The 57,671-nt window shown below is 39.8% G+C and carries 49 protein-coding genes, 3 pseudogenes and 1 other annotated feature (2 of these 53 cut by a window edge); of the genes and pseudogenes, 9 read left to right on the forward strand and 43 right to left on the reverse strand.

Annotated elements, in window-relative coordinates; all coding sequences use genetic code 11:
• The 9 genes from FQT67_RS05875 to FQT67_RS05915 all read right to left on the reverse strand — a co-directional run.
• On the reverse strand, positions 1–607 hold the 5' portion of the coding sequence (locus tag FQT67_RS05875; protein WP_003058145.1) for an ABC transporter ATP-binding protein. 548 nt of this gene lie to the left of the window's left edge; only the first 607 of its 1,155 coding nucleotides appear in the window; the start codon lies at positions 605–607; the stop codon falls past the left edge of the window.
• 48 nt (positions 608–655) lie between these two features.
• Positions 656–1,543, reverse strand: coding sequence for a UDP-N-acetylmuramate dehydrogenase (gene murB / locus FQT67_RS05880; RefSeq protein ID WP_003058163.1), 888 nt, complete (start codon positions 1,541–1,543; stop codon positions 656–658).
• A 149-nt stretch (positions 1,544–1,692) separates the two neighbouring features.
• The gene (gene folK / locus FQT67_RS05885) at positions 1,693–2,193 is read right to left on the reverse strand and encodes a 2-amino-4-hydroxy-6-hydroxymethyldihydropteridine diphosphokinase (protein ID WP_046177124.1); all 501 of its coding nucleotides are present in this window, start codon (positions 2,191–2,193) and stop codon (positions 1,693–1,695) included.
• Positions 2,190–2,549, reverse strand: coding sequence for a dihydroneopterin aldolase (folB, locus tag FQT67_RS05890; RefSeq protein ID WP_003060487.1), 360 nt, complete (start codon positions 2,547–2,549; stop codon positions 2,190–2,192). Before folB ends, folK begins: the two co-directional genes overlap by 4 nt.
• 7 nt (positions 2,550–2,556) lie before the next feature.
• Positions 2,557–3,357 (reverse strand): dihydropteroate synthase, encoded by an 801-nt coding sequence (folP, locus tag FQT67_RS05895; protein ID WP_003058161.1) that lies wholly within the window; start codon positions 3,355–3,357, stop codon positions 2,557–2,559.
• Between the two features lie 9 nt (positions 3,358–3,366).
• Positions 3,367–3,933 carry a GTP cyclohydrolase I FolE gene (gene folE / locus FQT67_RS05900; RefSeq protein WP_003058176.1) on the reverse strand — a complete coding sequence of 189 codons (567 nt, stop codon included), beginning with the start codon at positions 3,931–3,933 and terminating at the stop codon, positions 3,367–3,369.
• Positions 3,934–3,972: 39 nt separating this feature from the next.
• The gene (locus tag FQT67_RS05905; protein ID WP_046177123.1) at positions 3,973–5,241 is read right to left on the reverse strand and encodes a folylpolyglutamate synthase/dihydrofolate synthase family protein; all 1,269 of its coding nucleotides are present in this window, start codon (positions 5,239–5,241) and stop codon (positions 3,973–3,975) included.
• Positions 5,242–5,354: 113 nt separating this feature from the next.
• Entirely contained in the window at positions 5,355–6,215 is an 861-nt protein-coding gene (thrB, locus tag FQT67_RS05910) for a homoserine kinase (RefSeq protein WP_003058169.1), read from the reverse strand.
• 1 nt (position 6,216) lies between these two features.
• Positions 6,217–7,503: a homoserine dehydrogenase gene (locus FQT67_RS05915; protein WP_046177122.1), complete on the reverse strand. Its 1,287-nt coding sequence runs from the start codon at positions 7,501–7,503 to the stop codon at positions 6,217–6,219.
• 183 nt (positions 7,504–7,686) lie between these two features.
• On the opposite strand from FQT67_RS05915, the gene FQT67_RS05920 reads away from it, so the two are divergent.
• Positions 7,687–8,649: a polysaccharide deacetylase family protein gene (locus tag FQT67_RS05920; protein WP_015016940.1), complete on the forward strand. Its 963-nt coding sequence runs from the start codon at positions 7,687–7,689 to the stop codon at positions 8,647–8,649.
• A gap of 91 nt (positions 8,650–8,740) precedes the next feature.
• Here the strand turns inward: FQT67_RS05920 and pbp3 are convergent, their stop codons facing one another.
• From pbp3 to FQT67_RS05940, 4 genes and pseudogenes are all read right to left on the reverse strand, one after another.
• Positions 8,741–9,976: a D-alanyl-D-alanine carboxypeptidase PBP3 gene (pbp3, locus tag FQT67_RS05925; protein ID WP_100249559.1), complete on the reverse strand. Its 1,236-nt coding sequence runs from the start codon at positions 9,974–9,976 to the stop codon at positions 8,741–8,743.
• Between the two features lie 239 nt (positions 9,977–10,215).
• Positions 10,216–10,581, reverse strand: coding sequence for a 50S ribosomal protein L7/L12 (rplL, locus tag FQT67_RS05930; protein ID WP_002984819.1), 366 nt, complete (start codon positions 10,579–10,581; stop codon positions 10,216–10,218).
• A gap of 64 nt (positions 10,582–10,645) precedes the next feature.
• Complete coding sequence (gene rplJ, locus FQT67_RS05935) at positions 10,646–11,146, reverse strand: 50S ribosomal protein L10 (protein WP_002984821.1); 501 nt, start codon at positions 11,144–11,146, stop codon at positions 10,646–10,648.
• 28 nt (positions 11,147–11,174) lie between these two features.
• Positions 11,175–11,310 (reverse strand) — a sequence feature (ribosomal protein L10 leader region).
• Between the two features lie 123 nt (positions 11,311–11,433).
• A pseudogene (locus tag FQT67_RS05940) lies at positions 11,434–11,652 on the reverse strand (IS30 family transposase); the annotation flags it as partial.
• Between FQT67_RS05940 and FQT67_RS05945 the strand changes: the two are divergent.
• Both FQT67_RS05945 and FQT67_RS05950 read left to right on the forward strand, forming a co-directional pair.
• A pseudogene (locus FQT67_RS05945) lies at positions 11,646–12,053 on the forward strand (IS30 family transposase); the annotation flags it as partial. The pseudogenes FQT67_RS05940 and FQT67_RS05945 overlap by 7 nt on opposite strands.
• Positions 12,054–12,550: 497 nt before the next feature.
• Positions 12,551–14,650, forward strand: coding sequence for an ATP-dependent Clp protease ATP-binding subunit (locus tag FQT67_RS05950; protein ID WP_015057518.1), 2,100 nt, complete (start codon positions 12,551–12,553; stop codon positions 14,648–14,650).
• 56 nt (positions 14,651–14,706) lie between these two features.
• Here the strand turns inward: FQT67_RS05950 and FQT67_RS05955 are convergent, their stop codons facing one another.
• The 6 genes from FQT67_RS05955 to FQT67_RS05980 form a co-directional block, all read right to left on the reverse strand.
• Positions 14,707–15,450: a hypothetical protein gene (locus FQT67_RS05955; RefSeq protein WP_012766851.1), complete on the reverse strand. Its 744-nt coding sequence runs from the start codon at positions 15,448–15,450 to the stop codon at positions 14,707–14,709.
• Positions 15,451–15,593: 143 nt separating this feature from the next.
• Complete coding sequence (gene yihA, locus FQT67_RS05960) at positions 15,594–16,193, reverse strand: ribosome biogenesis GTP-binding protein YihA/YsxC (protein WP_003061604.1); 600 nt, start codon at positions 16,191–16,193, stop codon at positions 15,594–15,596.
• Positions 16,194–16,202: 9 nt separating this feature from the next.
• Positions 16,203–17,432, reverse strand: a complete 1,230-nt coding sequence (gene clpX / locus FQT67_RS05965) for an ATP-dependent Clp protease ATP-binding subunit ClpX (protein ID WP_003054192.1) — start codon at positions 17,430–17,432, stop codon at positions 16,203–16,205.
• Between the two features lie 113 nt (positions 17,433–17,545).
• A complete protein-coding gene (locus tag FQT67_RS05970) occupies positions 17,546–17,716 on the reverse strand; it encodes a hypothetical protein (RefSeq protein WP_003054200.1) in 171 nt (56 codons plus the stop codon).
• 19 nt (positions 17,717–17,735) lie between these two features.
• Positions 17,736–18,233, reverse strand: coding sequence for a dihydrofolate reductase (locus tag FQT67_RS05975; protein WP_003054187.1), 498 nt, complete (start codon positions 18,231–18,233; stop codon positions 17,736–17,738).
• 80 nt (positions 18,234–18,313) lie between these two features.
• Positions 18,314–19,153 (reverse strand): thymidylate synthase, encoded by an 840-nt coding sequence (locus tag FQT67_RS05980; protein WP_003054196.1) that lies wholly within the window; start codon positions 19,151–19,153, stop codon positions 18,314–18,316.
• A gap of 217 nt (positions 19,154–19,370) precedes the next feature.
• On the opposite strand from FQT67_RS05980, the gene FQT67_RS05985 reads away from it, so the two are divergent.
• From FQT67_RS05985 to FQT67_RS05995, 3 genes are all read left to right on the forward strand, one after another.
• Positions 19,371–20,552 carry a hydroxymethylglutaryl-CoA synthase gene (locus FQT67_RS05985; protein ID WP_046177121.1) on the forward strand — a complete coding sequence of 394 codons (1,182 nt, stop codon included), beginning with the start codon at positions 19,371–19,373 and terminating at the stop codon, positions 20,550–20,552.
• Positions 20,533–21,810: a hydroxymethylglutaryl-CoA reductase, degradative gene (locus tag FQT67_RS05990; protein WP_012766848.1), complete on the forward strand. Its 1,278-nt coding sequence runs from the start codon at positions 20,533–20,535 to the stop codon at positions 21,808–21,810. The genes FQT67_RS05985 and FQT67_RS05990 overlap by 20 nt, the downstream gene beginning before the upstream one ends.
• Positions 21,811–21,997: 187 nt before the next feature.
• On the forward strand, positions 21,998–23,515 hold the full coding sequence (locus FQT67_RS05995) for a helix-turn-helix domain-containing protein (protein WP_003058249.1): 1,518 nt from the start codon (positions 21,998–22,000) through the stop codon (positions 23,513–23,515).
• A gap of 135 nt (positions 23,516–23,650) precedes the next feature.
• Here the strand turns inward: FQT67_RS05995 and FQT67_RS10950 are convergent, their stop codons facing one another.
• Positions 23,651–23,917: an LPXTG cell wall anchor domain-containing protein gene (locus FQT67_RS10950; protein ID WP_261308896.1), complete on the reverse strand. Its 267-nt coding sequence runs from the start codon at positions 23,915–23,917 to the stop codon at positions 23,651–23,653.
• A 430-nt stretch (positions 23,918–24,347) separates the two neighbouring features.
• Positions 24,348–27,995 carry a MucBP domain-containing protein gene (locus FQT67_RS06005; protein ID WP_261308897.1) on the reverse strand — a complete coding sequence of 1,216 codons (3,648 nt, stop codon included), beginning with the start codon at positions 27,993–27,995 and terminating at the stop codon, positions 24,348–24,350.
• 357 nt (positions 27,996–28,352) lie between these two features.
• Here FQT67_RS06005 and FQT67_RS06010 point away from each other — a divergent pair, with 357 nt between their 5' ends.
• Together FQT67_RS06010 and FQT67_RS10955 are read left to right on the forward strand one after the other, a co-directional pair.
• Entirely contained in the window at positions 28,353–29,360 is a 1,008-nt protein-coding gene (locus FQT67_RS06010; RefSeq protein WP_261308898.1) for a helix-turn-helix domain-containing protein, read from the forward strand.
• A 132-nt stretch (positions 29,361–29,492) separates the two neighbouring features.
• Positions 29,493–29,879, forward strand: a complete 387-nt coding sequence (locus FQT67_RS10955) for a hypothetical protein (RefSeq protein WP_022554516.1) — start codon at positions 29,493–29,495, stop codon at positions 29,877–29,879.
• 145 nt (positions 29,880–30,024) lie between these two features.
• On the opposite strand, the gene fni is transcribed toward FQT67_RS10955, so the two are convergent.
• From fni to FQT67_RS06045, 6 genes are all read right to left on the reverse strand, one after another.
• Positions 30,025–31,017: a type 2 isopentenyl-diphosphate Delta-isomerase gene (fni, locus tag FQT67_RS06015; protein ID WP_003056340.1), complete on the reverse strand. Its 993-nt coding sequence runs from the start codon at positions 31,015–31,017 to the stop codon at positions 30,025–30,027.
• Complete coding sequence (locus FQT67_RS06020; RefSeq protein ID WP_015057510.1) at positions 31,004–32,017, reverse strand: phosphomevalonate kinase; 1,014 nt, start codon at positions 32,015–32,017, stop codon at positions 31,004–31,006. Before FQT67_RS06020 ends, fni begins: the two co-directional genes overlap by 14 nt.
• Complete coding sequence (gene mvaD, locus FQT67_RS06025) at positions 32,010–32,954, reverse strand: diphosphomevalonate decarboxylase (protein WP_046177119.1); 945 nt, start codon at positions 32,952–32,954, stop codon at positions 32,010–32,012. The genes FQT67_RS06020 and mvaD overlap by 8 nt, the downstream gene beginning before the upstream one ends.
• Positions 32,936–33,814, reverse strand: a complete 879-nt coding sequence (gene mvk / locus FQT67_RS06030) for a mevalonate kinase (RefSeq protein WP_003061116.1) — start codon at positions 33,812–33,814, stop codon at positions 32,936–32,938. The genes mvaD and mvk overlap by 19 nt, the downstream gene beginning before the upstream one ends.
• A gap of 392 nt (positions 33,815–34,206) precedes the next feature.
• Complete coding sequence (locus FQT67_RS06040) at positions 34,207–35,949, reverse strand: ABC transporter ATP-binding protein (protein WP_003060456.1); 1,743 nt, start codon at positions 35,947–35,949, stop codon at positions 34,207–34,209.
• Between the two features lies 1 nt (position 35,950).
• Positions 35,951–37,672, reverse strand: coding sequence for an ABC transporter ATP-binding protein (locus FQT67_RS06045; RefSeq protein ID WP_115256928.1), 1,722 nt, complete (start codon positions 37,670–37,672; stop codon positions 35,951–35,953).
• 464 nt (positions 37,673–38,136) lie between these two features.
• On the opposite strand from FQT67_RS06045, the gene FQT67_RS06050 reads away from it, so the two are divergent.
• Positions 38,137–40,161: a bifunctional metallophosphatase/5'-nucleotidase gene (locus FQT67_RS06050; RefSeq protein ID WP_015057505.1), complete on the forward strand. Its 2,025-nt coding sequence runs from the start codon at positions 38,137–38,139 to the stop codon at positions 40,159–40,161.
• Positions 40,162–40,348: 187 nt separating this feature from the next.
• Here FQT67_RS06050 and FQT67_RS06055 read toward each other — a convergent pair whose 3' ends face one another.
• The 16 genes and pseudogenes from FQT67_RS06055 to FQT67_RS06130 form a co-directional block, all read right to left on the reverse strand.
• Entirely contained in the window at positions 40,349–40,759 is a 411-nt protein-coding gene (locus FQT67_RS06055; RefSeq protein ID WP_012766836.1) for a peptide deformylase, read from the reverse strand.
• Between the two features lie 124 nt (positions 40,760–40,883).
• Positions 40,884–42,233, reverse strand: coding sequence for an NADP-specific glutamate dehydrogenase (gene gdhA / locus FQT67_RS06060; RefSeq protein ID WP_046177118.1), 1,350 nt, complete (start codon positions 42,231–42,233; stop codon positions 40,884–40,886).
• A gap of 189 nt (positions 42,234–42,422) precedes the next feature.
• Positions 42,423–44,195, reverse strand: coding sequence for an ABC transporter ATP-binding protein (locus FQT67_RS06065; protein ID WP_003056332.1), 1,773 nt, complete (start codon positions 44,193–44,195; stop codon positions 42,423–42,425).
• The gene (locus tag FQT67_RS06070; RefSeq protein ID WP_003056245.1) at positions 44,195–45,940 is read right to left on the reverse strand and encodes an ABC transporter ATP-binding protein; all 1,746 of its coding nucleotides are present in this window, start codon (positions 45,938–45,940) and stop codon (positions 44,195–44,197) included. The genes FQT67_RS06065 and FQT67_RS06070 overlap by 1 nt, the downstream gene beginning before the upstream one ends.
• Before the next feature lie 107 nt (positions 45,941–46,047).
• The gene (locus tag FQT67_RS06075; protein WP_046159606.1) at positions 46,048–47,925 is read right to left on the reverse strand and encodes an ABC-F family ATP-binding cassette domain-containing protein; all 1,878 of its coding nucleotides are present in this window, start codon (positions 47,923–47,925) and stop codon (positions 46,048–46,050) included.
• Complete coding sequence (locus tag FQT67_RS06080; protein ID WP_012766833.1) at positions 47,922–49,130, reverse strand: CCA tRNA nucleotidyltransferase; 1,209 nt, start codon at positions 49,128–49,130, stop codon at positions 47,922–47,924. The genes FQT67_RS06075 and FQT67_RS06080 overlap by 4 nt, the downstream gene beginning before the upstream one ends.
• 119 nt (positions 49,131–49,249) lie before the next feature.
• The gene (locus tag FQT67_RS06085; RefSeq protein WP_046177117.1) at positions 49,250–50,098 is read right to left on the reverse strand and encodes a DegV family protein; all 849 of its coding nucleotides are present in this window, start codon (positions 50,096–50,098) and stop codon (positions 49,250–49,252) included.
• Positions 50,098–50,478 carry a DUF1149 family protein gene (locus FQT67_RS06090; RefSeq protein WP_003056276.1) on the reverse strand — a complete coding sequence of 127 codons (381 nt, stop codon included), beginning with the start codon at positions 50,476–50,478 and terminating at the stop codon, positions 50,098–50,100. Before FQT67_RS06090 ends, FQT67_RS06085 begins: the two co-directional genes overlap by 1 nt.
• 71 nt (positions 50,479–50,549) lie before the next feature.
• Positions 50,550–51,071 carry a hypothetical protein gene (locus FQT67_RS06095; RefSeq protein ID WP_046177116.1) on the reverse strand — a complete coding sequence of 174 codons (522 nt, stop codon included), beginning with the start codon at positions 51,069–51,071 and terminating at the stop codon, positions 50,550–50,552.
• A gap of 50 nt (positions 51,072–51,121) precedes the next feature.
• A complete protein-coding gene (locus FQT67_RS06100; protein ID WP_014612206.1) occupies positions 51,122–51,829 on the reverse strand; it encodes a glycoside hydrolase family 73 protein in 708 nt (235 codons plus the stop codon).
• Positions 51,830–51,988: 159 nt separating this feature from the next.
• Positions 51,989–52,588 (reverse strand): glycoside hydrolase family 73 protein, encoded by a 600-nt coding sequence (locus tag FQT67_RS06105; protein WP_014612205.1) that lies wholly within the window; start codon positions 52,586–52,588, stop codon positions 51,989–51,991.
• A gap of 92 nt (positions 52,589–52,680) precedes the next feature.
• Positions 52,681–54,626, reverse strand: a pseudogene (locus tag FQT67_RS06110) (fructose-specific PTS transporter subunit EIIC).
• The gene (gene pfkB, locus FQT67_RS06115; RefSeq protein ID WP_003056325.1) at positions 54,623–55,534 is read right to left on the reverse strand and encodes a 1-phosphofructokinase; all 912 of its coding nucleotides are present in this window, start codon (positions 55,532–55,534) and stop codon (positions 54,623–54,625) included. The pseudogene FQT67_RS06110 and the gene pfkB overlap by 4 nt, the downstream one beginning before the upstream one ends.
• Positions 55,531–56,244, reverse strand: coding sequence for a DeoR/GlpR family DNA-binding transcription regulator (locus FQT67_RS06120; RefSeq protein WP_012766828.1), 714 nt, complete (start codon positions 56,242–56,244; stop codon positions 55,531–55,533). The genes pfkB and FQT67_RS06120 overlap by 4 nt, the downstream gene beginning before the upstream one ends.
• A gap of 234 nt (positions 56,245–56,478) precedes the next feature.
• Positions 56,479–57,402, reverse strand: coding sequence for a 2-dehydropantoate 2-reductase (locus FQT67_RS06125; RefSeq protein ID WP_046177114.1), 924 nt, complete (start codon positions 57,400–57,402; stop codon positions 56,479–56,481).
• Between the two features lie 12 nt (positions 57,403–57,414).
• Positions 57,415–57,671, reverse strand: partial view of a PTS transporter subunit IIC gene (locus tag FQT67_RS06130; protein WP_046177113.1) — the 3' end only. Its footprint extends 802 nt past the window's final position; only the last 257 of its 1,059 coding nucleotides appear in the window; its start codon lies off the right edge, out of view — the gene reads right to left on this strand; its stop codon occupies positions 57,415–57,417.

Here is a 57,671-nt window from a genome sequence, read left to right on the forward strand (position 1 = left end):
CCAAGGCTTCTTCTTGATCGTGAGTAACAAAAACAAAGGTAATGCCTAGACGCTGTTGCAATTCACGCAATTCATACTGCATTTCCGTTCTGAGTTTTAAATCAAGAGCTGAAAGTGGCTCGTCAAGCAAGACCACACGAGGTTGATTGATAATCGCACGCGCAATAGCCACACGTTGACGTTGACCACCGGATAATTTTTGAATGGAACGGTTCTCATAACCTTCCAACTGAACCATTTTCAAGGTTTCTTTCACGCGCTTAGCAATCTCTTTCTTGTCCACTTTTTTCAGCTTCAAAGCAAAGGCAACGTTCTCAAAAACAGTCATATGAGGGAAAAGGGCATAATTTTGGAAAACGGTATGAATGTCACGTTTATTAATCGGTAAATCATTAATACGTTCGCCATCCAAGTAAATATCCCCACTGGTAGCATCCAAAAGACCAGCCATAATATTCAAAATGGTTGATTTTCCAGAGCCTGAGGCACCTAATAAGGTGTAAAACTTTCCTTCTTCAAGGTCAAAATTAATATTCTTTAGGACCTGTGTTCCACTGTCCTCAAATGTTTTTGAAACATTGTTAAATGTGATAATTGGCTTAGTCAATTGTCATAAATCCTCCACGGTACTTTCTTTAATGATGATTAACGAGTGTTACAGGCTTTCTCCAATAATACGCACTTCTGGCTCAAGCCTAACGCCAGAATGGTTTTCAACTGCCTCAATAACATGGGCAATCAAATCTTCATAATCTTTAGCTGTGCCATCTGCCACATTGATCATAAAACCGGCATGTTTTTCAGAAACTTCCACACCTCCAACACGATGACCTTTAAGATTTGCTTCCATGATTAGTTGACCTGCAAAGTGTCCTGGAGGACGCTTAAAGACCGAGCCACAAGATGGAAATTCCAACGGTTGTTTGAGCTGGCGCAGATGATTCAAACGATTCATCTCTTGACTAATGTAATCGTAATTCCCTGGATTAAGGGCGAATTTAGCAGAAATAACAATATCACCAGTTTCTTGAATGACTGAGTGACGGTAGCCAAAGGCCATTTCTCGAGCTGAGAGGGTTTTTACTTCTCCACTTGGAGTAAGCACTTTAGCTGACAAGAAGATATGCGCTATCTCCCCACCATAGGCACCCGCATTCATAAAAACAGCACCCCCAATACTTCCAGGAATGCCACATGCAAATTCGAATCCTGTTAAACTATGGAATTTGGCAATTTTAGTTGTTTCAATCAGGTTCGCTCCTGCTTCTGCTTCCAACGTGTATCCATTGATGCGGACTGCGTTTAATTTGTCAAACATGATGACAAAACCACGAATACCTCCATCGCGGACAATCAGATTGCTAGCATTTCCCAAAACCATCCAAGGGATGTTCGCTTTATTGGCATAGGTCACAATGCGTGAAAGCTCGTAGTGATTTCTAGGAAAGGCTAAGAAATCAGCTGGGCCACCTACCTTAGTATAGGTATAGTTCTTTAGGGCTTCGTTCTCACGAATATCAATCCCATGAAGTTCAGTTATCATAGTTATCTTCTTTCTTCTATCACTTCTTATACGAGTAAAAAAATCGGCATAAAGCCGATACTATTATATCAAATTTTAGAAAAAATAACGATGAATTTGGCAAAACTTTATGGATTGGCTTATAGCAGGCATTACTCCGAAAACAGAGTCTAGAACTCTGTCTGTTGAGCTGAAAAGAGCGTGATATCTGATTGATCTAAAGCTGCAAGATAATCCCTTAAAAACTTATGATTAGGAGGCAATTTTAAATCTGGCTGCAATTCCAATAAGGGGATTAAAACAAAAGCACGCTCAGTCATATATGGGTGTGGCACTTTCAATTCCTTTGTGTCATAAACCTCTTCTCCAAATAGCAAAATATCAATGTCAATGGTTCTTGGTCCCCATTTTTCATGCCTCACACGACCAAGAGATTGCTCAATAGCTTGTGTTTCTTTTAAGAAATCAGCCGCGGTTAATTGTGTATCTAATTGACAGGCCATGTTAAGGAAGTCAGCTTGCTCTGTCTTACCCCAAGCAGCCGTTTCATAAATAGACGATTGGGCTAGTAAATGGGTGTTAGGAATCTTAGCAAGGGACTGAACAGCTTGACTCAAGTACTCTTCTCGGTCTCCCATATTGGTCCCTAAACTTAAATAAACAATGGTCATCGCTGCCTCTCCAATTCAATACCAACTGCCTTGTAATGTCCTGCGATCGGTGGGTTTTCTTTTTTGATAGCTACTTTAATGGCTTCAATCCGTGAAAATTCGTTGAAAAGTTTTTCACAAATCGCACCTGCTAAACGCTCAATCAAGGTAAATGTTTCCCCTTCCACCAACTGGCGAACACTCTCAAAAACCATACCATAATGAACAGTATCAGCCAATTCATCTGACAAAGAGGCTGCTTGTAAATCTACTGCTAGCTCTAAATCAACCAAGAAAATCTGTCCAAGGGTTTGTTCTTCTTGAAAGGCTCCATGATAGCCGTAAAATCGACAACCTTCTAATGTTATTTTATCCATACATCCCTCACATCAACTGACTCAAAACAGCCACAATTTCTTGATTAGCCTTGACATCGTGTACGCGTACCAGCTGACAGCCTTTTCCAAGAGCATAAGCAGATAAGGCTGCTGTCGCTCCGTCTCGCTCTTTAGCTTTGGTGTTGCCGCCTAACAAGGCATCTACAACACGCTTTCTCGAAATACCAAACAAGACAGGATAACCCAACTGACAAACACGATCCAATCCTTTTAATAACTCCATATTGTGTTGAACAGATTTGGCAAATCCAAATCCTGGATCAATCCAAATATTGTCTTTTGGTACTCCAGCATCTATGGCTGCCTGAGCTCTAGCACTCAAAAAATCACAAACATCTTGTGTTACATCTTGATAGACTTCTTCTTTTTGGTTATGCATCAAGATAATAGGCACATCATACTCTGCTGCTAGAGCAAGCATTTCCCCATCGTATAAACCTGCCCAGACATCATTTAAAATGTCAGCACCAGCTTCTAAAGCTGCTCTTGCGGTTTCTGTTTTGTAGGTATCAATACTGATTAACACATCATATTTTGCTTTAATGGCTTTAATCATGGGAACGACACGCTCAATTTCATCAGCAGCGCTCACAAATTGGTAACCTGGTCGAGTGGATTCACCGCCAACATCAATAATTTTGGCCCCACCAGCAATTAGCTGATCTACCTGTTGTAAGGCTTTTTGTACTGTCGTGTATGAACCACCATCGGAAAAGGAATCGGGAGTCACATTTAAAATTCCCATAATAGCAGCGTTGCCATCAATCACAAATTTCCCAATCTTCATAGTCCTCTCCTAAACTTTTGTCATTAATGCCATAACTTCTTGTCTTTCAGAACGATCTTCCTTGTACAGACCTCTTGCCGTAGTCGTGATGGTCTTACTTCCTGGCTTTTTGATACCTCGCATCGTCATGCACATGTGCTCTGCTTCAACGAGGACCAAAACGCCTGTTGGATGAAGTGCCTCAACCAAAGCGTCTGCAATTTGAGCGGTTAAGCGCTCTTGTAACTGAGGACGTTTACTTGCGACCTCAACCGCTCTCGCTAATTTACTTAGGCCAGTGACACGACCATCACTTGGTAAGTAGGAAATATGAGCTTTGCCATAAAAAGGCACCAGATGATGTTCACACATGGAATAAAAACTAATGTCTTTGACGATAACCACATCCTCATGGTGTTCTGTAAAAACGGCTGTAAATTCCTCTTTAGGGTCTTTGTTAAGACCTGCAAACATTTCAGCATACATCTTTGCAACTCGTTTAGGTGTATCAAGAAGCCCTTCTCGATTTGGATTTTCCCCAATTGCTTCAAGAAATTGGTAGATGGCTGCTTCTGCTTTTTCTTTATTAATAGACAATAGTCTTCCCCTTTTTACATGATCTCTAATTGTTGATTCTCAAATGGAGTTGTCATCGGACTGACTTTTCCAATACTGCCTTACTTCGGAAATAAAGTAAAGGGAGCCGGTAATGAGGAAAAAGTCGTCTGTTGTTGCTTGGTGACGCAAATCCAAAAAGTCTCTAAAATCGGCTATTCTCCTGAATCGATCAGGGTATTTATCTAACGGATAGGCATTCGAATGATGGAAACTAGTCACCCACAAATCGCCCATTTTTTCCAACCTAGCTAACATATCCGCAATGGGTTTGGTATCAATCGCACCAAATAGAATATGAATCTTTTTACCTTTGTACTTACTTTTCAAGAGAGCTACTAAAGCAGCTACACTTTCATTATTATGTGCCCCATCAATCATCAGATTTGGCGCTAATAATTCGGTACGGCCCAACCAATAACTGGATTCCAGACCTTCCTTTATGTGATCTGGAGTTAGCTTAGGATAGCGGTCTTGCAAGATTAAACTCGTCATAATCGCCAAAGCAGCATTAGATACTTGATGTTCTCCTGGCATAGCAATGTGAATCGTTGAAATCGTCTTCAACGGGCTTGTAAAAACATAGCCTGTCGGTGTTGCGTGCAATTGAAATTGTTTCTGCCACTCCCAAATAGAAGCTCCAACCTGCTCTGCTTTTTCCAAGAAAACTGATCGTGCTGCGTGATCTTCAACGGCAAAAACAAGGGCTTCGCCTCCATCTAAGACCCCTGCTTTTTGCGCAGCGATCTCAGCATAGCTCGTTCCCAAGATAGCCTGATGATCTAAACCAATAGATGGGCAAACGACTACCATCGCTTGAAAAACATTGGTTGAATCATACAACCCTCCCAATCCTGCTTCAATAACAGCAAGGTCAACAGGATGCATGTCTCCAAAATAGAGGAACATGATTAAAGTAATCACTTCAAATTCAGTGACCTCTCCAAAATCAGTCTCTTGAACTAAACGCTCTGTTAAAGGACGCACACGATTAGCAGCAGCAACTAAATCAGCCTCTGAAATCATATTACCATTGATACTGATTCGCTCTTTAAAGTCCATAATATAGGGTGAGGTAAAAGTACCGACCTCATAGCCTGCAGCCGTAAAGATATGCTGTAAGTTATTGACCGTAGAGCCTTTTCCGTTTGTTCCTACCACATGGATCCCTTTAATCCGCTCTTGCGGGTTTCCTAGCTGATTAAGTACCCAGAGCATGCGTTCTAAACCTGGTTTAATTCCAAAGGTCAGCCGTCTATGAATCCAGTCTAGTGTTTCTTGATAAGTCATCTTGTACCTCACAACATCTATTTCTAGTATACCACATGACAAGTAAAGTAACAGCGGATAATGACAATTGCAACTAATGTTGCCACCTCTCCACTATAGGGATTAGCCTTGATTTAGAGAAGGCATAAACCTTGCTGATCAACCGTCAACATCTCAAGGTTCCCTGACAACCCAAGTTGTGCAATTGCTTCATACACGTTTGCTCGCTTATCAAGAGAACATAGAACCATCACCGTTGGACCAGCTCCAGATAAGTAAGTGGCATAAGCCCCGCTAGCTGCGGCTGCTTGTTTAATAGGCTGAAATTCTTTCACTAACTTTTGACGGTAAATTTCATGAAATTGGTCATTTTCAATAGCCTTACCAGCTTTTTGCATATTCCCAGTTAATAAGGCAGCGATGGCCAGATTTGCTACAGATGAGGCTGCTACCGCTTGCTTATATGACATTTGTTTTGGCAAAACGTCTCTCGACTCAGCTGTCTTTAGTTCATAGTCAGGAACAAAACAAACCAAAGCCAAGTCTGGAAAAGGAGTGACAATATAATTCACTTCTTTTCCAAGCTGTGACGCAATAACCATTTGACCAAAAATAGCTGGTGCGACATTATCTGGGTGCCCTTCAATCTCTGTAGCAATCGCTAGCTTACGTTCATCAGATAAGGTCAATTGTCCTAGTTGATTCGCCAATTCAATCCCAGCAACAATGACTGACGATGACGAACCTAGCCCACGCGCCAAAGGAATATCTGACGTCATTTTAATACGGTGAGGTGGCATATTAGGAGCCAGTTTCAAGGCTGTTTGCAGCAATAGATTTTGGTCATCGCAAGGCACACCTTCCAAATCATGCTCAATCACCCATTTATCTGTAGCTTCTAAAATCTCAATTTCTAGATATTTGGATACGGCGATCCCAACAGAGTCAAACCCTGGTCCCAAATTGGCTGAAGTAGCTGGAACTCTTATTTTCATACTAGTCTTCTCCTAATACGTTAAAACTATTTAAAATAGTGACACCTGGTTTAGTGGCTAGGCGATGTTTAAAAGCCTCAAAGGTAGCTTGACTGATGTTATTGGTCACAATCACTAGGCGTTTTTGTTGATCGTTAATGGGAACATCAAGCATTTTTTGAATCAACGGCATTTTTTCATCTCTAGTCTGCTCTTCTTTCATCAGATTCATCTCCTTCGGACACGCTACAGAAAGGTAATAGTAAGCCAAGCAATCTTCTGCTGGTGCAAGCTGACCAACTCTCTCAAAACGACTAAAAGGGGTTATTGATAACTGATGGGTTAAGCATCTTCCGATTTCAACAAGGTCTGCAAGAACAGATGTTGCTGTTGGTTTTTGCCCAGCTCCTGGACCATAAAACAGGGATTGTCCGATTCCAACAGATTCCACATAAACAGCATTCATAGCATTTATAACGCCTGCCAACTGATGGGACTTAGGCACAAGGGTCGGAGCCACTTGTGCCTGAAGACCTTCGGAACAATCACGGATAGAACCAATTAACTTAATGACATAGCCCAATTGATCTGCTGCTGCTACATCTTCTGGGGTAATATGAGTAATGCCTTGATGCTCAATCTTCTCAAATGGCATGGACATTCCAAAAGCAAATTGACACAAAATGGCAAGTTTATAGGCCGCGTCAATGCCTTCTACATCGTTTGTCGGATCACTCTCTGCATAACCTAATGTTTGTGCTTCTGCCAGAGCAGCCTCATAGGTCCATCCCTCACTAACCATCTTGGTTAACATAAAATTCGTGGTGCCATTTAAAATACCATAAAGAGCGGTTATCTTATCTGCGGCAAAGGCGTTGGCTAACGTTCTTAGTATTGGGATACCTCCAGCTACAGCAGCCTCGTAGTAGAAACCCAACCCCTGTTGTTTGGCCAAAGTAGAAAGTTCTGTCCCATGTAAGGCTAGTAAATCCTTATTGGCAGTAACCACATGTTTCCCTGCTAATAGGGCACGTGTAATATAGGTTTTAGCAGGTTCGACACGTCCCATCAATTCAACCGCAATAGCAATGGCATCATCTGTCATAATATCCTCAAAAGAGGTCACAAAGTTATACGAATAACCTTGCTGACGCAACCGTTTTGTTGTGGCCTCATCTCTGACCAACACCTTTTCAATGACGAATTCATCTCCTACCAGTGCTTGTAACTTTACTCTATTTTCTTCCAATAAAAAAGGAAGTCCTGTCGCAACAGTACCAAATCCTAATAAAGCTATTCTTATCGCCATTTCACTTACCTCAGTCTTGTCCTAATAATGGTCTAACTGGCCATCAATCTCCTCAATTATACCAAATTTAGCCTTAGTTTTACAAAATATATTAATAGCAAGCACAAGAAAATTTCTTTCTAAAAGACTTGCTACTGCTAAAAAATGTTACAATAGGATTAACCAAATCAAAAGGAGCATCAGATGAAGAATAGACATAAACGGCGCCAACGACGCAAAGCCTTTACGATGATTAATACCCTATTATTATTAGCTTGTATGCTTGGATTAGCCTTAATTTTCTATTTGTACCAGGATCACTCCAAATTAAACCTATCACAGATATCTCAAGCTCTTCCAAAAGTCAGTTTCTTCCAACACAAAGAAGCAACTACCAACACCAGTCAAAAAGCTAAAAAAACCAAGACTACAATCTCAACGTCACCAAAAACTAATCAGCCACAGAACACTTGGACGAAGCAAACCTCACCTGTTAAAGTACCTATTTTAATGTATCACGCCATCCATGTCATGGCACCTGAGGAGGCCGCAAATGCCAACCTAATTGTTGCTCCTGATCTTTTTGAACAGCAGATCAAAACAATGACAGAAGCTGGCTACTACTTTTTAAGCCCGGAAGAAGCCTACCGTGCGCTTTCAAGTAATGAATTACCTGCTGAAAAAGTCGTTTGGTTAACGTTTGATGATAGTATGATTGATTTTTATAGAGTTGCCTATCCAATCCTTAAAAAATATGGTGTTAAAGCAACAAACAATGTCATTACGGGATTAACTGAAATTGGGAGTGTTGCCAATTTAACCCTTGATCAAATGAAAGAAATGAAACAATCCGGTATATCCTTCCAGGACCACACCGTTAACCATCCAGATTTAGAGCAATCCAGTCCAGACATTCAGACAAGTGAAATGAAGGACTCTAAGGATTACCTTGATAAAGAATTAGGTCAAGAAACCATTGCCATCGCTTATCCAGCAGGCCGATACAGCGATACTACCTTACAAATTGCAGCTAGTCTCAACTACAAACTGGGGGTAACAACTAATGAAGGTGTTGCTAGCGCAGCCGATGGACTGCTTTCCCTCAATCGCATTCGCATTTTACCAACGACAAGTCCTGAAACACTTTTAGCAGCTATGGAACAATAAGAGTGAATTAAGTCATAATAAAGTAAAAAAAGACAGTGAGAAGAAAATTTTCTCACTGTCTTTTTGTGTTGATCATAAAAGAATGCTATCTCTAACCTTGCTTCAGTTTCTCCAGAAGACCTCGCCACCACAGTTGTAAGTCAGAAGCCTTTTTAAGAGATTGGCTGGCTTTCAGAGGAATACGCTCAGGTTTTTTCAAATACCTCTCGCCTGCAATTCTGGGAGAAGTCAAATAAGCAACTACCTCACCTTTAGCAATAGGCACTAACAAAGAGTCGGTTGACACCACAAACTGTTCTGGTCTAGGAGCCAGCTCATCAGTTCCTAAAACCAAGGTGACATCTTTGGCTGCATAAGTAGATAAGGTTTGTGCTGTGCCATTTACCACTGAAAAAGGACGTTCTGTCATCAGACTTCCCTTTTTCAAAATCTTGCGACGATGATACCGTTTAGCCACATAGTCTAACAAATGATTCGCCTGCTCAAACCGTGTGTTTTGGTTTTTATCAGATCCATCAGCATTTAGAATAACGGTAATCAGCCTCATACCATTTTCAATAGAAGTTACCACAAGGCAATGACCTGCCAAATCTGTCGTTCCTGTCTTTAGCCCATCCACTCCTGCTCTACCCTTAGCCATACCTGGTAAGAGTTGATTAAAACTTTTAATAGAATTACCAGCAAAATCAACTTCTGTTTGTTTAGTGATCTCTAAAATCTCAGGAAAATCTTCCAGTAAATGCATCGTCACAATGGCAACATCCTGAGCACTCAACATATTCTCTTCTTCCAACGCAGAACCAGGATAACGATGGTCCTTTAACACCTCATTCGGCAGTCCTGAAGCGTTAAGAATTTTACCAGAAGTAATGCCCCAACGAGATAGTTGTGCCCTCATTTGCGCTACAAAGTTAGGCTCTGACCCTGCCACCTTTTCTGCTAACGCAATGGCTGCGCTATTTGAACTTGCCACCAAAGTTGCCTCTAATAAATCCTGCACCGAATAAGTCTTTTGGTCAAAGGGTACATTACTTAAAGAACTATCTGTGGTTAATTCAAACGCATAATCTGATAGGTTAACTTGATCTGATAATTGTAGTTGACCTGAGTTAACCTTATCCAAAACCAGATAGGCCGTCACCAATTTGGTCAAAGAGGCAATGGCATCTGGCGTCTTAGCGTCTTTCTCATACAGCACTCTCCCAGAGTCTACTTCTACGACAATCGCATGTTCTGCCCCCACTTGAAAATCAGCCGCGAGAACTGTTTTACCAAGCCCTGAGCAAGCTAATACCACAAAAAAAAGGATAGCCAACCTTTTTATCATTTTATCTTTCATAGTTATTATTATAGCAAAAATTCTCAGAAAAATTGACTATAAGTGAAATATCACTTATCAAAACAATCTCAATTACACTTAAAGCTTAATATTATTGACTAGCCTTATCATAATAATCGATAATAACGGCTTATTAAAACCTATCAAAAATGATATTCAAAAAACCTGCTATTTTAAAAAAATAGCAGGTTAATCAGCTTATTTAAGCTACTAAAGCAAGGACGCTCTTATTTAAGAGTGATTGTTGCTCCAGCTTCTTCAAGTTTAGCTTTGATTTCTTCAGCTTCTGCAGCAGCAACGCCTTCTTTAACGTTAGCAGGTGCTCCATCAACAAGACCTTTAGCTTCTTTAAGACCAAGACCTGTGATTTCACGAACAGCTTTGATAACGCCAACTTTTTTGTCGCCAGCAGATGTCAATTCAACGTCGAATGAATCTTTAGCAGCTTCTTCAGCACCACCAGCAGCTGCAGCAGCTACAGGAGCAGCTGCAGTTACACCAAATTCTTCTTCGATAGCTTTTACAAGATCGTTAAGCTCAAGGATTGAAGCTTCTTTAATTTCAGCAATAATGTTTTCAATGTTCAATGCCATTGTGATTTCCTCCAAATAATTAATTTAAAATGTTAAGTGTAGCCTTAAGCTACTATGAGACGTCTTAAGCAGCGCCTTCTTTGTTTTCTGCAACAGCTTTGACAGCGTATGCAACGTTGCGGACTGGAGCTTGAAGTACAGAAAGAAGCATAGAAAGCATTCCTTCGCGGTTTGGCAATGTTGCAAGTGCTTGGATTTCTTCTTTTGAAGAAACAGCGCCTTCGATTGCACCACCTTTGATTTCAAGTGCGTCAGCAGTTTTAGTAAAGTCGTTGATAACTTTAGCTGGTGCGATAACATCTTCGTTAGAAAATGCTACTGCAGATGGTCCTACGAATACATCTTTCAACTCATCAAGACCTGCTTTTTCAGCTGCACGAGTCAAAATTGAGTTTTTGATAACTTTGAACTCAACGCCACTTTCACGAAGTGAACGACGAAGAACAGTATCTTGATCAACTGTAAGACCACGTGAATCAACAACAACGATACTTGCTGCTGCTTTCATTTTCTCAGCGATAAGTTCGACTTGTTCAGCTTTTTTAGCAATAATTGCTTCACTCATTAGTTTTACCTCCGTTTTTATTTTTGGGCTAGGTACAAAAAAATCGCACCTAAACCTAGACACGAAAGTACAAATACGTTATTTTCTTTAATCACGTTTTGTGCCTCGGCAGGAATATTATGAGCACGCTCCCCTGCTGTCTTAGGTCAGTTTTTATCAAACCTTAATTAGTATACCGTTTTGATGTTTCATTGTCAATAGAAAAATCTAAATTTTTTTTCGTTAATAGCTCTCGCAAGTTGTCAAGTCAAGTGCAACCAGTTCACAGATAACTAGAGTTCCAGAGGTTAAGCTGTTCGGGATAGCTCAAACAGGAATGTTGAGGATTGATATTGAAGAAGTCGTCTTGGGCGCTCATTGATGGCTGTAAGATAATTGTCAAGTTCTTCAGAGGTTAGTGGATTAAGTGAGATTCCTTTAGGGACATATTCTCTGAGGAGGCCATTGAAGTTCTCGTTTGTTCCTCTCTCATGTGAAGAATAGGGATGTGCAAAGTAAACGTCAACAGCTGATTTGATTAATACCGGATAAGTCTGCTCAAGCCGTCAATGAAGCTCTTACGGGGATTCTAAAAGACTACACCGTCAACTCTATCACAGCAGACAACGGGACAGAATTTTCTCGCTTATCAGATGTCTTTCCAGCAAGTGACATCTACTATGCCCATCCCTATGCGTCATGGGAGAGAGGCACTAACGAAAACCATAATCGCCTGATTCGCAGATGGCTCCCTAAAGGTACCAAAACAACGACCCCTAAAGAAGTCGCTGCTATTGAACATTGGATCAATCATTATCCTAAACGACTCTTCAACTACAAGTCGCCAGTAGAAATGTTAAAACTGGCTAACTTCAACTTGAAATTTGGCTCTCATAAAAAATTCTTTCAACATAAGGTAACTAAGTAGCTTCAGATAGTCAATAGTATACTAAAAGAGAACCGTTCATCGGTGCCTATTCTGTTGCAACCTAAAAAAGCGAACACCCTTTTTAGGTTTGGGACCATTCAAAACAACATAGCTCGTAAACTGAATAAGTGCTATCACAAGGTTTCGTCGTCGCGCTATTTGTTTTAGCAGGACTTCAACTTTAAACAATCCCTAACCAATTTTATTCTATGTTAAAAACTCTATAGAATCAATGTTTTTCTATATTATTTTACCTACTATCATCCCTGTTTTTATTATTCTTTTGAAGAATTAGGAGAAGTCTCAGTTTTAAATCTTTTTGTTTGACCTTAACTGACCAAAGGAGTAAAATAATATCATAAGGTGGTTAGCAAACCGTAAACTCCACTTCTTAGCTGTGACCTCTCTAATCTACTAAAGTGTGTATAGATCTAAGAATGGTAACCTTCCTACTCTATCTTATGATAGTACATTATTTTTATTTCGAGGTAACTAATATGACAAATTATTATGACAAAGATACTTTTGGAAACATGGATGATATCTTTAATCAACTAATGGGCAATATGGGTGGCTATCGCAGTGAAAATCGACGCTATTTAGTGAACGGACGCGAAATGACACCTGAAGAATTCCAGGCATATCGTCAAACTGGACGTCTGAGCGATAAAGGTAGTGAACAACCTACATCCCAAGGTCATCAGACCAAAAAGGATGGGATTTTAGCTAAACTTGGCACCAACTTAACGGAAGAAGCAAGACAAGGAAAACTTGATCCTGTTATTGGTCGCAATCACGAAATTCAAGACACTGCGGAAATTTTAGCTCGCCGAACAAAGAATAATCCTGTTCTAGTCGGAGATGCTGGTGTTGGTAAAACAGCTGTGGTTGAAGGGCTAGCTCAAGCTATTGTGAATGGTGACGTCCCTGCTGCTATCAAAAATAAAGAAATCATTTCCATTGATATTTCTGGCCTTGAAGCAGGCACTCAGTACCGTGGCTCCTTTGAAGAAAATATCCAAAACATGATTCAAGAGGTTAAAGAAGCTGGGAATATTATTCTTTTCTTTGATGAAATTCATCAAATCCTTGGTGCAGGTTCTACTGGTGGTGACTCTGGGTCTAAAGGATTAGCTGATATGCTAAAACCTGCTCTTTCCCGTGGTGAATTGACACTGATTGGCGCCACAACTCAAGATGAATACCGCAATACCATTTTAAAAAATGCTGCGCTTGCTCGTCGTTTTAATGAGGTTAAGGTAAATGCACCGTCTGCTGAGGACACCTTCCATATTTTAATGGGAATCCGAAATCTTTACGAACAACACCATAATGTTATCCTTCCGGATGCTGTTCTTAAAGCTGCGATTGACTATTCTATTCAGTACATTCCTCAACGTAGTTTACCAGATAAAGCGATTGACTTAGTAGATATGACTGCTGCGCATTTAGCCGCTCAGCATCCTGTGACTGACCTCAAGTCTCTAGAAGCTGAAATGACCACTCAAAAGAATATCCAAGAAGAGGCTGTGGCTAAGGAAGATTTTGAGAGAGCTTTAACCGCTAAAACACGAATTGAAGAATTGCAAAAACAAATGGACAACCATAGCGAAGACCAAAAGGTTACTGCTACTGTCAATGATATTGCAGAATCCGTAGAGCGCCTGACTGGTGTCCCAGTGTCCAATATGGGAGCTAGTGATTTGGAAAGACTCAAAGAAATTAGCAACCGCTTAAAAGGACACGTGATTGGCCAAGATGGAGCTGTTGAAGCTGTGGCTCGTGCTATTCGCCGTAATCGAGCTGGTTTTGATGATGGCAATCGTCCTATCGGTTCCTTCCTCTTTGTTGGACCAACAGGTGTCGGTAAGACAGAGTTAGCCAAACAGCTAGCACTGGACCTCTTTGGTTCCAAAGAGGCTATTATTCGACTTGACATGTCCGAATACAGTGATCGTACTGCTGTGTCCAAGTTAATCGGGACAACTGCCGGTTATGTCGGTTATGATGATAATAACAATACGTTAACGGAACGAGTTCGTCGCAACCCGTATGCGATTGTTCTATTGGATGAGATTGAAAAAGCCGATCCGCAAGTCATTACCCTTCTTCTCCAAGTACTGGATGATGGCCGATTAACAGATGGTCAGGGAAATACCATCAACTTTAAAAACACTGTTATCATTGCTACTTCTAATGCTGGATTTGGGCATCAAGAAGATGAAAATACTGATCAACCTACTATTATGGACCGTATTGCACCTTACTTTAGACCAGAGTTTCTCAATCGTTTCAATGGGGTTATCGAATTCAATCATCTGCAAAAAGAAGACTTAGAAGAAATTGTTGATTTAATGTTAGCGGAAGTTAATCAAACCATAGCTAAAAAAGGAATCAGCTTAGCTATCTCTGATGATGCTAAAGCTCACTTGATTGAATTAGGTTATGACCACGCAATGGGAGTTCGACCATTACGCCGTGTCATCGAGCAAGAAATCCGAGACCGCATTACAGACTTTTACCTCGATCACCCAGAGGTCAAAAACTTACAAGCTAGTCTGGAACAAGGACAGTTAGTCATTCACGACAAAAACTAATCATTAGCCATTAATTTGGGAAAATCACGTAAAGTAAAAAAGCGCATCTTGCAACTTTAAGAAGTGCCAGATGCGCTTTTTTCTGTTATCTTTTTAAAAATAATTTTTTCATCACCTAATAATTCAAGTTTTCTACCAAATTTGATGTAATCAAAGTAACCATTAGGTGTTGTGATACCTTTTGAAAGGGAAATATGTCCTGTGGTCAATTCACTAATATCAATCGTATGCAAAATGCGATTAACATTGCCTTTAAGAATAATAGCAGACAAGCTCCCTGTTTTCCGATCATAATGACCACCAATATTAGAAGCTAGCTTTTCAAAAGCCTGATCTAAAATCATTTCCAACTCATGGTGAGCTGGCATGCTACTGTCAATGATTTGTTGTTCTTCCTGACTCAAATCACCAATCACAAGGTGATTATCTTTCAGTATCTTTAATAGCTCATTTTCGTGATAAGATGCTAAACGTTCGGCAAAGGCAGCTTTTTCGACTTGGACTCTAAAGTTTAGGTGAGCCTTATTATTTTTAACCTGTAAAATCATTTCGGATGACGTTAACAAACTGTCATCAATAAGGGGACTTTGATGTAAGCCTGTGAGCCGTTTCGCAAAATCATCTCCTAATTTTTGATCAATACTTGCTGTCTTCCAAATACCTTCGATAGAACTATTACGGTACCTAATCACAAAAAGCATCGTCAACAAAGCTAGGAAAATGATAAACACACAAAGAGCACTACATCGATCCCATAGCAAACATTTTCTTGCGGGGTGCCCTATGGCTACTCGTGTCATTACTTATCTCCTCAATATAAAATACTAGCATGACATGATTAAAGCGTCAAGTCAAAATTAAAAACTTCTAACCAACCCTTTTTTTAGAACACAAAAAGAACATTCCCTATTGGAAATATTCTATCTGTTAGGATTTCTCTCTTTTATAGGTGTTCTAAAATAGTATCCCATGCTTCGTCGATACCCACGCGGTCCACTGATGAAAAAATGATAAAACGATCTGTCTTGTCAAACCCCAATGTTTTCTTAACCATTGATTCATGTTTATTCCACTTACCACGAGGAATCTTGTCTGCTTTGGTTGCCACAATAATGACAGGAATGTCATAATACTTTAAAAACTCATACATTTGAACATCTTCTTTGGAAGGTTCATGACGTAAATCCACCAAACTCACGACAGCTCTTAGATTGTCCCTGCTAGTCAAATATTCTTCAATCATTTTGCCCCATTTGGCACGTTCAGATTTTGATACTTTGGCATAACCATATCCTGGCACATCTACAAAGCGAAGCTTGTCATCAATGTTGAAAAAATTTAAAAGCTGGGTTTTTCCTGGCTTACTTGACGTACGCGCTAAGTTTTTTCGCCCAAGCATGGTGTTAATAAAACTAGATTTCCCAACATTGGAACGTCCTGCCAAAGCAATTTCTGGCAGGTCATCTTGAGGGTAGTGAGATTTGTTCGCAGCGCTCAACAAAATTGAGGCGTTATGGGTATTTAAGACTTGTTCTTCAGCCATTATTTCTCCTTAAGCTGTCTCTAAAACGGGTTTTGACTTGCCTTCGACAGCAGCCTTGGTGATACGCACTTTTGTGACATCTTCTTGGCTTGGAATTTCAAACATAATGTCTAACATCGTTTCTTCGATAATAGAACGAAGACCACGCGCGCCTGTCTTACGCTCAATGGCTTTATTTGCAATGGCTTCTAAGGCTTCCTTATCAAATGCCAATTCGACACCATCGTAAGAAAGAAGAGCCTGATATTGCTTGACTAGGGCATTTCTTGGTTCCGTCAAAATTTGAATCAAATCTGATGTGTTTAGTTGTTCAAGAGCAGCTACGACTGGCAAGCGTCCAATAAACTCTGGGATAAGACCAAATTTTTGGATATCTTCTGAAATAATCTCTTGCATATAAGAAGCATTGTCATCGATTTTTCGGCTGTTTTGACCAAAACCAATGACTTTTTCTCCTAAACGTTGTTTGACAATGTCTTCAATGCCATCAAAGGCTCCCCCAACAATAAACAAGATATTCTTGGTATCAATTTGAATCATTTCCTGATTTGGATGCTTACGACCGCCTTGAGGAGGAACACTAGCAACCGTTCCTTCAATGATTTTTAGCAAGGCCTGTTGAACTCCCTCACCAGAAACATCACGTGTGATGGACACATTTTCACCTTTTTTAGCAATCTTATCAATTTCATCGACATAGATGATACCACGCTCTGCTCGTTCCACATTATAATCAGCTGCTTGGATAAGCTTGAGAAGAATATTTTCCACATCTTCTCCAACATACCCTGCTTCAGTCAGTGAGGTTGCATCAGCAATCGCAAAAGGAACATTTAAGCTCTTAGCTAAGGTTTGAGCGAGAAAAGTCTTTCCTGAACCTGTTGGACCAATCATTAAAATGTTTGATTTTTGCAATTCAACATCTTCATCATCACGACTTTCCGTGAATGACACGCGTTTGTAATGATTGTAAACAGCTACTGATAAAGCACGTTTGGCACGATCTTGACCAACAACATACTGGTTTAAAACCTCAAGGAGTTCTTTTGGTTTTGGAACTTCTGTTAGGTCAGCTAACACTTCTTCTGCCAACTCTTCTTTAATAATTTCTTGTGACAAAGCCACACATTCATTACAGATAAAAACATTATTCCCTGCAATAATTTTTTTGACTTCGTCTTGGCTCTTACCACAAAATGAGCAATATACTTTAATATCGTTTGTACGATTTCCTGCCATTTCCTATAACTCTCTTACTTTCTCTTATCATTTCATACGTTTTATGAGTCACTTGTGTACTCAATATTCTCTAAATGCTTCAAGTATCCTTTGATTACCCGCTTTAGAATCCTTTAAAACAAGGTGCCATAAAAGGCATGGATACTATTGACCAAATTGGTAAAAGCATTTAACAAGAAAAGTGTCCCTAGGCCGTAACGATTTTTCCGAAAGGCCGGAATAGCACATAAGACACAAATCGCACACAAAAAGGCCGTAAATACGCCAAAAATACTACGTTGCATTCCCTATCATCTCCCTATACTATTGGTGTTTTAAAACCGTCACTGTAAAATCGTAAGGATTGTTTGCATCCTTTGGATAGAAGGTTTGGCTTTCTTCCCTAAAACGACTTAAGTCAAGTTTTGGTCGGTAGGTATCCCCTTCAAATTGGTGATGAACCACTGTTTTAATCACACGATTAAAATAACCGTCAAAGGCTTCTAAAACCTTGCTTCCACCAATAACGTAAAGTGTTTTTTCCTGTGCATGATACCAATCCAGCACTTCCTCAACACTAGTCATGGTCAATACCCCATCTACTTGATAGTTTACATCTCTTGTCATCACAAGGGTTTGACGATTAGGAAGCAGCCTACGATTCATGCCATCAAAGGTTACTCTCCCCATTAAAATAGCTTGATTCAAAGTTGTTTCTTTAAAATGTTGCAGCTCTCTTGGCAGATACCATGGTAGCTTGCCATCAACCCCGATAAGACCTGCTTCATCTTCTGCCCAGATAGCAATCATTTCCTTTGTCATTCGTCTATTCCTTCACCTTGAACTTTCCTTATTTTATCAAATTTCTTAGTAAAATGCTCACAAAAAAATCGAGGCAATCCTTAGATTGCCAAGTCAAACCGCAATTGTGGTGTGACCGGTTCGTAGTCTTGCAATTCAAAATCTTCTGGTTTAATATCAAAGAAATTAGTACCATCTGGAACATTTAACACAAGCTTAGGCTGACAATCAGTTGGTTGTCGTTTCAATAATTCCTTAGCCTGAGGAAATTGATTATCGTAAATGTGTAAATTATTGACAAAGTAAAAGAATTTGCCAACTTTCCAGCCAAAATGTTTAGCAATCATCATTTGCAAGGCAACATATTGCATGGCGTTGATATGATGGGCAACCAACATATCATTAGAACGTTGTGTCAAGGTAGCATCTAAATAAAGATCTTCCCCTACACGTCTAACATCAAACATGGTTTGAAAGGCACATGGTAACAAGCCTTCTGTCTCTTCAAAAGCCTCATAGTCCCAGAGGGAAATGACATTGCGACGATTCCAAGGATTTTCTGCTAATTGCTTTAATAATTTTGAAATGATGTCATGTTTTTTGACGACCGCTCCGTAACGTTGACCAATGGTTCTTGTCTGACCAACTTCCCATTCATTCCAATAATGAACATTGTATTTGTTTTCCAAAACATCTAAACTGTTCGTTTGATCTTGATAAATCCACAATAATTCTTTAATAGCTGATTTAATGGGAATAGGTCGTAAAGTGGTAATTGGAAATTCTCCTTTAGCTAAATCGTATTCTGCAAAGGCACCTGTGATGTATTTGGAATTAGCCGTACGACCATCTTTATACTTGGGACGTGCTTGTTCACTAAAGACACCCTCATCCATAATTTTTTCAATATTGGCTTTAAAAATATCGTCTGCTTTTGTCATCTCCAAGTCCTTTCTTTCAGAGCACTTCTTACTATTTTAACTAATTTTATAGGAAAATACCAGAATAAAAAACGAAATGTCTTTTGGAAATGCTATCTGATAAGTTCTCTTTTTTTAATCTGAAAAAGGAAAGCCATAGTTTTATCAGTCTAACTTTTGGATAAAATGTGTTAAAATGGATAAGACTACAAAAAATCGATATTAAAGAAGGACACTTATGAAAATCGGAATTGATAAGATTGGTTTTGCGACCAGTCAATATGTCTTGAAATTGGATGACTTGGCTCTTGCTCGCCAAACAGATCCAGCAAAATTTAGTCAGGGACTGCTCATCGAGGCCCTTAGTGTTACTCCGGTTACAGAAGATATTGTGACATTAGCTGCTTCTGCAGCTGATCAGATATTAACAGATGAAGACAAAGCTACAATTGACATGGTTATTCTTGCAACGGAGTCAAGCGTTGACCAATCCAAAGCCGCGGCAATTTACGTCCACCATTTGATGGGGATTCAACCTTTTGCCCGTTCTTTTGAAGTCAAAGAAGCTTGTTACAGTGCCACGGCCGCGTTAGATTACGCTAAACTACATGTGGCAGCAAAGCCAGAATCACGTGTTCTTGTTATTGCCAGTGACATTGCTAAATATGGTATTGATTCTGCTGGTGAATCCACTCAAGGTGCTGGAAGCATTGCTATGCTGATAACGGCTAATCCACGTATTCTCGAATTGCATCAAGATAATGTGGCGCAGACGCGAGATATCATGGACTTCTGGCGTCCAAATTATAGCACAACGCCTTTTGTTAACGGCGTTTACTCTACCAAACAGTACCTTGACTCTTTAGAAACTACCTGGCAAGCTTACCAAGACAAAACAGGGGCTCAACTAACAGATTTTGCTGCTTTTTGTTTCCATCTTCCTTTTCCAAAGTTAGCCTTGAAAGGACTGAACAAAATGATGGATGAGTCCTTGCCTGTTGAACACAAGGAACACTTACTGGAAAATTTCCAAGCTTCTATCACTTACAGCAAACAAATCGGCAACATCTATACAGGTTCTCTTTATTTAGGTCTCTTGTCTCTGCTTGAAAATAGCAAAACGTTACAAGCAGGGGACCGAATCGGACTTTTCAGTTACGGTTCTGGAGCAGTGAGTGAAATTTTCTCAGGACAGTTAGTAGCAGGCTATGAGCAGATGCTAATGACGAATCGTCAAACCATTTTAGATCAAAGACATCGCCTTTCTGTAGCTGAGTACGAAGAGCTTTTCTACGAAGAAGCCAAATTGAACGAGCAAGGCAATGCCAGCTTCAACACCTACTTAACTAGCAAATTTGCCTTAACAGAAATCAAGGACAATCAACGACTATACCAAATCAATGACAAATATGAATCTTAATTGGGCAGGCTTTTCAAAGAAGACCTTTGAAGAGCGACTGCAACTTATTAAACAATTTGAACTCTTAACCCCTGAGCATCTTCAAACATTAGAGGAAGATTGCTTACTACCTATCGAAACGGCTAATCAACTGACCGAGAATGTTTTGGGACGCTTTGCTTTGCCTTTTAGTATCGCTCCTGATTTCCTCATTAACGGCGTGTCTTATCAAGTCCCTTTTGTGACTGAAGAACCTTCCGTTGTCGCTGCTGCTTCCTTTGCTGCTAAACTAATCAAGCGCTCTGGGGGCTTTGCCTCTAAAGTTCTCAAACGCCAAATGATTGGTCAAGTTGCTCTCTATGATATCGACCAAGTGGAAGAAGCTAAACAAACTATTCTTGCCAACTCAGACAAACTGATTGCAGCTGCCAATGATGCTTACCCATCAATTGTCAAAAGAGGTGGCGGAGCCAGAGAGATCCGTTTGGAAGAAAAGGGAGATTTCCTTATTTTTTACCTCACAGTAGACACACAAGAGGCCATGGGAGCTAATATGGTCAATACCATGATGGAAGCACTTATTCCCGACTTAGAATCATTATCCAAGGGACAAAGCTTAATGGCTATTCTATCAAATTATGCCACAGAGTCTCTTGTAACGGCTAGTTGTCAAGTTGATATTCGCTTTTTGAGTCGAGACAAGACAGAAGCCCAGCAATTAGCCAAAAAAATGGTCTTGGCAAGTCAATTAGCTCAAGCGGACTCCTACCGAGCTGCCACCCATAATAAGGGCATATTTAACGGCATTGACGCGGTAGTTATGGCGACAGGGAACGACTGGCGTGCCATCGAAGCAGGGGGACATGCTTACGCTTCAAGAAATGGGGCTTACCAAGGCCTCAGCCATTGGGAGTTTGACCAGGAACAAGAAGTATTACTTGGTCAATTAACGCTCCCTATGCCCATTGCCAGTAAAGGTGGATCCATTGGGCTTAATCCAACTGTCTCCATTGCCCATGATTTGCTTAATCAACCAGATGCTAAAACCTTAGCTCAGGTCATTGTTTCGGTGGGATTGGCTCAAAACTTTGCTGCGCTCAAGGCTTTGACCTCCTCAGGTATTCAAGCAGGCCATATGAAGCTTCATGCGAAGTCACTAGCCCTTTTAGCAGGTGCTAAAGAAGAGGAAGTTGCCCCTTTGGTGACCTCCTTATTAGCAGACAAGCCAATGAACCTTGAGAAAGCTAGTCAGCATCTAGCAATACTACGAAATGCTTAAACCAAGGCTACCTCTTTTTAGACAGAGATTGTTACCCAACAACCAGTTAGTCCTCCCAACTCATTCTCTTGGGAAGGGCTTTTTAGTCGCTTGGTTTCATTATCTCTATCTTCTTGACAAGCCTTGGTAATACCCACCCATCTTATTTCTATTGCTTTAATTGACGTTTTGCTCCCGAGAGGTTTCCATGATTCAAGACTACATCGAAGGTAAGCTTACCGAACAAGTAACCCTTTTAAATGCCCTGTTGGATTTTCAAGATATTCACCTATCTCAATTAGCAACCCTTGTGAATGCAGGGGAAAAAAAGGTAGCTGATACCTTGAAAGACTTAGTTCTCCTTTACGAAGACCAACTCAGTTGGACCATAAAAGGAGGCCAAGTACAGCTAGAAACCAGTATTCTAGACAATAAATTACATTATTTTTATGCTATATATCAGAATTCCTTATTTCTTCAAACTCTTCATTTCTTTTTGGACCCCAAACAGAAAGACTTTTCCGATTTTAGCCAGAGTCAGTTCGTTTCTACTGCCACTGCCTATCGGCTGAAAAAGAAATGTCTTAACTTTCTAAAAGAGGTCGGCCTAACCATCCGTCATAACCAGATTGCTGGACCTGAGCATCGGATGAGATTTCTCATCGCGCTTCTTCACTACCGCTACGGCTTTCCAATCTACGAGTTTGCTAAAAAAGATTTAGACTTGGTCAAAGATATTATCGTCACTTCTAACAAGACCTTAAACCTTACTATTTTAGAAAACACACCTGAAGAGTATCAATTTTTCAGCTATTTGGTTATCCTCTCCTGGTACCGACACGACTACCCTCTGTCTGATTTTTGCGATCATAATTTAGAACATCTCAAATCTATTTTTATTTTTGATCGAGTGTCAACCATTTGCAGTCGTGTTCTAGAACCCAAGTTAGGCATTCAGTTCTCGGAGAGAGAACGTGAATACCTGTTTCTAGCCTACTGCACTACTAACAACGCCTTGTATAAAGACCAATGGTTAGTGTCCGACAAAAAAGAGATGTTACAAATTGTTCGCCTAGATACTGATATTAAATACCTCCTTCCTCATTGTGAAGCGCTCTTTGGTAGTCAAATCAGCACTAGCAATTCTTTTACTGTCGCTTGCATGTTCTTGATGCAAAACTATCTTTGTGGCATGCAAGGACTTCTTCCAGAGGGATTTTTTGGACATTATCATTTGGATGAGGAAGATCACATCTTGCTTAGCATCGTGACCCATCTCTTAGACAACTGGCTAAAAGTGTTAGGGATTGAAGAACACAATAATACGGTTGCTTGTTATTTGCTGACGGTTCATTTACGTGAACTGATTAAACTCCACTTAGAGCCTGTCCCTGTCTATGTCTTTGCTAATAACATTGCAGACTTATCCCTTTTGCAAACCTATTTAAAACTGAATTTCCCAACCTCCGTTGCCGATATTTATGGCATTAATATTTTAACCAGTCCTTGCCTTGAGAGTCTTAACCAGAAAAAAGGTATCATTCTCTCTGACTTGAGAAACAGAGACTACCTCAAAAATCTCTATCAACAGCAGGACCATCACTTTATTAATTTCTCCATGAGTTTTCATGCTTTATCACAAACAGTGATTGCAGAAACAATCGCTAAGTTAAGGCAAGAAAATTACCAAACGTTTCTGAATCAACTCTATAGTACCCTTCAATAGCGCTGCTATAATCTGTTGCTCAGCTATACTACCTCAAAAAGGACACGGTTTCTCTCAACCATGTCTTTTTTTAATGTTATTTGAACATTTCATCGAAACTTAGCATGACTGCCAATTCTTTCCTTCATTAGGTGATTAATCAGCCTTTTTACGTTTCATAAAACCAACTCCTAATCCTGCTAAAAGTAAACCAAGGACACTCATTCTTAGCCCTTTTGTTTCACCCGTTGTTGGAAGTTTCTTTTCTGAGACATGAGAAGATGGAGATGATGATCCTTCTGACGTTTCCACCACTTTTACAGAAGATAGTACTTTGGTCTCATCTGTTACAGATGGCAACTTTTCTTCCTCTGTGCGAACAGCTTCTTCTTTAGTGGTTGGTTCATCTCCTTCAAAGGTCAACTGTCCTTCGGAAATTGTGTCAGGAGTATCCTCTTGAGCAGGTTCCTCGTCTGCTGCCAGTACTTCGTCAACTTCAGTCGTTGGTTGGCCTTCAGGTGTTGGATTTAAGGCGTCCTATTGAGCAGGCTCCTCGTCTACTACCGGCACTCCTCTTTGACAGATTAAAGTATTTTCAATTCTTATTCAAAATAGTAAGTCTATTTGACAATAACATGATATAGTACTAGTTTTATTGGCTTTCTTTGATGATTTTTTCAGAAAACACATCAAAATAGCATTATTATATTGTTTAATTTTCTGTTTATTTAATATTTATCATTGGATAATATCTTTTTTTAGCAACATACCCTCTAAATACAAAAAAGACCTATAATCTCTCAGAGGTCTCCCTCGAAAAAGATTATAGCGTCTTTTAAAACCTTAGGCTTTTTTAGTTTTGTTTTCTTTTTCGGATAAAGGTTAATCCTAAAGCTGATAAGGCTAATCCTAAAACAGTTACTGCTGTTTCTGAACGTTCTCCAGTTGCAGGAAGTTCTTCCTTAGATGGTTGTGATGAGACAGGCTTAACAACCGGTTTTTCTTCGATTGTTACTGTCGGAGTATCTTCTTCAATTGTTTGTTGACCAGTATTTTCTCCTGACATGCCTTCCTGACTTGGATAATCCAATTCAACAATTGGAGCATTCTCCTCAACTTCCACAGTACCAGCATTTTCCCCTGACATACCTTCTTGGCTTGGGTAATCAAGTTCCACGATTGGAGAGCTTTCTTCAATCTCTACCGTTCCTGCATTTTCTCCTGACATCCCCTCTTGACTTGGATAATCCAATTCAACAATTGGAGCATTCTCCTCAACTTCCACAGTACCAGCATTTTCCCCTGACATGCCTTCTTGGCTTGGGTAATCAAGTTCCACGATTGGAGAGCTTTCTTCAATCTCTACCGTTCCTGCATTTTCTCCTGACATCCCCTCTTGACTTGGATAATCCAATTCAACGATTGGAGCATTTTCTTCAATTTCTACAGTTCCAGCATTTTCTCCTGACATGCCTTCTTGGCTTGGATACTCTAATTCAACAAGTGGTCCATGTTCTGAAATCTCATCTGGTTGCTCATTTTGTCCAGATTCATCCCCATTACTTTCCAATTCAAAATCAATGATTTCTCCTTGGCCAGTAATGATTTGTTTCTTATACACATAAGTCAGACGCGTGATGCCTTCAAACACATTGCCGTAGTTATCTTCTGGCACTTCGACCAGATCGTAACCATCGATTTGAGCGGGTTTGGTTTCATAACCAGTTCCCGCAACAGTCGAGCCTGCTGGAATGCCTGCCGGAACGTCATCGTATGTCGCGTATTCTGATGGCGCCAACTCTTTACCTGTACCAAACTCAACATGACGCACAATAACAGTACCTAGCGGTTGACGCGCTTTATAAAGGTATTCTAAACGTGTAATCCCCTCTTTAACTTCGCCACTTTCTGTGAGTGGTCGCTCAACCAGTTCATAACCTAACGGTGTCTTTGGAGTGGTCGTGTAAGTTGTTCCAACTGGAACGTTACCATTCTCAGATTTAACCGAACCATAGTCCGCATAGGTAGAGTCAACAAGTTCTTTTCCTGTTCCAAACTCAACATGACGCACAATAACAGTACCTAGCGGCTCTTTGTCTTTTTGATAAAGATAGTGAACGTAAGTGACACCATCACTAACTTTTCCTTTAGCATTTTCAGGTTGTTCGACCAGATGGTAACCCGGAATATCTTTTGCAACGGTTACATAGTCATCATTTAGTTGACCCGCGCCATTTGGTAACTCTTTATCAGTTTTACCGTAAGTAGCAAACACTGCATCACTTAATGGTTGACCTGTTCCAAACTCACCATATGTCGCAATAACAGTTCCACTTAGCAGGACATCCTTATAATAATTATAGGTGATGTGTTGCATTTCCCCTGGAGTGTAAGAACCTCGAGTGATTTTAGTCTCTTTATCAAAGTTTCCAAGATTTGTTAAATTATCATCAGAGGTTGTTTTAAAAACAAATCCGTCTTTTTCTAGTGGATAAGCAACGTATTCATCCCACTCTGGCATTCCCTCTTGGTACTGATTAGTAAGGGAATTTACTTCTTCTGTACGAATAACCTGACCATTAGCATCCACATAGTTAATAAAGTACTTATGAGTATCTTCAAAGCGTCCCGGTTGGTTTACTTTCTCGTATTCATAAGTCACTTCTTTTTTTACATTGGCAACAAAATTACCTTCAACACGATTTCCACTTTTATCAAATATTGGATCATTTTTAGGTTCTGTGACTGTCAAGAATTGATAATCGTCTTGTTCATGTTTCTGTGTTGTATAGTGTTCAGTTTCCTTCCCAGACTGAATCTGACCTGAATAAGACAAATTAGTATTCTTTGTCCGTTTTAAAATCGTTCCATCAAACGCACGCTCCATATCATAGTAGTCGTGGTGCTCTTGGAAGGAGCCTTTGGTTACTATTTGTCGTTGATACAAATAAGTGACTTCCTGAACTTTGTTTTTGATATAACTGTTATTAGTTTGAACTCCATTAACATTGAATTTTGTATCAGTTCCTGAAGTAACGTTTACTAAGTGATATTCAGGGTAATCATATTTTCTTTGAGTTATAAATTGACTGTCTACAGCACCGGAGGTAGAATTTTCAATAGTATAATCTGCTTCACCAATTTTATTTCCATCTTCATCTACAGTTTCATATATATGCCTTTCAACAAAGAAACCTACTGCTTCTAACGATTGCGCCCCTGCTTGGCCTTCTTCAAATTCATGAGTAGCAATACTACCATGACCAGTATATTCATAAGGATAAAATATTTTCTTAGCATCTAGTTCTGCTGTAACGCTAATTCTTCCACTATTGACATTATATGGACTTTTTATCTTCAGTACGTAGCTTTCTCCATTAATAAGATAATTATTTAACTTTAAATCTATAGTTCCATCATTGTTTTTAATTACTGAATTCTTTACTTCACTTACTTTAGTAAGTATTTTATAGTTTAATCCAAAACTTTCTGGCAATTGATAATTCTGTGGGACTTTAAATAATTCTACATCGTCTAAATTCAGATTTAGAAAGTTAGCAGAAGATTTACTATTTAAATGTTGTTTATCTAAAGGTGATAACTTCACAGTTGCATCTACTAATTTTTTTCCTAACGGATTTATATAAATTGTCCATTCAAATTCAGCATTTTTTTCTTCAACGCTAGTAATTATTGAAAAAATATTAGCAGATAATGTTTCCTTCTGATCTTTAAGAGTAGCGTACTTAATATTTACTGGTATACTGACCTTATTTTTTCCAATTTTAACTTCTGGATAAATTAAAGAACTTTCTAAAACTTGTTCCCTATTGATAAAAAGAGGGAGGCGAATAAAACCATTCACATCTGTACGATGAGTAATTTCGTCAGTAAATGTGTATTTAATTTTATTTTGTGTTTCAATATATTCTGCTTTTGCAAGAACAACATCTCCATCATGTAAAGATTCAAATTGCCCTTCATGAGATTTATCATCACCATATGGAGTGAGATCTTTAGACAATTCTAAATAGAAATAATCACCTTCTTTAACTTGATCATCTATTTTGAAGATAGTTTCAAAATATAAATTTCCGCCATTGTTAGGATCTATTTCTTTATCATCTCTGAACTTCGCTTCTATGGCGTCTATATTATCACTCACATCTTGTCCTGCAACCACTTCTCCTTCTATCGCTCGTGGCGTTGCTCCTTGAGCTTCCAGAGATGCTGGTGCCATTTCAGTATTAGTCTCTAGCCCTTCTTCATCAGATTCAAGGCTATAGCCAGCGGAAGTCTCTGTTGGAAGGTGTTGGGCTGTTCCTTCTGGTGCTACTAATGTTGAAACAGCTGGTTCTCCTTCTACTGATACTGCACTATCCGCCTTGACGTTTCCTCCTGCCATGGCTAAGGTTAGGATGGTTAATCCTAAAAATACGGAGCAGGCTCCGTAACATTTATTTTTTCTAATCGAATATCGACTTCTCTCTCTCTTAAACACGATGGTCTCTCCCTCAATTTTAAGTTTTCTGTTTTTAGTTCCCATTGATTGTTGCAATGTTTAGATACTTCAAACGATTACATTATCACATAAATTATAGGCGTTTCCTAGTTAGGGGAGTTGTCGTTTTTCGGAACATCTGATTTGTTACTCCTGCGAATAACCTTAGATAGTATTATTCTACTTATCAATATCAGATTTTTTAGATTAGATTGACTTTATTTTTCCCTTTTCTCATATTTAAAAAAATAGTTTTTTTAATGTTAATAGTAACATATCATGTAATGTTAGCTCTGAGCACTCATTGACGGCTCTCTTAAAATATGTGACTATTTAAAACTAGGAGAGAGGAGATTTATGTTAGATTACCATTTGGAGAGAAAAATAACGGACCGTGTGACTGTCGTCCGCTTATTATCTCAATACCAGCAACTGACCATTCATCAGATTTGTCAGCAAACATCGTTTTCTTATAAAAAAGTCATGACGATTATCGGAGAGTTGCAGGAGATTTATGCGGATTTCACTGTCTTCCACTATGATAAAAGTGTCATCACCCTAAGGCAAGACGCTAAGCAACAAAAGGAATTCCTATTTCATCGTCTTTATCAGGAATCCCTTGTTCTAAAAGTCTTAACTTTTTTTCTGTCTGATTCTCAAGATTATTTCGATAGTTTTGCACAGTCAGAATTTATTTCTCTGGCTACTGCATACCGCATCAAGCAAAAATGTCAGCATTTTTTAGCTAGTGTTGGCCTATCTATTCATAAAAATCACATCAGTGGATCCGAATACCGAGTTCGTTACCTTATTGCCTTGCTTCAGTATCGCTATGGTTGTAACATTTATCCTCTTACTAATGAGGACATGAGCTTAGTTGAGTCCTTTGTCCTAGCAAGCAATGCCCAGATTTCACAGGATTCGTTATCCTTTAGACCAGAGAGTTTTCATTTCTTTGCGATTTTGATTGCCTTGGCCTGGAAACGTCAAACCAATCATCCCAACTTACCTGATACAGAAACCTTTCGTGATTTTAAACAGTTGTTCTCTTATGATCGTTTACACACCATTAGTCAAGAAGTCCTAACATCTGACGCCTGGTCTTTGTCCGAGACTGATATTGATTATTTATTCCTTGTTTACTTAACCCTTAACACACCTCTGTTTAAAGACCAATGGACATCAAAAGATATCGAGCAAACCCTGACCATGGTCACTCAAAAAACACCTATCCGACATTTAATTCTTAAGTTCGAACAACTGCTAGGTCCTCAGATGACGTCTTCACAACCATTTCTGATTTTGATGGTTTTTCTGATGAAACAATGCTTTTTGAATTTGCAATGCCTGACTCCCTACCAATAAGTCTCTTCTTTTTCGGCAAGAAAAGAAGATCCTTTTTTCGCTTTAGTTGATGATCTTATTTCAGAGTGGGCCCAGGAAGTTAACCTCACACTGACCTTAACTCCTCATCGGTTTACCATTCAGCTAATAGAGATGATAAAATCTCAACTCCCTCCAATTGCTGTCTATGTTTTTGCAAATACCATCACTAATCTTCATACCTTAACAATGATTTTAAGTCAGCAATTTTCCTCTAAAACAGCTTCTATTGAAGGCGTCAACTTTTTATCAGAACCTTTAAAACAACATCGTCATCGACGAAAAAGCCTCATCCTTGCTGAGCATAATTGCTTGCCATACCTCAAAACCGTTTACTCAGAAGATGACTATGTCTTTGTCGAGGTGGCCTCCGATGCCTATGAGCTCTATCAAGAGGACGTTTTCAATGCTTTTCATCAGTTAAGACAGGAACAATACCAAACCTTTATTGCTTCTATTTGTGACAGGCACAAGCGCCTCAAAAATCATGACACTTACTAAAGTCATCATGACAATGTCAGTTGTTACTAGGCGTTTCATTACTGAACGTGCATTAGCTTTTTTAACTAAACGATAACTTGTAACGATCTCATAACAAAAAACCATCTCTATTTGCCAAACCTTTGGTTAACAAATAGAGATGGTTTTAATGATTAGCTTGATAGAGACGTCCGTAAAGAAGGTAATCAACCTGGCGAAGGTCTTGGATAGTACGACAATCAAGGGCGCACATGATTAGCTTGAGGTCTTCTTTCCACCCGTTCACGATATCAATCACGCGCTCAACAGGGTATTTTTCGACCAGTTCGAGAACAGTTCGCGATAGTCCCACAGCACGTGCCCCAAGCACCAGACATTTAATCATGTCTAAAGGATGTCTCACACCCCCTGAGGCCAAAATTTCCACGTGATCCAGGAGCCCTTGTGCATTTAGCAAGCATTGAACAGTAGTTTGACCCCAGTCGTTGAGATACGAACGATCAAGGCCACGTTGGTTTTCAATGTAGGCAAAGGAGGTACCTCCCCTACCTGAGATATCAAAGGTTTGAATGCCTAGTTCATGAGCGATTTTAATAGTGCTGACATCCATACCAAAGCCAACCTCTTTGAGGATAATCGGCACTCTAATCTGACTCGCATAATCTGCTAAGTGTTGCTTCCAAGTTCGGAAGACTCGTTCACCTTCTGGCATCAACAATTCTTGCATCACATTGACATGAACCTGCAAAAATAAGGGATTCATCTCTTTAACAGTCTGTTGACCTCGTTCTACAGGCTTGTCCAATCCAATATTAGTGGCTAGTTTTAACCCCTCTGCTACCTCATGCAATCGGTAAGAGGCATCGTTCGGATTTTTCAAAGCAGCGCTATAAGATCCAGTCACCATGACAATGCCAGTAGCAGCTGCCACTTTAGCTAATTTTTCATTAACTGCTTTTCCTTTTTGACTACCCCCTGTCATGGCATTAATGTAAAAAGGAAACTCAAAGTCCTGTCCTGCAAAATGAGTGCTCAGATCAATATCAGCAACATCATAGCTAGGTAAGGAATGGTGTATCAACTCCATGTCATCAAAAGCATTGTAAGGCGATTGATACTTGAGAGCATATTTGATATGGTCATCTTTACGATTCGTCATGGTTTCCCCACCTTTCTTGATACAATAAGTCAATATCAGCTGCTTGCCATCTATTAATAAGAGTCTCTTTGGCTTGGCGGTCAAAGGCAAGGGCAATACCACAATCTCCACCACCAGAGCCCGATGACTTAGCAACGGCATCTAGCCCCTGACAAGCCTCAACTAGAGTTACTAACTTCGGATGGTAAATGACTGGATCGAGAGCCCTTAACAGCTGACTCGCTCTTGTTAAACTTGTTTTGAGAGCTTCTTTGTCTCCAGATTGCAGAGCTGCAATAGTCTCTTGACTCAACTCATAGCTAGTCGTCAAAAAACTGGGACTAATCTTTGCCTTTACCTGTTGAATCATCTGACTAGAAATAGAGGGAATCTTAGTCCAGCCAACCAAAAAGTCACACGACAAAGCTGGTTCAATAACCTGAATCTGATACCCCCAATCTTTGGCTAGAAGATCTCGTAAAGGCATGTCAGAAAGCCACTGACTAACTTGCTGTCGGTCAAAGGAGGTGTAAGCAACTAAGGTTTGATAAGCAATACAAGCAATATCTCCCATAGAGCCATTATCCCCTTGAACTAGTAACGTATAAGCAGCTAGTTTAAAAAGAAGCTCCGGGCTTAAGGGCTGTTGATAATAAGCTGACAGAGCTTTCAAAGTTAAGAGCGTGACACTCCCACTTGAGCCAATTCCAAATTTTTTGCCATCCCGCTCTAGTTTGCCTGTAATAGACAATGAAAAGGGGTCTAATCGTTCCACCGACTGCCCCATATAGTTTGCAAAAGTCTTAATCGTCGCTTGAATCAAACCATACGAAGCATCTGGCGTCATATCAGCCTTGTGGTCAAACATATCTGAAGCTAGCTGAAGATGAGATGACGGGCCTATTTCTGCTGTTATCATCAGGGGAATAAACTGAATCAGTGCTAGCTGACCTGGCTCTAAAATAGCATATTCTCCTGTCAGGTATAATTTGCCACCTGTTTGTACACGGTAATTAAGCATCTGGTAAGTCCTTTGTCGTTGAGACGATGATTCGGTAATCTTTTTCAAATCGTGCTGCTAATGTCTCAAGATCTTTTTCTAGACAGAGGACCTTCACATTTGGTCCGGCATCCATGGTAAAGTAGCAAGAAAAGCCTTCCTGACGGAGTTGTTTAACAGCTTCCATTGCTTGATAGGATTCATCTGTGAGATAAGAAAAAGAGGGATTAGCGGTTTTGGTCGTGGCATGCATAGCCAGAGCATTGGACTCTGCTAACTGACCGACCTTCTCAAAATCATTGGCTTTAAGATAAGTCAACATGTTTTGATAATCCACTGCTGATTTTTCTATCCACTCATCAAAGGTAGTAGACGTCTCACGACATAATTTCATACCATCTCGACTGGAAATTGGTTTTTTAGCATCATTCAAAACTAGCATAATCATAGCCATTTTCAGGTCTGTGTCCACCTTATAAATGTCACCGCTGTCTTTATACCAAGCAGCAACCGGACCAAAAAAGGAACGCGAGGCTGAGCCTGATGCAAATTTAGCTTTCTGAGCTAGAGCTTTTTGATCTAACTGAGTGTTAAATAACTGGTCACAAGCTTTGACCAAAGCTGACAAACCACTGGAACTTGAGGAAAGGCCTGCAGCTGTTGGCATATTATTTTGAGTTTCGACCTTAACAAAGGGCTGATTAGGTTTTCGAAACTGGTCTATGATAGCCGAAATCTTGGCATGCTCCTTATCATCTTGTAAGCAACCATTGATGTAAAATTGGTCACTTGATGCTGTGTCTGGTAGGAAAGAAACACTGGTTGTAGTGAACATGTTTTCCAAAGTTAACGAAATACTAGAGGTTGAGGGAATCATTTTAGACTGGTCTTCTTTCCCCCAATATTTGATAATAGCAATATTTGCATAGGATGTTACAGTTATAACATTTGGATCCACGTGTTTACGGCTCCTTCTTCTTGTAATTTATGGCTAATGGTTTCTGCCATTTCCTTAGTGTCAGCCAGAGCAATCATACAACCTCCCAAACCGCCTCCAGTCATTTTAGCGCCAAGAGCACCTGCCTTGAGAGCAACATCAACTAATTGATCAGCTTTAGTGATGCTCACTCCGATAGCTTTTAAGGCGGAATGAGCCTGGGTCATGAGCTGACCAATAGTCTGATTGTCTTTTTGAGTAATGGCTTGTTCAACAGCTTCAGTCAACCTACCTAACTTAGCTAGATAAGGTAGATTGGTTTCTTCAAACTGGGCCACCTTACCAACCGCTTCGCGGGTATGCCCATGGACACCAGTATCCGCAATGATTAAAAAAGCACCTAAGTCAATTTTAATGGTCTCAAAACCAATATTTCGAATAAACTTGATGGCATGGTCACTAAGACAGGTTTTGGCATCTAAGCCACTGGGATTGGTATGAGCAATAATTTCTGCTTTATTGACTAAAATTTCCAACAACTCATCTGGTAGTGATTTTTGAAAATAAGAGAATACCGCTCTAATAGCTGCAATAGAAACAGCCGCCGAAGACCCCATCCCTCGTTTTTGCGGCACTTGGGACACAATTTCATAAGCAATTGGTTCTTCTAGGTGCTGCAAATGATCTAAAGCAGCATAGATTGCTGTTGATAACGTGTCATAAAAATCAAAGGTTAGAGGCTTGTCTGCTGGAAAAATATGGCAGACGACTTCAATATCTGTGAGTGGCAAAGCAATCGCTGGGTAACCGTAGACAACGGCATGCTCCCCCATTAAAATAATTTTACTATGCGCTTTACCGTATCCAATCTTTTCGTTCATTTTCTTATCTTTTCGTTGTTCATTCTTTTAAACTGTTACCTTACTATTTTACACTAAATCCTTAGAAAATGCGATGATATACCTTTTTAGTCTTTGTCAGCAAACCACTTAAACCACATAAAAAAGCTATCTAAGACATATTAGATAGCTTTTAAATAGAGTGTCGAAGTTATCATGAGAATAATGACGGCGCTTGCCACGATTTTATACCTTTTCTTGTAATTTAGAAAGCTGCGCATAAATACCACCTTTTGCTAACAATTCTTGATGGTTTCCACGCTCGACAATCCGTCCCTTATCTAAGACAAGAAAAGCTATCTAAGACATATTAGATAGCTTTTAAATAGAGTGTCGAAGTTATCATGAGAATAATGACGGCGCTTGCCACGATTTTATACCTTTTCTTGTAATTTAGAAAGCTGCGCATAAATACCACCTTTTGCTAACAATTCTTGATGGTTTCCACGCTCGACAATCCGTCCCTTATCTAAGACAAGAATAGTATTAGCAGATTGAATCGTCGATAGGCGATGAGCAATGATAAAGGTTGTTCGACCTTGTTTCAATACTTCCATAGCTCTCTGGATAATTTCTTCTGTTTCCGTATCGATATGGGAAGTCGCTTCGTCCAGGATAAGAATTTTAGGATTCGTAATTAATGTTCTGGCAAAGGCAATGAGTTGCCGCTCGCCGCTAGAATAAGACGCCCCTTTTTCATAAACAGGCTCATGAATCCCTTTATCTAATCTACCAATCATAGGCCCTGCTCCAACCTTTTCCAGAGCTTCTATTACTTCTTGATCACTGTAGCTTTGATTCCCCATGGTCACATTAGAAGCAATGGTCCCTGAGAAAAGATAGGGATCTTGTAAAACGATTCCCATTTGGGAGCGCAAGCTTTCTCTAGAATAGGCTTGAATATCCTGCCCATCAACGGTAATCATTCCTGACTGAGGCGTGTAAAAACGATAGAGGAGATTCATAATAGAAGATTTACCTGATCCGGTATGCCCAACCAACGCAATCGTTTCTCCTTGTTTGGCTTCTATTGTGATATCTGTTAAAACATTTTTGCCCTCTTCATAGGCAAACGACACGTGATTAAAGCTGACATTTCCTTTGTCAATATGTATCTCCTTAGGATTATCCTCTTCCAGCTCTTGGTCTAATAGAGCCATTAAACGGCTACCTGTTGCTTGTGACCGCTGAATATTAGGCAGCTGCCTAACCATTGTTCCTAATATATCAAATAAACGGGTGAGGTAATTTAAATAAATAAAGAGTTTCCCCACTGTAATTCCTGGCTTTCCTTGTAAAAATTGATAGCCAATAAAAGCTAAAATAGCAGAAATCATGGTGTACTTCACCAATTCTGTTAAGGTCCACGAAGCCACAGAATCAGCAAAGATGATTTTATCATCTGCCTTTTTCATCTGATTAATTTGCTGGTTAAAGTCTTCCAGCATCCGATTTTCTTGGTGGAAAAGCTGGATAATGGAAACCCCGTTCATGGTTTCATTGACTTGAGTGTTGACAGCACTTCTAGCGTCATAAAAAGCTTTCATAGGCTGGTCTGTTAAGCGTTTATAAAGAACTTGAATGCCATAAAAGATAGGGATAACTAATAGTAACAACAGTCCTGATCTAAGATCCAGGTAAATCATTACCCCATAAATAAAGATAATTTGAGCCATGCTGATGATAATCTGCGACAACAGATTGTCATAAAATTGGTTTCGCAACGTTTCAGTATCGTTGACAATGCGAGTCGCAATTTTACCAGCAGGTTGGTGATCGAAATAAGAAATCGGTAGGCGTTGCATGACATCGAAAGCTTGTTTTCTTAACTGTGTAACCACCTTATTCGAGGAATAAACCAGGCTCCGATAAGAGACATAACGTAATAGGGCTGATCCTATAATCAGGGCTAAATAAAGCCAGCTCAACTGCTCAAAATGAGCTAAAACGATAGATTTTCCTTTTGCTAACGGCGTCAAGTAATGATCAATCAGTTGTTTTAATAATAGTGGGGCTATTTGTCCAGCTGCCGTTGCCAGTAACAATAGCCCGATTCCCGTGGCAAAAGCTGCTTTAGCCACTTTGATTTCGCTTAATAAGCGTTTAAATAAGGCCATCTTAGTCCTCCTGTGCTTGTTGACGTTGGTATTGTTCATAATACCAACCTTTTTGTGCAAGAAGCTGGTCTGGTTTTCCTTCTTCAACAATCCTGCCTTGATCCATCACAATTACCCAATCGGCATGTTGAATAGCTGATAGACGGTGACTGACAATAATCGTTGTTTTACCTTGCCTTTCTTCCTGAATATGAGTAATAATCTCTGTTTCTGTTTTAGCATCTACGGCCGATAAAGAATCATCTAAAATTAACAAATCAGGCTCTGACAAAAAGGCTCTGGCAATGGAAATCCGTTGCTTTTGACCACCTGAAATAGATAAGCCACGCTCACCAATTTTAGTGTCTAGCCCTTTTGACAACCCTTTTAGATCGTCAGTAAAAGAAGCCGTCGCAATGGCAGCAAGAATGTCTTCTAAAGTAGCATCCTCTTTCCCCATGGCGATATTTTCAGAAACTGTTTTTGAAAAGAGCACATGTTCTTGTGGCACGTAACCGATGTGTTCTTCTAAAGCGTGACGTTGGTACTCCAGAACATGGTGCCCATTAATGTAAAATTGACCTTGACCAACTGGGTATTGCCTCAACAATTGACGCACGAGAGTCGTCTTTCCAGACCCAGTTTTTCCGACAATCCCTAATGTCTCACCTTTATTCAACACCAGATTAATAGCGGACAAACTAGGCTTACTGCTCTTAGTGTAAGAAAAAGAATAATCCGCTAGACGAATCTGATCGTAGCTCTCCAGCTTCAGATGCCCGTCTTCTTCGAGGTCATCACCGGTCTCGATGAGTTCATTGATTTTACGAAATGAGGTCCGCCCAGTCTGATAAACAAGAATAAAATCAGATAACATGGCAAACGGTTCCACTAGAGAAACCAAGTACAACTGCAAGGCAATCACTTGACCTAAACTCACCTCTCCTTTACTGATAAAGTGTAGGCCAACCGTCAAAATAATAAGAGTACTGATAGCAATCATCACACTATAAACAGGGAAGTAGAGACCTCTGTAACCAGCAATGCGATTCCAACGATCAGCTAGCGCCTCAGCTTTTTGCGCAAAATGATTTTCCATGTAAGCTTTTTTACTATAGGCACGCATCACACGGATGCCTTCGACAGTCTCGAGGACCTCATCACTTAAGTTGGAAATAGCCTCACGAGCATCCTCAACCAATACTTCTTGTTTTTTAGTAATAAAATAAGTTATGACCATCATGATGCTAATGGGAATCATACCGATAAGTGACATTTGCCATGATATCAAAAACATGGTTGGAATAATAAAGGCAATCATCCCACCAGCATAAAGAATAATCATCAGGCCATAACCAATAAAATCCATTAAGGCTTCAACGTCTGTCGAAAACCGGGTCATCATATCACCGGATCTAAATTTTTCATAAAAAGGCGTCCGCATAAAAACCAATTTACGAAAGGCACGTTGTTGCAAGTCAAATTTAAAATGCACTGCTTCTTGGAAAAGCTTGAGATGCCAGACATAAGCCGTGGCATATGACAATATCGTTGCTCCTAAGAGAACCAAAACATGGCTCATCAAACTCACTTGAGTCAATTGATACCGAGACATAGCATCAATTAAGCTTTGAATCACTTTTGTCGGAATAATCAGGGATGCGTCATAGACAAATAGTGTCAAGGCAATAATGATGTAAGTCCATTTGTTTTGTTTAATGTAACGACTCATTAAGGATAGCATGTTATCCTCCTTCTTCTTTTCAGTTAACCAGTTTGACAAGTTTTTGTCATCAAACAGGAATTTGGGTACACAAAAAGCCCGCAATAAGATATCCTTCCTACCGCGGGCTTTACTGTTTTCTATTAGTCACACTAAAAGAAACTAACTTTTTCGGCTAGAAAGGAGGGTATTCTCAAGACAGTTCATACGTTTAGTTGAATTGTTCATGATATTGTTCTCCTTTCTTTTAATCTGTCTATCATCTTAGCACACCTCACAAGCTTTGTAAATAGGTTTTTAAAACTTTTTCTATTTTTCTGCCAATTTTATGGAATTTTAAACGTTTGTTTTTTAAACGTTTTCGCTTTTACAATCTTTCCTATTTTTTAAAAATATTTCTCTTTTTAGCAACATTTTATTGAATTCTAGTGTAAATAATAGTAAACTTGACTTGTAACAATTACTTTAGCTTATTAGGAGATTTTATGAAAAAGCATCTTGTTTTAAAAAGTAGTGTGTTGAGTGTCTTTGCTGGTTTTTCAATGCTAGTAACAGGGGTTCAAGCTGATCAGGTCGATGTGCAATTGCTTGGTGTCAATGACTTCCACGGTGCCCTTGATACAACAGGTTCAGCCTACATGCCAGAAGGTAAAGTAGCCAATGCTGGTACTGCCGCTCAATTGGATGCCTACATGGACGATGCCGAAACTGAGTTTAAACAAGCAAGCCCAGAAGGCACAAGTATCCGTGTCCAAGCAGGAGACATGGTCGGGGCTAGTCCTGCCAACTCTGGACTATTACAAGACGAACCTACTGTAAAAGTTTTCAATAAAATGGGCTTTGAATATGGAACCCTTGGGAACCATGAGTTTGATGAAGGTCTAGCTGAGTTTAATCGTATCATGACAGGTCAAGCACCTGCTGCTGATTCAACGATTAATGACATTACCAAAAACTATGAGCATGAAGCTTCTAAGCAAACCATTGTCATCGCTAATGTGGTTGACAAAGAATCCAACAAGATTCCTTATGACTGGAAACCTTATGCTGTCAAAGATGTACCTGTGAATGACAAATCCGTTAAAGTTGGATTTATCGGTATTGTCACAACAGAAATTCCAAATCTTGTTTTAAAACAAAACTATGAACAATATAAATTCTTAGACGCTGCTGAAACCATCGTTAAGTATGCCAAAGAATTACAAGGACAAAATGTGAATGCGATTGTTGTTTTAGCTCACATTCCTGCAACAAGTAAAGATGGTGTCGTTGATAACGAAGTGGCGACTATTATGGAAAAAGTTAACCAACTTTACCCAAATCACAGTGTGGATATTGTCTTTGCAGGACACAATCACCAATACACTAACGGAACTGTTGGTAAAACACGTGTTGTCCAAGCAGTCTCTCAAGGTAAGGCTTACGCTGATGTCCGTGGAACTTTAGACACTGATACTAATGATTTTGTGGCGACGCCAGAAGCTAAAGTCATCGCCGTAGCACCTGGTGTCAAAACTGGAAGTGCTGATATCAAAGCTATTGTTGATCAGGCTAATGAAATTGTTAAAACGGTTACTGAACGTAAAATCGGTACTGCTTCAACGTCTTCTACCATTCCTAAAATGGAAAACAATGACAAGGAATCTCCTGTTGGTAACTTGGTAACAACTGCTCAACTGGCTATCGCTAAGAAAACTTTCCCTAACGTTGATTTTGCTATGACAAACAATGGTGGTATCCGTGCGGATCTTGTTGTTAAAGATGATCAGACCATTACTTGGGGAGCTGCACAAGCTGTTCAACCATTTGGCAATATCCTTCAAGTTGTTCAAATGACCGGTCAACAAATCTATGATGTGTTGAACCAACAGTATGATGAAGGTCAAAAATACTTCCTTCAAATGTCTGGTCTTAAGTACACTTACACCGACAACGAAGCTAAAAATCCTGAGGTTCCATTTAAAGTCGTTAAAGTCTATAAAGATAATGGTGAAGAGCTTGATTTAGCTGCTAATTATACTCTTGTTGTCAATGACTTCCTTTATGGTGGTGGTGATGGCTTCTCAGTCTTCAAATCAGCTAAGTTAATTGGCGCTATCAATCCTGATACAGAAGTCTTTATCGAGTACATCAAAGATTTAGAAGCTGCTGGTAAACCTGTTTCTGCGACTGTCAAAGGGGTGAAAACTTATGTAACCTCAACACTTGAAGGCTCTACTAAGACAGATGACACTGGTAAACATGATATCATCAGCAGAATCTTTAGAGACCGCGCTGGTAATATCCTTTCTACTGAAATTGTCTCTGACCTTGTCACACCTGCTGTGAAAGCTGACGAGAAGAAATTAACTACTCCTAAACAAGCAGAAGAACTTGCTGCTAAAAGTAAGACTGCCAATGCTAGTCTTCCAATGGCAGGTAGCAATCAAAGTTCGTCTACCCTCATGATGATTCTTGGCTTCCTAACTTTAGGTGGTGCTGGGCTTCTTAAGAAAAAAGACAGAAACTAAAATCCCGTTTCTATCCACATAGCTAATGATACCCCATTCTCTTATCGAGGATGGGGTATTTTTAGTGTCCTACTGTTAGCTAAAAGCATAAAAAAGCCAAGCAAACAGCCACAACTCCCCTCGACACACTAATAGCTATCTCTAACGATTGAGGAACTTGTTATAACTGCCTTGCTGGCTTTTGGGTTTATATTAAAATACCTTCTAAATGATCTAACTCATGTTGGCAAATTTGAGCTGGTAAACCTGATAATCTTAAGCGTTTAGGCCTCCAATTAAGGTCAACGTATTCAACTGTGATACTAGTATAGCGTTTGGTCTGACGGCTACCAGTTAAGGACAAGCATGACTCTTCTGTCTCATAAGCTTCTTTCTTAGAGACCATAACAGGGTTAAACATCACCAAATCCACAAATCCCATGCTGATGATAATCACGCGCTTCTGCTCGCCAATCATATTAGCAGCTAAGCCAAGACAATGATCTCTATGGAAAGACAGGGTATCTTGTAGGGCTTGACCAATCCATAAATCTTCTTTAGTAGCAGCTTTGGACTTTTGCTGCAAGAAAAAAGTATCTGTCACAATCTCTCTAATCATCTTTTCTCCCCCTAATGTAAATACTGTTTTCAAAGCAGTATGATGCCAATGACTCATCTCTATTATACCAGATGAGATAGGGAAAATCTCTCGAGAATTGCTTAAGGATAAATCAAAGAACAGTTTAAACAACTCCTTGTTCTGACATGGCTTGGGCAACCTTTAGAAAACCAGCAATGTTAGCACCAAAGACAAAATTACCTTCTTGACCAAAAGACTGAGCGGCATCAGCTGATATCTCATAAATAGTTGCCATGATGTCATAGAGTTTACGGTCTACTTCTTCAAATGTCCAGGCTAAACGACTACTGTTTTGTGCCATTTCTAGAGCAGATACAGCTACCCCTCCAGCATTTGCTGCCTTGGCCGGACCAAACAAGATTCCTGCCTCTTGGAATGCTGTAATAGCTAATAAGGTTGAAGGCATGTTAGCCCCTTCTGTAACGGCTAGAACACCATTGGCAATCAGATTTTTGGCAGCTTCTTCGTTTAATTCATTTTGAGTCGCACATGGGAAAGCCAAATCTGCTTTGAGGGACCAAATGCTTCCTTTATCTGCTGGTGTAAAGACAGCATCTGGATATTTTTCGAGGTAAGCATGAATACGGCCACGATCAACTTCTTTAATTTGCTTCAAAAGGTCAAGGTCAATTCCCTTGTCATCGTAAATATAACCTGAGGAATCGGACATTGCCAAAACTTTAACGTCCAATTCTTGTAATTTTTCAACAGCATAGATGGCCACGTTACCAGAACCTGACACAAGAGCTGTCTTACCAGTCAGGCTATCACCTTTTGCAGCTAGCATCTGTTGGGCAAAATAGACCACGCCATAGCCTGTTGCTTCCTTACGGGCTAATGAACCACCATAAGTGAGTCCCTTACCTGTTAGCACACCATTTTCAAATCCACGCAGACGTTTGTACTGACCAAATAGGTAGCCTATTTCTCGACCTCCAACTCCAATATCTCCTGCCGGAACGTCTAGGTCTGGTCCAATATGTTTTTGCAATTCGGTCATAAAACTTTGGGTAAATCGCATCACTTCGGCATTAGATTTACCTTTAGGATCAAAATTGGATCCTCCCTTACCACCACCAATTGGTTGACCAGTTAGAGAATTTTTAAAAATCTGTTCAAAACCTAAAAATTTAACAATGGATTGGTTCACTGAAGGGTGAAATCGTAAGCCCCCTTTATAAGGCCCAAGCGCTGATGAAAATTGAACACGGTAACCGCGATTCACTTGAACCTTGCCCTTATCATCCACCCAAGGAACCCGAAAACTCACCACTCGCTCAGGTTCTACCAACCGCTCTAAAAGGTTCTCTTCCATGTACTGAGGGTAAGCTTCAAAAACTGGTACCAAGGAATCAAAGACCTCTTCAACTGCTTGTAAAAATTCTGTTTCATGCTCATTCTCTTGTTTAACTTTCTTAAAAACACCTGCTACGTATGCTTTTGCTGTTACCATATCTTGTCCTTCCTTATCTATCGTGTCAAGTATAGTCAATATTATAAATTTTCTGAATTTTACTGTCAAGTTTTTCAGTTACACAAACCGTTATTTCCTGATATTCAATGAGTATTGACCCCAAAATAGAGAACTGGGCTCAAAAAAACATCCTCTTGTTTAAGAGAATGTTCTTCATACCCTATTAGCTTAGGGTTGACTGGATTTAAATTGACTATGATAGAGATCAAAATAGAAACCTTGAGCAGCCAATAAACTATCATGGTTCCCTTGTTCAATGATCTGACCATCTTTTAATACTAGAATCTTATCAGCTTCTTGAATTGTAGACAGACGGTGAGCGATCACAAAGCTTGTTCGTCCTTTCATTAACCGCTTCATCGCCTTTTGAATCAATAATTCTAGCCTAGTATCTACTGAAGAGGTCGCTTCATCTAAAATCAGAATTTTAGGATCAGCCAACAAGGCCCTTGCAATGGTTAAGAGTTGTTTTTGACCTAAGGAAATATTACTAGATTCTTGGTTCATCACCATGTGGTACCCACCTGGCAAGGTTCTGATAAAATGATCCACATTGGCAGCTTTGGCTGCTTCTACAATAGCCTCATCGCTGGCTTCAAGGTTCCCAAAGCGAAGGTTATCTTGGATTGTCCCTTCGTAAAGCCAAGCATCTTGTAGGACCATACCAAATTGGCGACGATAGGATTGACGTGACAGGTCACGAATATCATGCCCATCAACAGTAATAGATCCTTTATTAACATCATAAAAACGCATCAAGAGATTAATGAGAGTCGTTTTCCCAGCTCCAGTTGGTCCTACAATCGCAATCATCTCACCGGGGTTAACATCAAGTGTAAACTCTTTGATCAAAGGTTTATCAGACTGATAGGAAAAATCCACATGGTTAAATGAGACTTGACCTGTTAAATCCTCATCCAGTTGATTTGTCACAAGCATGGCATCATCTGCCTCATCCAGAACCGCAAAAATACGTTCTAAGGATGATTTAGCACTCTGTAATAAACCTGCTAACTGGGTAATGGTTTGAATTGGCTGACTGATTTGCCAAATATATTGAACAAAAGCTTGCATATTCCCAATGGTCAATTGTCCTGCCATAACTTGCAGACCTGCGACCAAAGCAACAATCATATAGACAGAATCAGAAATAAAATGCAAAACAGGCATCATAATACCGGATAAAAAGCTTGCCTTAAACCCAACCTCTTGCAAGTGTTCAGTAATCTGATGGAAGGCTTGCTCTGAGGCTTCTTCGCGGCCGTAAAGTTTTAAGACGTTAAAACCCGATAGATTTTCCTGAACAAAACCATTCATCTCTCCTAACACCTTAGCTTGCTCTTTAAAATAAGGTTGTGATTTTTTTAAAATGAATTGAGATGAAGCATAGATAATAGGAATAGCAACAATCACAATCAAAGCTAGTGTCAGATTGAGGTACAAGACCATTCCCATCACGAGAAAAATGGTGAGAAAGGCATTGACAATCTGCAAGAAAGACTGTTGCAAAGCATTTGACACTGTCTCAACATCTGAGGTAAAGCGTCCCAGCATATCCCCAAACTGGTGTTGGTCAAAATAAGAGACAGGAATACGATTAATTTTTTGACTCAAGGCCTGTCTCAAATCACGAATAGTAGATTGAACAGCCTTGGTCATGACATAATTTGACCCATAGGCTCCGATTTCATAACATAATGCACGAATAAAATAGACAAGCAGTAAAAAAGCAATATAAGAGGTATTAATCCCTGCTCCTTCAATTCCCTTAGCCATATCAAGAAGATTAGATGACAATTCTGTAATAACTAAACCAAGCACAAAGGGTTCCAAGACACTCATAACAGCACTGATAATTTTAAGGAAAACTGCTAAAAAGATTAAGCCACGGTAGGCCCTTAAATAGGTCCACACCCGCTTAAAAACATGTTGCTCTGCCATTAGTCCACCTCCTCTTCCATGAGATTTCCTTTGTTTAATTGCGAATCAGCAATTTCACGGTAAATAGCATTGGTTGCCATCAATTCCTCATGCTTGCCTCGACCGACAATTTCACCTTGATCTAGAACGATGATTTGATCGGCATCCATGATAGTCCCAACCCGTTGAGCTACAATCAAAACAGTCGCTTCCTCTGTTACTTCTTTCAGGCGCTTCCTTAAAGCAGCATCGGTTTGGTAATCCAGTGCCGAAAAAGAATCATCAAAGATATAAATATCGGGTTTTTTAACAACCGCACGGGCAATCGATAGCCGTTGTTTCTGACCACCTGATAAATTGCTTCCTGCTTCTGCTAGATGGGTCTGATAGCCTTTTTCGCGGCTAGCAATAAATGCTCTAGCTTGAGACACATCCGTAGCTTCATCTAATTCCCAATAGCTAGCATCTGCCTTACCATATTTTAAATTGTCTTCGATAGTTCCTGTAAATAGCAGAGCTTTTTGTGGGATGAAACCAATTTTAGCACGAAGAGATTTTAACTGATAATCTCTGACATCTACCCCATCGACCAAGATTCTCCCAAACGTCACGTCGTAAAATCGAGGAATTAAATTCACCAAGGATGATTTTCCTGACCCTGTTGAGCCAATAAAAGCGATGGTTTCCCCAGGCTTGGTTTTAAAAGAAATGTTATGTAGAACAGGACTTTCTGTTTCTCCAGGATAGGCAAAGGTGACATTGTCAAATTCGAGGTAACCTCTTGTCAAGGTCTCTGTTACCCCATCTTCATTTTTAGAAATAGAGATTGGCATGTCCATGACTTCTTTGATCCGTTTGCTGGAAACTGCCATTTTAGGATACATGGTAAAGAGATTAGCAAACATCAAAAACGAAAAAAGGGCATGAAAACTATACTCGATAAAGGCTACCAAATCCCCAATTTGAATTTGTCCCTTAGCCAAAGGATCTAGGGCAAACCAAACAATGGCTACAATCATGGCAATAATGATTTGTACAAATAGCGGTTCTGTCAATCCTGTTAAGGTGAAGAGACGTTTAGAAATGCCGGCGTATTCTTGATTACGCTCATCAAAACGTTCCTGTTGAAAGGCTTCTCTCGAAAAGGCTCTAATCACGCGCAAGCCAGTCAAATTTTCTCTGACTAACTGATTAATGTGGTCTAGACTTTCTTGTTGTTTTTCAGAGAGAGGCCTTGTTTTGACGGCGACATAAACAACAACCAGCACCAAAAAAGGCATGGATACCGCCACAATCCATGCTAACGATGGACTTGTCAAGAAAATCATCAGCACTGAAAAAATCATCATTAAGGGCGTCACTACTCCTAAACGTAAAGACATTTCAGCAAACTGCATGAGCACAAAGGCATCACTTGTCATTCGGGTAACCAAAGAAGCAACCCCAATTTTTTCATATTCTGTATGAGAGTAATCCTGCAACTGACGATACATGTCATTGCGCAGCTCCTTGATCATGGTTGTCGTTAACTTACCAGATGCATAGGATAAGATAATTCGACCAAGAACACCTAACACAATAATGACAAACATGACCAATGTCCAGCCATATAAGGCTTTGGTATCCTGCTGCAAGATTCCTTGGTCTATCATCCGAGCTAAAATAGTGGGCAATCCTAAATTAACCAGAACAAATAATAGGCCACCTAAAATGTCCAAAGCCAACCACTTAGGCTTTGATGATAAATACGACCAAATCAGCCCCATTTTTCTCCTCCTTCAGGTAATAAATGATGAATGAAAAGAAGCGCAATCGAGCACTTCTTTTGTTGTTATCACTAGTGTACCATAAAAATGACATTGACATACAATTCTTACATTTCTAAGCCACTAAGGTAGTCAAACCGTTCGTAAGCTTCCAGTAAATCCTTATTTTTTTGCTCTAAATCCCTTTGAAGCTGAGCTAGCTGACCATAGTCACTTGCTACTTCTAACATCTGGCTTTCAATGTCTTCAATCTGGGCCTCAAGCGTGGCAATCGTGTCTTCAATTTGAGCCCATTCTTGTTTTTCAAGGTAGGACATGCGCTTTCTTTCCTCTTTTTGAGGAAGTGGCACTTCTTCAGTGACTGTTGTTTTAACCAAGTCAGCCTCAACTGTTTCTTTTTCAAAAACTTTTTCATCAAGGTAATCACTGTAATTGCCATAAAAAACACGAATATCGTCTTCTTCAAAGGCTAAAATCTTAGTAGCTACTTTGTCTAGGAAATAACGATCGTGACTAACCGTAATGACTGGTCCTGCAAAGTTAGCTAAAAAGTTTTCTAAGACCGTCAAGGTGGCAATGTCTAAATCATTTGTTGGCTCATCAAGGAGAAGAACATTTGGCTTTTCAATGAGCAGTTTTAGCAAGTAGAGCCGTTTTTTCTCCCCACCAGATAATTTAGCAATCAGCGTGCCATGACTTGATCTCGGAAAAAGAAATTGTTCTAAAAGCTCACTGATACTCGTTGTTCCCACACTTGTTTTAACCTCATCAGCCACTTCTTGAAGGTAATTAATGACCCGTTTGGTCTCATCCATATCTTTGAGCTGCTGAGAGAAATAACCTACACGAATAGTATCTCCAATATCAAGCTTCCCAGAAGTTGGTTCAAGATCTCCATTAATTAAATTCAACAGGGTAGATTTTCCGACGCCGTTATCTCCAACAATTCCAATACGATCTTTATTTTGAATAATCAAGTTAAAATCCTTAATCAACTGTCGGTCGCCATAAGCAAAAGAAAGGTCTTCAAAGTGAATCACCTTCTTCCCAATTCGGCTCGTTTCGAAAGTCATCTCCAATTTATCCGCAGAACTGTCTTGGTGAACTTCTTTTTTCAAGTCAGTGAAACGATTGATTCTAGCCTGCTGTTTGGTTGCACGCGCCTGTGGTTGCGTCCTCATCCAGGCTAATTCTTGTTTATAGAGTTGCTTCTTCTTGTGTAAATTAGCAGCATCTCGTTCATCTTGTTCTGCTTTTAAGCGCACATAGTCTTGGTAATTGCCTTGATATTCTGTCAGTCCCGCTTTATCCAATTCAAAAATACGGGTGGCCACATTATCCAGGAAATAACGGTCATGGGTAATAAAAAGGACGGTTTTTTTAGCTGTTTTGAGATAGGTTGTTAACCAAGCGATGGTGTCAATATCAAGATGGTTGGTCGGCTCATCCAACAAGAGTAAGTCAGCAGCTCCTAGCAACACTTGAGCTAACTGGACACGTCTTCTCATACCACCTGATAGGTCTCCCACTTTTTGTTCCAAATCCGTGATGCCTAATTTTGATAGGACTGTTTTGACATCACTTTCAATAGACCAAGCATCTAAGCGATCCATTTCAGACATGAGGGACTCTAAGGTCTCTTGTTTATCCTCAGTATAATTCGCCATCAATAGTTCATATTGACGAATCAGCTGAATCGCCTTAACATCAGATGACAATACCGTATCTAAAACAGAGGCTGCATCGTTAAATTCAGGATCTTGTGTTAAGTAAGCGATTTTGTAATCATTGGCTTTAGAAAATGGAGAATTGTCTCCGTCAAAACCAAGCCTTCCCGACAAGACATCTAAAAGAGTTGTTTTTCCTGTCCCATTAACCCCAATAATCCCAATACGGTCAAAGTCATGAATAATAAAGGAAATATCTTGAAAGACGGTCTTATCTCCCACTGTTTTTGTCAGTTTCTCCACCAAAAAATGGCTCATGTTGCTAATTCCTCTCTAACAAATGCTTCAATGGCATCTAACTCATTAGCAAGATGACCTTCCACAATAGCTAACTCAATGCGTTCAAGTATCACTCCCAACTCTGGTCCTGGTTTCAAACCAAAGTTCTTTATTAAGTGAGAGCCATTCACCACGATGTCATGTTTATCATGAATAGCTAATGCTTGGTCTAATTGCTCAATATAAGCCATGTCAACGTCTTGTCCCATAGCTTGGCGAAGGGATTCTATCAACCTTGCTAGTTTTTTACCATATTGATAAATATCCAATTTTTCAAAAGGTCTTTCTTGTCGAATATGGTAAAGGGTCACTAATTGTGCCACACAGCGTTGAAAATCATTTGAGGTTTTCCAAGCCTTTAAAAACGGCTTAGGATTTTGAATCGATAAGCTTATGATCAAATAAGCCCAAGCTTGATGGTGGTCACTAAAGGTAAAGTCATCAGCTAGGGACACTGTTAACTGCTTTAAAGCTATTTCTTGTTGTCCCAGACCTGGTAAATAGTCGTAAGCTTGACAAGCAATCATAGCCAAGATACCTTTTCGCCAATGAGGTGCCATCAACAATTTATCAAATTCAATAAAGGAACGCTCTACCGAAATTTTTGCTAACAGTAGGGAATGACTTTTCATAGCTTCGAAGGTGGCAGACTCGATATCGAAATCCAAACTTGCGGCAAAGCGAAAGCCTCTCATAATACGGAGGGCATCTTCTTCAAAACGGTCTGCTGCCTCTCCTACTGCGCGTAATCGCTTTTGCTCTAAATCTTGTAAACCTGTAAATTTATCAATCACTTGACCATTTTCATCAAGAGCCAAAGCATTCACAGTGAAATCTCTACGTTTGAGGTCTTCTTCTAAAGATCGCACAAAAGACACTTGACTAGGACGGCGATAATCCACATAGACATCTTCTGTCCTAAAGGTTGTGATTTCATACTCACCACCATTTTCAAGCACGAGCACTGTACCATGTTCAATGCCAACATCGACAGTTCTGTTAAAAATCGCTTTGGTCTCTTCAGGATAGGAGCTAGTCGCAATATCTACATCATGAATAGGACGACCCAACAGCACATCTCTGACACTGCCACCCACAAAGTAGGCTTCATAACCAGCTTCTTTAATTTTATTCAATATTGGTAAAGCCTTCTGAAATTCAGAAGGCATTGTCATTAATTTCATACGTTATTTTCTAACCTATTATCTAAAGGACTAGTCACCCTATCCTAGGTCACTAGCTATTTCGTAAGGGGCTTTTTGCTATCTGACTAAGACTTGGCGCCAGCTTTCCCAAAAGATAACTAGGCGCGGGGTGTAATCCCAAAGGCGACTGCTCCTTCTCCTAGGTGAGTAGCAATAACAGCCCCAAAGTGAACTTCTGCGATATCGCACTGGTAGCCACTGTCTTGCAAGAGTGCCTTCAAGTGATCTGCCTTATCTTGGGCTTTCGAATGAATAATGGAAACATCGTATTGTCCATTTGCTGTCAAGTCATTAAGAATCTCTACCAAACGTTTCATGGCTTTCTTCTCTGTTCTGACTTTTTCGTAGACCACGATTTTTCCTTCATCGTCAAAATACAAGATAGGCTTAATGGTCAAAAGATTGCCAAGCAGTGCTGAACCGTTTGATAATCTTCCTCCTTTAACCAAGTGATTCAAATCATCCACCATGATAAAGGCTGTCGTACCATCAATCTGTTTTTGCAACTGATCTAGAATTTCTTGGAAGGTTTTCCCTTGACGAGACCAATCTAATACATTTTTAACCATGCTGCCCAATGGAGCTGATGTGATTTTACTATCTGGAAAGGCAATGACCAAATCAGGATGTTCTTCAACTAAAAACTGGATATTTTGCCAGAAACCCGAAATACCACCAGCCAAGAAAAGCCCGATGACATGTGTGTAACCCTTAGCAGACAAAAGGCCTAAAAGCTCATCTAATTCCGATAAGCTGGGCTGACTTGTCTTAGGGAGCTCTTGTGAGGTTGCCATCTTTTGATAAAAGTCATCGATGGTCAGATTACGCCCTTCAAAATAGGTCTCGCCATCAATAATAACTGGAATATCAAGACTAAAAATAGCCTCATCCTGCTTTAAGTCAGTTGGTAATGCTGCTGTGCTATCAGTAATTACTGCTAATTTCATTAATTCTTAAACTCCAAATTAATGCCTGGGCTGTCCAAGGCAATTTCTGTGACATCATAAGTCAAGCGTTTAACCATATCTAATAAAGGTGCTGCTAAGGATTCAACTTCTTCTTGGGTAAATTCACTTGGTTTATCTACTAAACGATCTAAAATACGAACCATCTGTGAAATTACTCCACTAATCACAAATTCTTCTTTGACAATAACAAATTGTAACACAGAGACGATAGCTGTTTCCTTTCGAGCTTCATCTTTATTAATCAATTGGAACGTCACTTCAAAATTGGTTTCAGGTGTTCCGTTTTCTTTTTCCCATTCGAGATTTCTAGCATCATAGTGGTACTGATTGACAAATTCTTTTTCACGAACTAATTGCATGTATTCATTCTCCTTGATGTCGATATGACTCATTATAGCATAGATTTGAAGATTATTAAAGTAGACTTAAACTAGTATTTTTTCTGAGGATGACGGTCAACAATATTGGCATTAGCCCCTAAGACCTCTTCTCCCTTAGGGAGTAGCCGGTAACCTCTGAGGTCAACTAAAGTGCTCAATTCTTCTTCGCTAAAATGACTTAAAACGGCTTGATCTAATTCATCTCGCTTCATTTTTGACAGTCCTTTAACTGCTTTTTGTCCCAAAAAGTCTTTTAAACGGCTAGCTGGTAAATGGCGGAGCGATTCTCTTGCAGAGTCTTTTTGCACATAACCTTGAGAGATTAGCCAGTCCAATTCTTTTTGCGCATCGATGCCATAGGTTGTGTAAAAATATTTATGATGACTATTAGCAGTTGTATAGGTCCCGAACTGAATGCGCCATAACATCACAATGTGACCAGGAAGTAACCCTTCCTTGATACGCTCCATGTTACGTTTAGGAATAGGCTTGCGCAACAACTCTTCTTGATAAGCTGGAGCAATGTAAGGCATCTCAGCATGATTTTGGTATACTTCTTTAATTGTTTTCATTATTTCATTATACCAAAAAATCACCCGTTAGGATGATTTTTAGACTTATCTTAATAGTTAAAGCGTTGTGCCCATGCTTCATCAATTGCTAGGGTTTCCGCATCTGTATAATTGTGACGGTACTCATTCCAAACGTAGCCTGCACCTGCTAAGGAGACTCCTTGGTCTGAAGCATTTGTCACATCATAGGCTGTTAACCCATACGTTTCAATAATATTGTTTAACTTCAAGTTATAACTCGTATCTGTAGCGTATAGGCCTGTTAAGGCTGCTGTCGCATCTTGATACGACAGTGTATTTGATTTTCTAGCACCAGCATACAGATTAGAGCTTAGTAAGTTAGCGTAGTCATAAAGTGAATCAGCGATACTTGGGTATGCTCTAAAGGGTTGATCGATAGTGTAGGTATTTCCTGCTCCATCATCTTCCCAAGTTGACATGGTAACTGACGAACCATTATAGGCCCCTTTGATGCCAAAGAAGTTATAATAAGGTGCTTGGCTAAGGCCAGATTGACCGTTACTTGATTCTAAAATAGCTTGAGCAATCATCACAGAAGCGTAAAGGTCACGCTCTTGAGCGATAGCGCTGGCTGTAGGTCCAATATTATTGATAAATGCCTGTGTCGAGGTACCAGTAACTGTTTCTGCTGATACTTTAGAGGTACGGTTAGGTTGTCTCATTGCACTGTAAGCTCCTAAACAAGCCGCAAGAACAAAAAGACTGATAAGTAGAAGCTTACCTTTCTTTTTTACCATTAGTGATTAAATCCCTTTTCTATTCATTTTCTATGTTTCTATTATAACATAGGAAATCTAACAAGGACTTATCCACAGCTGATTTAACCAGATTGATAACTTTTGTCTTAAAATCGAAATATTTCTTCCAATTTAAGAGGATTTTGTGGATAAAGCTTATTATTTCATGGGACTATCAAAATAGGTCAGTTGATAAACAGCAATGAGTTCATTTAATTTGGTGTTGTAACTAGTATCAGTGGCATAGGTTCCTGTTAGTGCAGCTGTGGCATCGTGATAATGAGAACCTAGGTTTTTATGGGTTTTGGTATACAGAGGATCATTTAGAACTCTAGCATAATCTTCAAAACATGCTGTCATACTACCATAAGAGCGAAAGGCGTCGTCAATTTGGTATAAATTTCCTTGCCCATCATCTTCTAAGGTAGGAAAAATAGCCGACCGCCCCTTATAATCCCCTTTAATACCAAAAAAATTGTAATAAGGTTTTTGACTTAGTTGTGACTTACCATTATTGGATTCTAAAATGGCCTGAGCCATCATCACCGAACTGTATAACTGTTTCTTTTGAGCGACTGATTGAGCAGCATGACTAATCTTCCTGACAAATGTCAGAGTTTCGTGATCCGCATACGGAGCTAATCGCTGGTTTCCCAATTTTAGTGTCCACATACTAACAATCAGATTAAGTAATACTAACCCTAAGACAAGTCGATTTATTGATGATTTAGCCCTTCTTCTCCTTTTTTTCACCTTCAAAGGTCCTCGTTTCTTATCCTTTAACCCTAGTATAGCAAAAAACTAGAACCTTGACAGATTCTAGTTTTAGTAAGAAAAAAGTTCTTTACCTTTTAGGCTTTTTTGCGAAGAGCGCCAAATAAGATACCTGATACAAGGGCGCCAATCACAACAAAGACAAGATATAAGATTGGATTACTTGTTAAGGCGATGACGAAGATACCACCATGTGGCGCCATTAATTTAATACCAGCCAAACCAACAAGAGCTCCTGTCAAGGCAGAACCTGCGATAAAGCTAGGAATCGCACGTGCTGGGTCAGCTGCACCAAACGGAATTGCTCCTTCGGTGATGAATGAAAGTCCCATAACAATATTTGTCAAGCCTGATTCACGTTCTTCTTTGGTAAATTTATCTTTAAACAAGAGAGTGGCTACAAAAACAGCAAGAGGAGGTACCATACCACCTGCCATAACAGCGCCATAACGACCGAACCACCATTTGCCACAGTAGCTGCTAAAGTTCCTGTACCAAAAACATAAGCTGCCTTATTAACAGGGCCACCCATGTCAACAGCCATCATTCCACCAACAAGAAGTCCCATAAGGACAGCAGAGCTTCCTGAAAGACCTTGTAAGAAATCATTAAGGGCTGTGTTAATAGCTGCCATTGGAATATTGACAAAAAGCATCAAGAAACCAGTGACAAGGACGCCAAGTAATGGGTAAAGGAGGATAGATTTAACCCCTTCTAGAGAACGTGGTAGGCCTGCCAACAATTTACGAAGGGCAAGAATAACACCACCGGCAAGGAAACCACCCACAAGCGCCCCAAGGAAACCTGATGGCACGCCCGTTAAGCCCAAGCTCACTTCTCCTCCTGCTGCAAATGGTACCTTACCAAAAGCAAGACCATTTGAGGCAATGGCACCTGCCACAAAACCAGCTACTAAGCCCGGTTTTTCAGCAATAGAATAAGCGATATAACCTGCTAGTACTGGTAACATGAAGGAGAAGGCTGCACCACCAATTTTCATGAAAATAGCAGCTACTTCATGATAAGATCCAAGATTGCCTAGTTGGTCTTTTGGCACACCAAGCATGTTATCCAACAAGAAAGCTAGAGCAATCATAATCCCGCCACCAATAACGAATGGCAACATTTGAGAGACACCACCCATCAAGTGTTTATAGAAAGCACCGCCTAAGCTTGTTTTCTCAGATGATACTGCTGTTTCAGACTTTCCGTTCTTAGCGTGGTAAGTGTGTCCTTCATTATTCAAAATCAAAGAAATCAATTCTTGACTCTTCTTGATACCATCTGCAACAGGGCGAGCAATTAATTGTTTACCGTCAAAACGATCCATTTCAACTGCTTTATCTGCTGCAACGATAACACCCTTAGCTTTCTGAATATCTTCAGCGGTTAAACGATTAGCCACACCAGAAGCGCCGTTTGTTTCAACTTTAATAGCTACTCCCATTTCTGCAGCTTGTTTTTTCAAAGCCTCTTCTGCCATATAAGTGTGAGCAATCCCTGTTGGGCAAGCTGTAACTGCAACGATAAAATCTTGACCACTAGTTGGCGCTACCACTTCTTCTTTAGCTGTTGAAGCCTCATCAAAGACAGCAAGAACGTCATCTGGTGTCGCTGCAGCACGAAGTTTATCTGCAAAACCGTCTTTCAAAAGGTATTTTGATAATTCTGCTAGCGCAGCCAAGTGAGTGTCATTTGCCCCTTGAGGTGCAGCAATCATAAAGAAGAGATCCGTTGGTTGACCATCTAAAGCCTTATAATCCAACCCTTTATTTGATTTCGCAAATAAAACCGCTGGTTCATCAACCACAATATTTTTAGAATGAGGCATGGCAATACCGTCGCCAAGTCCAGTTGATGTTTGTTCTTCACGTGTCATGATACTCTTTTTAAAGACATCAAAATCGTGAACAATATCTTTTTCAACTAATTTAGTAATCATCTCGTCAATGGCAACTTCTTTAGAAATAGCCTGTAAATCGAGAATCATAATATCTTTTCTCAATAAATCTTGAATTTTCATCGTTTTTCTACCTCAACTTTATGATATGTTTCCTTAATAAATGCAATTGTCGCCAAGTCATCAGAGAAAGCCGTCGCTGTACCACAAGCCACACCCCATTTTAAGGCTTCTACTGGGTCTTTACTCTTAACAAATTCGCCTGTAAATCCAGCAACCATAGAATCACCAGCCCCGACAGAATTTTTGACCTGCCCTTTAATTGGCTTAGCAAAATAGGTGGCTTCCTCAGTAACCAACAAGGCACCATCACCAGCCATCGAAATGAGGACATGCTGGGCTCCCATCTCTAAAATTCGACGAGCGTAGGTTTCTACATCGTTAAGACTGTTTAACGGAACACCAAAAATAGCTTCTAGCTCATGGTTATTAGGTTTAACTAACAAAGGATTATTCGCAAGGGCATCTAAGAGGGGTTGTCCTTCAAAATCGCAGACCACCTGGGCACCACTTTTCCTAACTAAAGGAATCAATTCCTTATAAACAGCATTCCCAAGATTAGCTGGAGCTGATCCCGCAAAAACAACGGTATCGTCTGAGGTCAATTGGGATAACTTAGCTTTCAAGGCTTCCAATTGTTCCTGACTAATCATTGGCCCTTGACCATTTATTTCAGTCTCTTCTTGCGACTTAATTTTAACATTGATACGGGTATCCTGGTCTACCTTCACAAAAGCCGTTTCAATGCCTTCATTCTTTAAACTATCTTCGATAAAATGTCCAGTAAAGCCGCCAAGAAAGCCTGTCGCCGTATTCCCAACTCCTAATCGTTGCAAGACACGACTGACATTGATACCTTTTCCCCCTGCAAACTTATCATCACTGACCATGCGATTCACTGATCCCAGATTTAGCTGGTCAATTCTGACGATAAAGTCAATCGAAGGGTTTAAGGTCACGGTATAAATCATAGTTCAATCACCTTTGCCTTTTCCTTTATTTTTTTGAGAATCCCTGTCGAGGCTGCCTCAGTAATAATGGTCACCTGATCAATAGCAGCTACTTTAACAAAGGATACCTGACCGATTTTCGTGCCATCAACCAGAATGTAAGACACCTTTGCATTCGCAATGACTGCTTTTTTTATCACGGCTTCTTCCATATCTGGGGTTGTTAGATAGGCCTCATCAACACCATTCATGCCAAGAAATGCTTTATCAAAGTTCATCTGTCTGATTTGTTCCAAAGCCACGCTCCCAATGCTCGCATCAGTGGTTTGTTTGACATACCCACCAATGATAATCGTTTTGATGGATAAATCAACTAAGCGAGTCGCATGATGGATGGAGTTAGTAACGACCGTAACATTTTTTCCTTGTAAAAAAGGGAGTAAAAATTCCGTCGTTGTCCCAGCATCAATAAAAATCACGTCATTATCATAGACGAATCGGGAAGCTTTTTGAGCGAGCGCCTGTTTGATTTGACTGTTTTTGACAGACTTCTCCTGATTAGACAATTCCTCTTGCAAGGAATGAAACAATTCAGCTCCACCATGAACACGGTGCAAACGTCCTTCTTGCTCCAGTTCCCCCAAATCTCTACGGACAGTTGACTCAGACGAATCCAGCAGCTGCATCAAATCTTCTAAAGCAACATAGTTATCTTCTACGATTTTTGCCATAATCAACTGTTTTCGTTTTGATTTTAAGATAGAATCACCTCTTTCTGAAATCGGTTACAGTTATTATTATACCTTTTTGTTCTCTAAAGTCAAGCATAATCTTCCAAAAACATCCAATCTCTGTCACTTTTTCTTACCCATAACTTCGATAAGCTGAAAGAAAGTATCAAACCTAAAAAAGCCCTTCACAAAGGATTTAACCCTAATGTGATGAGCTTTTCAAATCTTTTTAAATTAGTTAATTTTTAAAATAGCTTCCTTGGCATGTACCAACTGTGTAATCAAGCGGCAATATGGGGTATCAATGCCCAGTTTCTCACCTTTGGTATTGACTGCACCATTGATAAAATCAATTTCAGTCAATCGGTGATTTTGCACAAGGTCTTGGTGCATTGATGGGTAATGGTGAGCAGCTTTAACAGATGTATCCATTACATAAGTTGTAATTTCGTCTTCGTTCAAGGCAACACCTTCTGCTTGACCAACGATAACAAACTCATGGATGATTTCTTTTACCATTTTGAGACCATCTTCACTGGCAAATAATTCACCAATTGTACAATCTAGAAGGGCACAAGTTGAGTTCATGGTACCATTCACGCAAGCTTTTCGCCAGATGTTTGGCACAACATTCTCATCATAAGTCGCATTTAAGTTAGCTTTATTTAGCAAGTCAGCCACTTGGTGCCCAGCTTCTTGATTGCTTGGATCCATGCTTTGTAAGTTAAGTGCTCCCACACCTTGAAGATGAGCACGACCAGGACCTGCCAATCCAGCTGTCCAGACAGTAACTCCCATTAGAATGTTGTGTTCTGGAATGTACTGACGAATAACGTCTTCGTGTCCAAGACCATTTAAAAGGCAAAGCACTTTGGTTTCTTTTCCAATAATTCCTTTAATGTCTTGAAGCATTTGTGGCAACTGCATTGCTTTTGTAAACAAGATAATCAAATCGGCTTCTTGAGTGGCTTCAGTCGGTTTCATAATAGGAAGCTTAACTGTTTCTTCCACATCCCCTGTCACCACTAAACCGTTTTCTTTAATGGCATTGATATGATCTTCCCAGTTATCTAACAAAATCACATCGTTATTTGTTTTTGAAATTTGGTAACCAAAACGGCATCCCATGGCTCCTGAGCCAGCAATATAAACTAACATATTTTCCTCCTATTAGCCTTCAAAGACGAAAATGTCTTCTTTATAAAGTTTTAGAATATCTTTAGAAACCTTATGCGCTGCAAATGCAACTGCAAATGGTACAACAATCCAAGCAAGGATAATAATAAATACTGAGCTACCACCTGCTAAAGAAGCAATTGGTCCTACTGCACCAACCAAACCAAAACCAGATGAAGCTGGTGTCCCAACAAGATTAAACAATGGTACTGTTAATGAGCTAATTGCTGCAGTGATCACCATCGGAATAG

The sequence above is a fragment of the Streptococcus sp. NCTC 11567 genome, from assembly GCF_902141215.1.
GTDB classification, from domain to species: domain Bacteria; phylum Bacillota; class Bacilli; order Lactobacillales; family Streptococcaceae; genus Streptococcus; species Streptococcus dysgalactiae.

Coding starts and splice junctions, on each gene's coding strand:
- FQT67_RS06040 (WP_003060456.1), bottom strand. CDS start 35,949: ATGGCCTTATTTAAACGCTTATTAAGCGAAATCAAAGTGGCTAAAGCA.
- yihA (WP_003061604.1), bottom strand. CDS start 16,193: ATGGCTGAAGAACAAGTCTTAAATACCCATAACGCCTCAATTTTGTTG.
- FQT67_RS06075 (WP_046159606.1), bottom strand. CDS start 47,925: ATGAGCCATTTTTTGGTGGAGAAACTGACAAAAACAGTGGGAGATAAG.
- mvk (WP_003061116.1), bottom strand. CDS start 33,814: ATGAACGAAAAGATTGGATACGGTAAAGCGCATAGTAAAATTATTTTA.
- pfkB (WP_003056325.1), bottom strand. CDS start 55,534: ATGATTTATACCGTGACCTTAAACCCTTCGATTGACTTTATCGTCAGA.
- FQT67_RS06125 (WP_046177114.1), bottom strand. CDS start 57,402: ATGTTAGTTTATATTGCTGGCTCAGGAGCCATGGGATGCCGTTTTGGT.
- FQT67_RS05920 (WP_015016940.1), top strand. CDS start 7,687: ATGAAGAATAGACATAAACGGCGCCAACGACGCAAAGCCTTTACGATG.
- FQT67_RS05995 (WP_003058249.1), top strand. CDS start 21,998: ATGATTCAAGACTACATCGAAGGTAAGCTTACCGAACAAGTAACCCTT.
- murB (WP_003058163.1), bottom strand. CDS start 1,543: ATGATAACTGAACTTCATGGGATTGATATTCGTGAGAACGAAGCCCTA.
- FQT67_RS06120 (WP_012766828.1), bottom strand. CDS start 56,244: ATGGCAAAAATCGTAGAAGATAACTATGTTGCTTTAGAAGATTTGATG.
- pbp3 (WP_100249559.1), bottom strand. CDS start 9,976: ATGATAAAAAGGTTGGCTATCCTTTTTTTTGTGGTATTAGCTTGCTCA.
- gdhA (WP_046177118.1), bottom strand. CDS start 42,233: ATGGTAACAGCAAAAGCATACGTAGCAGGTGTTTTTAAGAAAGTTAAA.
- rplL (WP_002984819.1), bottom strand. CDS start 10,581: ATGGCATTGAACATTGAAAACATTATTGCTGAAATTAAAGAAGCTTCA.
- FQT67_RS06050 (WP_015057505.1), top strand. CDS start 38,137: ATGAAAAAGCATCTTGTTTTAAAAAGTAGTGTGTTGAGTGTCTTTGCT.
- FQT67_RS05955 (WP_012766851.1), bottom strand. CDS start 15,450: ATGACACGAGTAGCCATAGGGCACCCCGCAAGAAAATGTTTGCTATGG.
- FQT67_RS05990 (WP_012766848.1), top strand. CDS start 20,533: ATGACAAATATGAATCTTAATTGGGCAGGCTTTTCAAAGAAGACCTTT.
- fni (WP_003056340.1), bottom strand. CDS start 31,017: ATGACGAATCGTAAAGATGACCATATCAAATATGCTCTCAAGTATCAA.
- FQT67_RS05985 (WP_046177121.1), top strand. CDS start 19,371: ATGAAAATCGGAATTGATAAGATTGGTTTTGCGACCAGTCAATATGTC.
- FQT67_RS06065 (WP_003056332.1), bottom strand. CDS start 44,195: ATGGCAGAGCAACATGTTTTTAAGCGGGTGTGGACCTATTTAAGGGCC.
- FQT67_RS05915 (WP_046177122.1), bottom strand. CDS start 7,503: ATGGCGATAAGAATAGCTTTATTAGGATTTGGTACTGTTGCGACAGGA.
- FQT67_RS06020 (WP_015057510.1), bottom strand. CDS start 32,017: ATGCTTAATTACCGTGTACAAACAGGTGGCAAATTATACCTGACAGGA.
- FQT67_RS05980 (WP_003054196.1), bottom strand. CDS start 19,153: ATGACAAAAGCAGACGATATTTTTAAAGCCAATATTGAAAAAATTATG.
- FQT67_RS06095 (WP_046177116.1), bottom strand. CDS start 51,071: ATGAAAACAATTAAAGAAGTATACCAAAATCATGCTGAGATGCCTTAC.
- FQT67_RS05970 (WP_003054200.1), bottom strand. CDS start 17,716: ATGCAACGTAGTATTTTTGGCGTATTTACGGCCTTTTTGTGTGCGATT.
- FQT67_RS10955 (WP_022554516.1), top strand. CDS start 29,493: ATGATAAAATCTCAACTCCCTCCAATTGCTGTCTATGTTTTTGCAAAT.
- folB (WP_003060487.1), bottom strand. CDS start 2,549: ATGGATAAAATAACATTAGAAGGTTGTCGATTTTACGGCTATCATGGA.
- thrB (WP_003058169.1), bottom strand. CDS start 6,215: ATGAAAATAAGAGTTCCAGCTACTTCAGCCAATTTGGGACCAGGGTTT.
- FQT67_RS06090 (WP_003056276.1), bottom strand. CDS start 50,478: ATGCAATTAGTTCGTGAAAAAGAATTTGTCAATCAGTACCACTATGAT.
- FQT67_RS05905 (WP_046177123.1), bottom strand. CDS start 5,241: ATGACTTATCAAGAAACACTAGACTGGATTCATAGACGGCTGACCTTT.
- folP (WP_003058161.1), bottom strand. CDS start 3,357: ATGAAGATTGGGAAATTTGTGATTGATGGCAACGCTGCTATTATGGGA.
- clpX (WP_003054192.1), bottom strand. CDS start 17,432: ATGGCAGGAAATCGTACAAACGATATTAAAGTATATTGCTCATTTTGT.
- FQT67_RS06055 (WP_012766836.1), bottom strand. CDS start 40,759: ATGATTAGAGAGATTGTGACAGATACTTTTTTCTTGCAGCAAAAGTCC.
- FQT67_RS05950 (WP_015057518.1), top strand. CDS start 12,551: ATGACAAATTATTATGACAAAGATACTTTTGGAAACATGGATGATATC.
- FQT67_RS06100 (WP_014612206.1), bottom strand. CDS start 51,829: ATGGTAAAAAAGAAAGGTAAGCTTCTACTTATCAGTCTTTTTGTTCTT.
- FQT67_RS06045 (WP_115256928.1), bottom strand. CDS start 37,672: ATGCTATCCTTAATGAGTCGTTACATTAAACAAAACAAATGGACTTAC.
- rplJ (WP_002984821.1), bottom strand. CDS start 11,146: ATGAGTGAAGCAATTATTGCTAAAAAAGCTGAACAAGTCGAACTTATC.
- FQT67_RS06010 (WP_261308898.1), top strand. CDS start 28,353: ATGTTAGATTACCATTTGGAGAGAAAAATAACGGACCGTGTGACTGTC.
- FQT67_RS06070 (WP_003056245.1), bottom strand. CDS start 45,940: ATGGGGCTGATTTGGTCGTATTTATCATCAAAGCCTAAGTGGTTGGCT.
- FQT67_RS06080 (WP_012766833.1), bottom strand. CDS start 49,130: ATGAAATTAATGACAATGCCTTCTGAATTTCAGAAGGCTTTACCAATA.
- FQT67_RS06085 (WP_046177117.1), bottom strand. CDS start 50,098: ATGAAATTAGCAGTAATTACTGATAGCACAGCAGCATTACCAACTGAC.
- FQT67_RS05975 (WP_003054187.1), bottom strand. CDS start 18,233: ATGACAAAGGAAATGATTGCTATCTGGGCAGAAGATGAAGCAGGTCTT.
- folK (WP_046177124.1), bottom strand. CDS start 2,193: ATGACCATTGTTTATTTAAGTTTAGGGACCAATATGGGAGACCGAGAA.